Origin of the sequence: Fibrobacter sp. (assembly GCA_017503015.1) — a bacterium.
Taxonomy (GTDB): Bacteria; Fibrobacterota; Fibrobacteria; order Fibrobacterales; family Fibrobacteraceae; genus Fibrobacter.
Window position 1 is genome coordinate 1 of sequence record JAFVTX010000031.1, and the last position, 57,671, is coordinate 57,671.

Annotated in this window: 29 protein-coding genes and 1 pseudogene (1 of these 30 running past the window's edge); 15 read left to right on the forward strand and 15 right to left on the reverse strand. The window is 51.1% G+C overall.

Annotated features, from left to right (window positions below):
* Positions 1–298: nucleoid-structuring protein H-NS (locus IKB43_06020; GenBank protein MBR2469692.1), on the reverse strand; the 298-nt coding region annotated here is incomplete at its 3' end.
* A 425-nt stretch (positions 299–723) separates the two neighbouring features.
* Here IKB43_06020 and IKB43_06025 point away from each other — a divergent pair.
* The 3 genes from IKB43_06025 to IKB43_06035 all read left to right on the forward strand — a co-directional run bounded on the left by IKB43_06025 (position 724) and on the right by IKB43_06035 (position 4,831).
* A complete protein-coding gene (locus IKB43_06025) occupies positions 724–1,758 on the forward strand; it encodes a CofH family radical SAM protein (protein MBR2469693.1) in 1,035 nt (344 codons plus the stop codon).
* A gap of 457 nt (positions 1,759–2,215) precedes the next feature.
* On the forward strand, positions 2,216–4,024 hold the full coding sequence (locus tag IKB43_06030) for a protein BatD (protein ID MBR2469694.1): 1,809 nt from the start codon (positions 2,216–2,218) through the stop codon (positions 4,022–4,024).
* Positions 4,025–4,066: 42 nt separating this feature from the next.
* Positions 4,067–4,831: a tetratricopeptide repeat protein gene (locus tag IKB43_06035; protein ID MBR2469695.1), complete on the forward strand. Its 765-nt coding sequence runs from the start codon at positions 4,067–4,069 to the stop codon at positions 4,829–4,831.
* Positions 4,832–4,982: 151 nt separating this feature from the next.
* Here the strand turns inward: IKB43_06035 and sprA are convergent, their stop codons facing one another.
* On the reverse strand, positions 4,983–11,654 hold the full coding sequence (gene sprA / locus IKB43_06040) for a cell surface protein SprA (protein MBR2469696.1): 6,672 nt from the start codon (positions 11,652–11,654) through the stop codon (positions 4,983–4,985).
* Between the two features lie 147 nt (positions 11,655–11,801).
* Here sprA and IKB43_06045 point away from each other — a divergent pair, with 147 nt between their 5' ends.
* Positions 11,802–11,942, forward strand: a complete 141-nt coding sequence (locus IKB43_06045) for a hypothetical protein (GenBank protein ID MBR2469697.1) — start codon at positions 11,802–11,804, stop codon at positions 11,940–11,942.
* 9 nt (positions 11,943–11,951) lie between these two features.
* On the opposite strand, the gene IKB43_06050 is transcribed toward IKB43_06045, so the two are convergent.
* Positions 11,952–13,844, reverse strand: a complete 1,893-nt coding sequence (locus IKB43_06050) for an AIPR family protein (protein ID MBR2469698.1) — start codon at positions 13,842–13,844, stop codon at positions 11,952–11,954.
* Positions 13,845–14,069: 225 nt separating this feature from the next.
* Between IKB43_06050 and IKB43_06055 the strand changes: the two genes are divergently transcribed.
* Genes IKB43_06055 through IKB43_06065 form a run of 3 tightly spaced genes read left to right on the forward strand, consistent with a single transcriptional unit; the run spans position 14,070 to position 17,636 of the window.
* Positions 14,070–14,822, forward strand: coding sequence for a leucine-rich repeat domain-containing protein (locus IKB43_06055; protein MBR2469699.1), 753 nt, complete (start codon positions 14,070–14,072; stop codon positions 14,820–14,822).
* Positions 14,823–14,867: 45 nt separating this feature from the next.
* A complete protein-coding gene (locus IKB43_06060; GenBank protein MBR2469700.1) occupies positions 14,868–16,223 on the forward strand; it encodes a peptidase S41 in 1,356 nt (451 codons plus the stop codon).
* Positions 16,224–16,229: 6 nt separating this feature from the next.
* Positions 16,230–17,636 (forward strand): PDZ domain-containing protein, encoded by a 1,407-nt coding sequence (locus tag IKB43_06065; protein MBR2469701.1) that lies wholly within the window; start codon positions 16,230–16,232, stop codon positions 17,634–17,636.
* 218 nt (positions 17,637–17,854) lie between these two features.
* Here IKB43_06065 and IKB43_06070 read toward each other — a convergent pair whose 3' ends face one another.
* Positions 17,855–19,180, reverse strand: a complete 1,326-nt coding sequence (locus IKB43_06070) for a M23 family metallopeptidase (GenBank protein ID MBR2469702.1) — start codon at positions 19,178–19,180, stop codon at positions 17,855–17,857.
* A 61-nt stretch (positions 19,181–19,241) separates the two neighbouring features.
* Positions 19,242–20,402, reverse strand: a complete 1,161-nt coding sequence (locus IKB43_06075; GenBank protein MBR2469703.1) for an FKBP-type peptidyl-prolyl cis-trans isomerase — start codon at positions 20,400–20,402, stop codon at positions 19,242–19,244.
* Positions 20,403–20,530: 128 nt separating this feature from the next.
* On the opposite strand from IKB43_06075, the gene glmS reads away from it, so the two are divergent.
* Positions 20,531–22,360: a glutamine--fructose-6-phosphate transaminase (isomerizing) gene (gene glmS / locus IKB43_06080; protein ID MBR2469704.1), complete on the forward strand. Its 1,830-nt coding sequence runs from the start codon at positions 20,531–20,533 to the stop codon at positions 22,358–22,360.
* Between the two features lie 188 nt (positions 22,361–22,548).
* Positions 22,549–23,541, forward strand: a pseudogene (locus IKB43_06085) (segregation/condensation protein A).
* Positions 23,542–24,038: 497 nt separating this feature from the next.
* Here IKB43_06085 and IKB43_06090 read toward each other — a convergent pair.
* From IKB43_06090 to IKB43_06110, 5 genes are all read right to left on the reverse strand, one after another.
* Entirely contained in the window at positions 24,039–28,496 is a 4,458-nt protein-coding gene (locus IKB43_06090) for a fibro-slime domain-containing protein (GenBank protein MBR2469705.1), read from the reverse strand.
* A 218-nt stretch (positions 28,497–28,714) separates the two neighbouring features.
* On the reverse strand, positions 28,715–30,499 hold the full coding sequence (locus tag IKB43_06095; GenBank protein MBR2469706.1) for a hypothetical protein: 1,785 nt from the start codon (positions 30,497–30,499) through the stop codon (positions 28,715–28,717).
* A gap of 190 nt (positions 30,500–30,689) precedes the next feature.
* The gene (locus IKB43_06100) at positions 30,690–31,709 is read right to left on the reverse strand and encodes an Rpn family recombination-promoting nuclease/putative transposase (protein ID MBR2469707.1); all 1,020 of its coding nucleotides are present in this window, start codon (positions 31,707–31,709) and stop codon (positions 30,690–30,692) included.
* A gap of 167 nt (positions 31,710–31,876) precedes the next feature.
* The gene (locus IKB43_06105; GenBank protein ID MBR2469708.1) at positions 31,877–33,112 is read right to left on the reverse strand and encodes a hypothetical protein; all 1,236 of its coding nucleotides are present in this window, start codon (positions 33,110–33,112) and stop codon (positions 31,877–31,879) included.
* A gap of 202 nt (positions 33,113–33,314) precedes the next feature.
* On the reverse strand, positions 33,315–34,601 hold the full coding sequence (locus IKB43_06110) for a hypothetical protein (GenBank protein ID MBR2469709.1): 1,287 nt from the start codon (positions 34,599–34,601) through the stop codon (positions 33,315–33,317).
* Between the two features lie 237 nt (positions 34,602–34,838).
* Here IKB43_06110 and IKB43_06115 point away from each other — a divergent pair, with 237 nt between their 5' ends.
* Positions 34,839–35,777, forward strand: coding sequence for a PD-(D/E)XK nuclease family transposase (locus tag IKB43_06115; protein ID MBR2469710.1), 939 nt, complete (start codon positions 34,839–34,841; stop codon positions 35,775–35,777).
* A 307-nt stretch (positions 35,778–36,084) separates the two neighbouring features.
* Here the strand turns inward: IKB43_06115 and IKB43_06120 are convergent, their stop codons facing one another.
* From IKB43_06120 to IKB43_06140, 5 genes are all read right to left on the reverse strand, one after another.
* Positions 36,085–44,001, reverse strand: coding sequence for a pilus assembly PilX N-terminal domain-containing protein (locus IKB43_06120; GenBank protein ID MBR2469711.1), 7,917 nt, complete (start codon positions 43,999–44,001; stop codon positions 36,085–36,087).
* 9 nt (positions 44,002–44,010) lie between these two features.
* Entirely contained in the window at positions 44,011–45,387 is a 1,377-nt protein-coding gene (locus IKB43_06125; GenBank protein MBR2469712.1) for a type II secretion system protein, read from the reverse strand.
* Positions 45,384–45,893, reverse strand: a complete 510-nt coding sequence (locus IKB43_06130) for a type II secretion system protein (GenBank protein MBR2469713.1) — start codon at positions 45,891–45,893, stop codon at positions 45,384–45,386. Before IKB43_06130 ends, IKB43_06125 begins: the two co-directional genes overlap by 4 nt.
* A 10-nt stretch (positions 45,894–45,903) precedes the next feature.
* On the reverse strand, positions 45,904–46,443 hold the full coding sequence (locus IKB43_06135; protein ID MBR2469714.1) for a prepilin-type N-terminal cleavage/methylation domain-containing protein: 540 nt from the start codon (positions 46,441–46,443) through the stop codon (positions 45,904–45,906).
* A 228-nt stretch (positions 46,444–46,671) separates the two neighbouring features.
* The gene (locus tag IKB43_06140) at positions 46,672–47,631 is read right to left on the reverse strand and encodes an Rpn family recombination-promoting nuclease/putative transposase (protein ID MBR2469715.1); all 960 of its coding nucleotides are present in this window, start codon (positions 47,629–47,631) and stop codon (positions 46,672–46,674) included.
* Positions 47,632–48,396: 765 nt separating this feature from the next.
* Here IKB43_06140 and IKB43_06145 point away from each other — a divergent pair.
* From IKB43_06145 to IKB43_06165, 5 genes are all read left to right on the forward strand, one after another.
* Positions 48,397–49,377, forward strand: a complete 981-nt coding sequence (locus IKB43_06145; protein ID MBR2469716.1) for a tyrosine-type recombinase/integrase — start codon at positions 48,397–48,399, stop codon at positions 49,375–49,377.
* Between the two features lie 295 nt (positions 49,378–49,672).
* Complete coding sequence (locus tag IKB43_06150; GenBank protein ID MBR2469717.1) at positions 49,673–50,209, forward strand: type II secretion system protein; 537 nt, start codon at positions 49,673–49,675, stop codon at positions 50,207–50,209.
* 10 nt (positions 50,210–50,219) lie between these two features.
* Positions 50,220–50,726: a type II secretion system protein gene (locus IKB43_06155; protein ID MBR2469718.1), complete on the forward strand. Its 507-nt coding sequence runs from the start codon at positions 50,220–50,222 to the stop codon at positions 50,724–50,726.
* The gene (locus tag IKB43_06160; GenBank protein ID MBR2469719.1) at positions 50,723–52,093 is read left to right on the forward strand and encodes a prepilin-type N-terminal cleavage/methylation domain-containing protein; all 1,371 of its coding nucleotides are present in this window, start codon (positions 50,723–50,725) and stop codon (positions 52,091–52,093) included. Before IKB43_06155 ends, IKB43_06160 begins: the two co-directional genes overlap by 4 nt.
* 9 nt (positions 52,094–52,102) lie before the next feature.
* On the forward strand, positions 52,103–57,671 hold the 5' portion of the coding sequence (locus IKB43_06165) for a pilus assembly PilX N-terminal domain-containing protein (GenBank protein ID MBR2469720.1). It continues 1,577 nt past the right edge of the window; 5,569 of the gene's 7,146 nt are visible here — the first part of the coding sequence; its start codon is at positions 52,103–52,105; its stop codon lies beyond the right edge, outside the window.

Below are 57,671 nucleotides of genomic sequence, written 5' to 3' on the forward strand. Positions count from 1 at the left end.
GCTTCACGGCGTCCATATTCACGCGGCCCACATCGGCCATCACGGCCATTTTCATCTTGGAGTCGATACCGTCCTTCACTTTCCACAGCAGGTCATCGTCGCAGAACTTCCACGGACCATATTCCTTGGGGTCGAAAAGTTCGGGAGAATTCTTGTAGCCCATTTCCATGTAGTCGATGCCGGCTGCAGAGAGGAGGGTGTAGAGGCGACGCACAAATTCCAGAGAAAAATCGTGCTTGTTCACCAGGCCGCCGTCGCGGATGGTGCAATCGAGAACTTTGATAGTTTCGTAGTACATGTTTTAGACGAGAGACGAGAGACGAGAGACGAGAGAAGTGTTGGTTCTATTGACTATCGCTGTCGTCGTAGGTTAGGGGTTAGGTTTTATAGTCGGAGGGGAATTTAGAATAAGAAGAATTCCAAATCAATGGGTTTGGCAGAATTCAACAAAATTTATTTATTTTTAACGCTATTTTTGCGTAGATTATTCAAATTTCGCTCCAAAATCAAGGAAATAGCCACCTTTGCCAGCTACTCGACCACCACCTTTACTACTAGTTTTCAGTGTCTGTATTTCCGAAAATGCATTTTCCTGCAAAACAGAAAATTCATTTCACATCTATTTTACGCATATTTTGCGTATTTCAAAACCCCAATTTCACACCCCACACTCCACATTCCTTATTCCTCACACCCCTTCCTTCTTTTCTATCTTGCACCTCAATGAGCCCCCTATTGCAAAAAGCCATCGAAGGCATTCGCCTCTCCCCCGCCGAGGCATTGGATTTACTGAAAAACGCCCCGTGGACCCAGGTGGCAGAGGCAGCCAACATAGTGCGCCACAGAATCAATCCAGGCAACAAGGTGGGCTATACGGCTTTCCGCATCGTGAACTACACCAACGTGTGCGAAATCACCTGCAGTTTTTGCAGCTTTTGCAGGCCGGCCAAGAGCCCCGAGGCCTACGTGCTTAGTTTAGGCGAAATCCGGCAGAAAACGCTGGAGGCGAAGGCCAAGGGCGCAGACCAAATCTTTTTGCAGGGCGGCGTGAACAGGGACATTCCCTTAAGCTACTACACCGACGTCTTGCAAATGCTCACCCGCGAAATGAGCGTAAAGGTCCGGGGGTTCTCGCCGGTGGAATTGGTGCGCATCGCCGAATTCAACCACATGGAGCTCGACGACCTGCTCGACATTTTGAAAGCGGCGGGACTCAGTTCCGTACCCGGTGCCGGGGCCGAAATTCTCAGCGACCGCATGCGTCAAATTCTGTCACCGAAAAAACTTCCCGCCAAACAATGGTGCGACACTCTTGCCGCCTGCCACAAGAAGGGATTGCCCGGCAGCGCCAACATCGTATTCGGCAGTTGCGAAACCGCAGAAGAAATCGTCGAGCATCTGGATTACGTGCGCAGCACCCAAGACGTCGCTCAGGGCTTCAAGAGCTTTGTAGTATGGACCTTCCAGCCGCAAACGGACAAGTTCCCCATTAGGCACGTGCGGGGCGACGAATACCTGAAACTGCTGGCCCTTTCACGCCTGTACCTGGACAATATTCCCCACATCGAAGTGTCGCTCTTGGGCATGGGCCTTTCGCTGGGAGAGCTTGGGCTCCACTGCGGCGCCGACGACATCAACAGCATTGTGATAGAAGAAAACGTGTTGCAGAACCACGGACTCACCTCCATCGCAGAGGCAGAAGCCTTCATCAAGAACGCCGGTTTTACGCCGTACCGCCGTTCTTTAAACTTCGACTAAAATCTACACCGCACATTCCACATCACCTCAAACCTCGTGCCTCGAGCCTCGAACCTAAAAAAACACCGGCCCGCTTTTGGCGGATCCGGCATAAAGAGAGAGTTATGAATTTTGGGCTTGTTAGGCGCGCTTGGAGCGCTTTCTCAAACTTTTGACCAGCAGGGCGGCGAGAATGCAGTACATTTAATCCTTCTTTTTTGGCGTTTTTGGGTTGTTTTTCAAATTGACGCGCCAATGATAACAAAATTTTACCGTTTTGACAAGGCGTTTGTTAAAAGATTTTTACTTTATTTTTCTTACATGAGCCCTCAAAACCCTAGCCCTAACGAGTTATCAGTCATCGGATTTCAGTCCTCCGTCCATAATTTGGCGCCAAAGGCGCGATTATAAAAACCCATAACTCATAACTGACAACTCATTACTGGTCTCGCCCCTCAATTTTTGTAAATTTGGGGCCATGAAAAGATTGTTGTTGATTCTTCTCTGTCTGGCAGCGGTCGCAACGGCCCGCATGTCGCTCCAGGTGGACAAGGACCGCGTAGAAGCCGGCAAGACCTTCAAACTGATGCTTATCGTGCCCCTGCAGGAACTCCCCACCGAAAGGGGCGTCCCGCAGCTGGAAACGCGTAACGGATTTACCTTCTTGGGCCTGGACAGCGCAGAACAGGTCATCCGTCCCGATTTCGAAGACATGTTCAACTCCTTCTTTGGCGGAGGTGGCAGGCCTTACAAGGCAAGGGTCTATAGTTTCAACATCCGCGCCCCCAAAAAGACAGGCTCCCTAGACGTTGGGCAAATCGAATGGAACATCAACGGAAGCGTGCGCACCATCAGCGGAAACATTCCCATAAATATCCAGCGGGCCTATAGCGACGAAGCCCTATCCGTAAGTCTCACCCCCAGCAAAAGATCCATCTACGAAGGGGAACAGTTCTACGTCACTCTCGGGTTCCACACCTACGAGCATTTCGAGGGAGGCCTGCAGGCCACCGACATGAGCACTGGCAACGACTTTATCGTCCACCGCGGCGACCTTTCCACCATGGAATTCAAGCCCGTCGAAGGCGCCCGCCGCGAAATGCAGGCCAGCGCCAAGTTCGCCTGGCTCTCTCCCACCAAAAGCGGCTCCCTACAAATTCCGCCCTTCAAGTTCAAGTACACCAAGCGGGGCGAACCGAAAATTGTAGAAGAAAAGAAGCAGATGGGCGGCATGTCTTTCCACAGCCAGTCCATCAAGCAGGAATCTATCGAAGCCGAAACCCAGACTCCGACTGTAAACATCACGGTAAAGCCTCTCCCCGCCCAGGGCAAACCCGCAGACTTTAGCGGTATGGTAGGCGACTACAAGTTCAGCGCCGATTTCGACCGCACAAACCTCAAGGTAGGCGAAGCCCTGACGCTATCCATAAACATCAAGGGCGACGGTACGCCTGGCACCATCACGGACCCTAAACTTCCCGATTTCAGCGAGTTCCGCTCCGTCCCGCCAGAAAACAACATCTCCAAAAAGGTTACGGGGAACAAGGTCATCACCTCCAAGGACATCAAGGTTTTCCTCTACCCCAAAAAGAAGGGGTCCTTCGAAATCCCGGCCATAAACTATTCCTGGTTCAACCCCGCCAAGAAAAAATATGAAACGGCTACCGCAGGCCCCTGGACCATCGAGGTGGAAAAAGGGGACACAGGTGCCGAAGCCATTTTCCAGAGTCCCGTGGCAGGATCCGCAGGCCCAAGCGCCGTGCAAAAACAAGAAATTGAATCCCTAGGTAGCGACATCCGGTTTATTCACACCAGCGCCGCAAAGGCGGACAGCCCCGCCCCCTACAAGAGCGTGCTGTTCTGGATTCTCTTTACCGCAGCCATTCCTTTCTACATCGTCGCTACCCTTCTTGTCAAGATCCGTCGCAAGCGTAACAGCAACGCGGCTCTGGTCCGCAAGGGGCATGCCAACAAGCAGCTCAAAGAAAAGTTCGCCCAGGCCCGCAAGGCTCTCGAAGCAGGCGACGGCAAGGGATTCTTTGCCGCTCTCGAAAACGGGCTCTTGAACTACCTGAGCGACACCACCAACCTGGAATTCAAGGGCATGACACGCCCCCAGATGAAAGAGGAACTGGCAAGGCTCGGCGTGAAAGAAGAAACCATTGCCGCCATCGACAGCTGGCTTGATAAATGCGCTTTCGTGCGCTACGCTCCCGTGACGGCCACGCCCGAAGAGCAAAAACAGATGCTTACCGATGTGGAAAAGCTTTGCGAGAAAGTTAGATAGTTCGAAATTCGGAATTCGGAGTTCGGAATCGAGAAGGTTTATATGAAAAGTTTTGTATTTATTCTGATTACTATTCTAACGGCATTCGCCACCTCTAATGCAACCGAAACCTGTGCCGGTCTCGAAGCAGGTGCCAAAGCCTACAACGAAGGCGATTTCGAACGGGCCGTTGACGAATGGCGGAGCTGTGCCGACAGCGGCATTAACGATGCTGACCTTTTCTACAACCTGGGGAACGCCTATTTCAGGAGCGGAAAACTGGGATTCTCCATTTTCTACTACAAGAAAGCCCTCCGTCTTAGGGCCAACGACAGCGACATTCAGCACAACCTGAAATACGCCCAGGCCATGACCCGTGACAAGGTAGACGAAGATTCCGAAGAGAACCCCATTCTGAACGCCCTTTTCCAGGCGCACCACGCCATTTCCCTAAAGACGCAGCTCTGGATTATGCTCGGCATTTTCTGGGCCATAGCCATTGCCGCCGTGCTGACCAGAATCAGCCTGCGCGAAAAGGCCCGAAACATCTACACCGGCATCATCTTTGCGCTTACCATCGTCTTAGGAGTCTTTGGCGCCAGTGCCGGCTACAAGATTTTTGTCCTGGAAACGGACATCACCGGAGTTGTCACCGCAAAAGACGCCGACGTGACCAGCGCTCCAAGCGACAAGTCCCAGACCCTGAATACCCTTTCCGAAGGAACATCCTTCCAGGTGCTTTCCATCCAAGGAAATTTCGCCGAAATCCAGCTGGGCGAAAAAATCAAGGGCTTCGTCAAGCTCTCCGACGTAGGAATCGTGGAATAAGGTCAAACCTGCGGGTCAATCAATGTGTAGTGTGTGATGTGTAGTGTGTAGTGGTTTATTCTTAACTTATCATTTCGCATTACTCATCTCACACCTCACATTAATTTCTTGTCTCCATCAACCCTAACACCTACAACCTACTACCTACAACCTAATCAAACCTAAGCATCAGCGCGATTTCGAACTGCAATATCTGACGCAGGTGAGGCGTCTCATCGTCCAGCTTTTCGTGGATCTGACGGTACTCGATGTAGCTGCTCATTGAAGCGATACGGTTGAACTGGTAGCCTGCGCTGGGCCGCACGAACCATTCGTGCGTGCGCATGGGCACAGTACGGTCCGTCTTGTGGAGTTCCGGCTTGTAAACAGCATAGTCGTATCCGTCAATACTCCATTGCCTAAACACACCGTCGGTGCCGCTGGCCTTATTCCACATGTCGTATCCCGGGTCAGGGTCGTATTCCTTGCGGATGGTCTTGTTGTAGTCGTAACCGGCGGTAAACTTCAGGTCGATATCGTTTTCCAGCTTGAAATACCATTTCCAAAGCTGGAACCCGCGCTTGGTCTTCAGCGGGTACGAAATGGTCAGGTCATTTCCGATATTGATGGCAAAGTCGTTGTACAGGGAGGTATGAATCCAGGGTGTATCCCAGAAATAGTCCGTAGTATCCCGAATGTCTCCTTCCTTATCGGGCCAGCTGGGATAACCGATAACTTCTTCCTTGGGCCGTCTGTCCGTAGACTCTATCTTCAGGCGCACCGCATTGTCAATCCGCATATTGCTCTGGGTCAAGAAAGACACACGGACCAGCGGGTTAAAGTTCCACTGGTGGGCCCAGGAATCTTCGGCACTCTGGAAAGGCCGCACCACGATGGTCCTGGTGTAATCAAACCGATGAGCGGTGCTCACGCTCTTGAATCCATTCAAGAAAGACACCCGCTGGGAGAAATTCGGCACATTCACGCCAATACCAATTTTCGGCCACACCGTAGTGGTATCCAAGTACAGCGGGTATTCACGAGACTGGTTAAATTCTTCACGCCACATCAAGTCACCCGTAACACCGATATCCCAAATAGGCAGCACAATGCCCGTCCCTATCTGGAACTGACGGGAAACGGAGTGGCGGAAATTCCCCTGATAGACAAGGGTGTCTACATGACGGTTGCGGTACTGGGCAAAGTGCGTAAAATCATCACGATGGTCAAGTTCCATATCGCCAGAAACTATATTCCAGAATCCTCGATTACGGTAACCGTTGCCAAGACCCAAGCCATACAGGTAATATTCCATGGGGGTCACGCCCTGTTCCTCGTACAGCTGCGACAGGGTAAAGTTTTCACCAACGGTATTTGTCGTGGTCTGCCAACTCATGCGGATTTCGTTCCACTTGATCTTTTCAAGGGACGTTGCCACCACATTGTCCTTTCCGAAATTCTGGAAGAAATCGATTACCCTGAAGGTGGGGCTAAAGTCAAAGCGGTTCGTCTGGGATATAGTCCAGTAATTCTTCTCGATATCGGTGGCGTCCAAGAAGTCGTATTCGTCAGGAATAGTCTTTTGCTGGTTGAAGTCCGAAGTAAAGGTGGTATTAAACGGAATAAAGGGAATCAGCCTCGGGTTGAATCCGATCTTGAACTGCTGGGTACGGGCCCGTTCATTTCTCAAAATACCGTAGGAACGGCCATATTCTCGGGTTCCCACGCTGTCCACGCGGTAGAATGCAGAGGTGTCGTAGCGGATTTCATAGGTTTCCGGGTTTTGCATGTCGATTGCCCACTCTCTGCCATCTTCCATAGTTCGAGCAATCGTATCCCGAGGCACAATCACCACGCTGTCCCTGGAAACATAGACCTTACGGTCCGTATGGTCGTAATCGAACACGTAATCGCTGGCAAAGAGTCCGCCTTCTTTTGTAGTAAAGAAATTCTCCTTCACGAATCCTTCGCGATCGCCACCGCCCTGCATGTCACGGGAAATGTTCAGGGAGTAAGAGGTATTCAACCAAGAAAGGATATTCCAACGCATGTTCAGTTTGTGGTTCAAGTCTGCCGTGTAGGTCACCACCTTGTCCACCTGGGGTTCCACAAAGTCCGGGTCCCTATCCTGGTCCACATAACGCACATAGTTGAAATCGAACAGTGTCAAGTCAAAGGTCTGGGGCCAGGGTTCAAATTCCGTCTTCGCAAGGGCCTTGCTGAAGGCGTTGTCAAACTTGCCAAGCCCCTCGAAAGGTTTGAACTTGAACAAGGTGAAGGTCCCCAACTTGTACTCCAAAATAGTCCTGTAAGAGTATGTCGAGTCGGCGCTGGTGGTGGCGCGGCCTTCGGATTCCGCATAGGAATAACTCGCCGCCGGGCGCTCCAATAGAATCTGGGAGAGGGCCTCCCCTATCTTGGTATCTGCCGCCTTGTAGTCCTTGCTATAGCTTACGCTGAAACTCTTTTCACGAACGTATGACTCGTAGCCTTTGGATTCCGCCTTATCACGCAGTTTTTGCTCCTTAGAATTTGATGTCACCGAAAGGTCGTTCTGGAACATGTCCTTGGTCAGGTTCGAGAAGCTACTCTTTTTAAGAAGCATGTCATCCGTAGGCTTCATGTAGGGGCGCTTGGTGGTGCTGTTGTAACCGAAGTTCATGGGAATATGGAACCCAAGACTGTCGGCCAGGAACTTGTTCAGGCTTATGTTTAAGTCGCCCGCAATGTCCAGCTGGGACGCCGCATCGGAAAGTTTCGGCTTCGGGGACCCTCCCGTAGTAGAAAGCGTTGCAAAATCTCCGTCCTGATACCGCACCGCACCCGATAGAGAAATAAAGTCCGCAAACTGTATCTGGCCCGAGGTTCTTGCCGCATAGCCCCATTCCGTATCCATGTCCGAAAGGCGCAAGTCGTCAATCCAGAAAGTTCCCTTCAAATCATCTGGCGAAGCGTCTGCATCGGCAATAATGACAAAGCGGATCCAATCTATACGGGTCACCGACGGATTACCCACCAGCTTGATCTGTTCTTCGCGGGAACTGCCTTCTACCTTGCGAACCGTCGGCTCCAAGAAAGGAGGCTTACGGCCACGTTTCATATCGGAGAAATCGGAAAGGTCCATGGCGAACGCATTGGCCAGCCAGTTTTCTTCATGGCAGTCCTGAGGGCGATCGCCCGAAGTGCAGTTGTACTTTGTCGGACGGAAACTCCATTCATAGTAATCACTGGAGCCATCTAGAGAACCTTCACCAAACTGAAGGGCAAAACGTACAGGAACCTTGTCCGCTTCCGTCTCGTAATGGATTTCCATCTTGACGGACTTGTAGCTGGACAAATCCTTCACCTCGTTTTCAAAGACGCGGGTCACGCCCACTTCCTGACCGGGACTCATATTCTGATAGTCCAGTACCAAGGCCGTTTCTTTCAGAGGAGCATTGGTTTCTGAATCGCGTTCCGTCTTGGTATTGGGAGATTTCGTGTAGATGTTGGAATCTTCACGGTTGTTGATGGTGGTGACCTTGATGCGGCTAGTGTCACGGGTGTCCATAGATTCCTGCACCTGGGTGGGCATGCCGTTCACTTCTACCACCTGGGAATTTTCCGTAGAGCTGGTCTTGTAGAGGTCGGCCACCGTCGTTTCTTCCCAGGAGTTTCCCACCACAGCCAGGCTCACAATCTGGACCTTGGATTCGGCAACACCCGGATTTAGGCCGCCAATCCAAAGCCTGGAATAAAGGGCCTCGGCAAGAATGGTCTTGTAGTCGCTTCCCGACGGCGACACAATGGTATCGTACTGGTTCAGGGGGATTCTCCACTTGCGCCAGCCGTTTTTCAGGTCTTCGTAATCCATGTGGTCCGTCTTGGACAAATCGATGCGGTAACGCACAAAGCTAATGTCCGTGTCCAGAGAACCGTTCTTGTTGATGTCTTCGGTATCGTACAGGCGTTCACCGGAGTTGTTTTCGGTACCGTTGATGTGTACCGACGGATCACTTTCATCTTCCAAATCCTCGTCGTAATTATCCTGGGCAATATCCGTAGCAGAGGCATCCGAATTGGCAGCCGTAATCTCCGACGAAATACATCCCGAAATACGGCAGTCCCACACCAGGCGCTTTTCGTCGGAACCGGAAACCTTATCCAAACCATTGTCGGTACGGGCAACCGTTGTACCCAGGTCGTTTTCGCCGTCATATTCCTCATTAGGTTCATAGCCGTTGATAGAAATGTCTTCGCTCATGAGACCCAAGTCCAAGTAGATAGAGCCTACGTTTCCGCGGGCCACCACTTCCAAGTACTTCATCTCGCTCAGGTCCTGGTAGTAAGAACTGTTAGGACGCATGATACCGCCCCAGGAGTTACCCACCAAGTTGTCGTTGGCGCGGAGGGTCATCTTCAGCACCGTCAGGTGCTGGTTGTCCACATCGGAGTTGCCTACACTAGGATAGATGTACTTGTACAGTTCCGTGGTGTTGCTGTGCCAAATAAACTCGCCCTTGTGGCGATAGTCCTGGTTCTCGATGTAAGTCGAAGGCTGGCGTGCAACGCCGCCCGGAGGCGATGCCGGATACCACGAAAGTCTGGTAAGGGGATAAGTAAGGCCCGAAACCGTAGACTCGAAATCTTCTACAAGGGCCTCGTTGTCTCCGCTGGTGTTTGCATTATGGCGGCTGGCGGCAAATTCCGCCTCGAACCGCCAGCTGGACTTGGCGTCCGTCTGAATTCCGGGAATCAAGTTCACGAAGTCGGTCAGAGCCTGTACCGTGTCCTGCAGACGCAGGTTCATACCCCACAGCACACTGGAGAAAGGCTCGTTCCCAAGGGTCGGGGTCTTGGCCGTAGTGCTCTGGCTCTTATACAGCGCAGTGACACCAAAGAGGGATCCCGTACCAAAGCCGTAGCGTTCCAACGGGAGTTCCGCTCGCGCGCCCAACAGCAACTTGTTGTCTATCTCGAACAGAGGTTCACATTCAAACTTGACCTTGATTTCCTTGTTGGGGTCCAGGGCGCGCTCGCTCAAAAGCTCAATCTGGCCAAGCTCGTAGTTCACCTCGTAGTCCGTGCCGCGAATAAGGGTGGTGGAACCGGCGGTCAGCTTTTCCGTGCCCGGAGAAATATCCATGCAGGAACCCGCACTCACCGAATAGCTAGACGCAGGGTCACGAACACTGATGATGGAATTGCGGCGCTTACCCACCGATTCAAAATAGAAGCGGCTGGTAAAGCGGTTCAGCTTGTAGACCGGCAAGGTGTACAGCTGGGACATGGCTCCCGTAGAATCCAGCAAGCGAAGCGGTTCCAGGCAGTTTTCGCGAGCACGCTCCGTAGCGCCCGCTCCGGAATACTGCGACAAGGGTTTACAAGGGAGCCACATTTCGCCAGTGTAGTTTCCGGAGGCGTCCTTCTTGAAGATGGTCGCATCGTTCACCAGCGGGCTTCCGGTGGAGGTGTCCGCCACCCCAAGAGTCTTGAGGTAGGTGCCCGTCATGCCGGACTTGTTCTTGAGGCGCAGCACAAAGCTGCTGGAGCTTGCATCAGAAATTCCAACGGAATAAACATTACGGAGCATCAGCTTGTCGATGTCCGTCAGTTCCGAAAGGGTGGCGTCCCACTGGATCAGCACCATGCTGGAGCCGTTCCTGATGGTGGTGCCCGTGCGGCCGCTACCATCGTTACTCCAGCTTGCCGCCACCAGGGTATTGCGGTTCACCCCGTTGATTTTCAAAATTCCGGTCTTGGGGTCGTAGGTGTAATCGCTGCTGGGAATTTCCACCATGCGTTCCACCAGTTTCGTAATGGTTTTGCCGCCAGGCGTCTTGTACACCACCGTGATGTTATCCACCACGTCCTTGGCGTTGTTCAGGTTGCTGCGCTTAAAGAGTTTCAGGTTCGTGGCCGGATAGTTTGAGGTGGTGCGTCCGGTAATGGCCGCACTGATGTAGTTGTCCCTGGCCTCGTGGTTCAAGAAGTAATAGCGGTAGGCCACGAACTGCTTGTCCAGAATCTGGAATTCCGTAGTGGACTCGTTGGCATTGATGGTGTATTCTTCTTGGGAACCGCCATCCTGGGACGCGATGGTGGTAAGCCTCCAGTCCCCAAGTTTCCAGTCAGCCTTGATACCGAATAGCCCCTGGTGGTTCTCGGAGTATCCCGTCAGTTCCGTACCCGAGAGGGTCAGAGAAGTCGTTCCCGCTTCCACCCTCTGGAGGATGTAGTCCTCGAATTCGTCCTTGTAGGATTCCTCGTAGACCACCCTCACCTGGTTCTGGATACCGAGGCCCGTTTCCACGTTGTTGATTTCCACCGTGATGTAGGGACCGATCTTACCCTTCACCATAAAGCTCGGGTCGTAATGCAGCGAAAGGGACGGCACCAGGCTCGTGTTGGTGCTGCCCTGGGCATCGTCCTTTTCGGCATAACCCTTGAGGCGAATGTCCATGGTCCCCTGGAGCATCAGCTTGGGCTTGTCCAGGCCAAAATCCTTCATCCAGGCGGGCATGGTCACCGGTACCGTAATGTCGAATACAGAACCAGTTTCTGGAGTTTCATAGCCGCCGTCCTTCTGGCCCACCAGGCCGTTCAGCCACAGGTTCTTGCGACCGATATCGTACATATCCGCCACATAGTCAGTCAATTCCGGGTAGTGGGCGGTCCACAAGGTGGTGGTGTCCCTAGAAAGGCTGTTCACCCGCTTTTCGCTCACATCCATTTCACGGGTGGCGATATCAATGTCATGACTATAGACCTGGCCCCTGTTGTTTTTCATGAGCCTAGGAGACGCCCCGACGCCACCGAAAGGCAACATTCCATTCAGGGGGGTGGCCGAAGGGGGCAATTCCATATACTGGTAGGTAGGCTGCCACTCCGTCTCTGCCGGGTCCGGTTCCGCCTCTGTTGGTGCATAGCCGCTGGAGTCCGCCTGAGCCCACAGGGAAACACTTGCCCATAGGATGGACAAGCCAAAGGCGAACACCCCCAAGGGGGTTCTATGCAAGAACCTTTTCAAAATATTCCGTCACAAAATACTGAATTTAGGGATCCTAAATCCACTATTTTTTCAAGATTTTCGGGGAAATTAGAAAAAAAAGCCCAAGGCAAATGGCCTTGGGCTCTCAAGAAAGGGGTTTGAGGACCTATCCTAGATGAACAGTTCGATTCCGCCGCGAACCTTTTCCCATGACTTGTTCTTCTTGCACAGGAAATCCATCATCTTTTCGTAGGTGGCGGTGTTAGCGAAGCCCTTCCAGAGCCTGCGTTCCACGGATTCGCCGCTGTCCTTGTCGATGGTGGTAATGGTATCGTAGTAGGCCGGATTGTCCTTGAATTCAGTAATCAGGATTCCCTTCAGGTCTTCCGTGTAGATACGGGAGGCATACTTGAGGATAGAATCGTTGAAGTTCAGTTCGTTTTCCACCAGCCATTCGAAATCCTGGATAGGATCGCCGTACACAAGCCAGTGCTTGAGGGCGAGAGCCACCACCAGGTCCTTCACGGCGCTGCGGAAGATAAACTTGTCTTCGAGACGGCCATTGAAGGTAATCTTGGTCAGTGGGTTATCGTCGTTGGCCTCGATGGAAACGCCCTTGCCCGGGGTCACGCGGCGGATCTTGATGGGGAGTCGGCTAAGGAGCTGCCATGCCTTGGTGAAGGCGATGGTCTTGCGCACAAAATCCTTCTCCTTTTCAGGAGCCACGCGCACAAAGGCGCCAAAGCAACGCTGGTACAGGGTTTCCTTGTCAAAGATGCAGTCGCTAGAGCGGCATTCGCTGAGCTTGCCGTCCATCATAAAGAGGGTCTTGGCCAGCTCGGGGCGCATGCGGACTTCGAGCTTACGGGTACGGGCCTTGAGGCGCACACCGTCCTTATAGACGTAGGTAAAGCCTTCTTCCTGGTAACGCTGCCAAATGAAGAACTGCAGGTCGTCGGCGGCGCGCAGGTGGTAGCTGAACACCGGGTTCTGGCGGTTGTTGGCCATGGTCACCTGGTTCAAGAAGTTGTCGGCACCGGGATACGGCACCACCACCTTCACCAGCACCTTGGGGTTCACCGGCTTCTTGCTCTTCTTGGCATAGTGTTCGTAGGTGAACAGGGACTGGGCACCGTTAATGATCTTCGGGCGTTCGATGTAGAGCACCTTCTTGCCATCCCGTTCCTTGAGGCGCAGGTCATCACCCGTGAGGGTCATACCGTTGTGCAAGAAGGGGAAATCGTCCACATTCACGTTCTGGTCGTCGTTACGTTCCATGGTCTGGAAGGCATCGATCAGGGCCGCGTTAGTGTGGGTCAGGTTGCCCAGGTAAGTACGGATGTTGGAACTCACGATAGCCATGTTGTGCTTGGTCTTGAGGCGCTTACCCAAGTTCACATGGTAGTCATAAATAGTGCGGATGGGGCAGAAACCGAGGAAAAGTTCGCCATGATCGCTTGTGAGGTGCAAGGGATCGGAATCCATGACAATTTCCAGCTTGTCGTCGGCGCTGCGGAAATCGCGGGTCAGGTCGTCGTGTTCGGCGATAATGTCCAGCTTGGCCTTCACCTCGTTTTTCCAGATGGTGAGCTTGCGGCGCATGTCCTTGAGGGTGCGTTCCAGTTCAGAGTCGGTGATGTCGCGGGTAGCGCGGGTGCGGAGCACCGTAATCTCCAGGGTCTCCATGTAGGGGCGGCTTGCCGGAGTATCGTCGTCCTCTTCCTCGTCGTCATCGCTAATCTTGTTCACTGCCCAGGGGTCAGCCTCTTCGCGCAGCGACATGAAGAAGGGATTGGTGGGGTCGCTGGTGCGGAAAACGGCAATCTGGAGCTGTTTCAGGTCGGCGTTCAGGTGAGAAACCACCTTCTCGAGGGGGGTATCCTCGTCCAGGAATATGAAGAATTCCATGAAGCCCTGGGAGTACTGGAAGCCATGAAAGCATCCGTTCTCGTCCAGATTCAAGTGCCGAAGGGCCTTGATACGGTCATTAGGGTCATTGGGGTTCAAACTCAAGAGGCTAGCCACAAATGCTAGGCGTCGTTCCTGGGATTTTGTCAGTTCCATTTTTTCCTCAATTTTAGGCTTCTGCCATATTTTGCCATTAAAAATAGTTTCAAAAGCCTTACTTTGGGCATAAAAAATAGTAAATCTTAAAAAAAATTTCCACTTTGGCCCCTATTTAGTGAACAAATGTATAAATTTTAGCTATTTTTAACACATTTTGGCCAACCAAGCCCTTTTTTTTCGCAAAAATGCTATGATTTATCGTGTATAAATAGGAGAGTCTTTATGAACCTGCTCGATATTATTAATAAAGCCAAGGCCGAAAAAGCCAAAACCCTGGACCTATCCCAGCAGGGACTTCGCCTGTTACCCCCCGAACTTTTCGAAATCCAGTCCCTGGAGGAGCTGAACCTGGACCGGAACAAGCTGGTGGAGCTCCCCGACGACATCGGGCTCCTGAAGAACCTGAAAAGCCTTTCCGTCAGTGAAAACGACCTGATGGAGCTTCCGGACACCATCGGGAACCTTACCACCCTGGAACACCTTTACCTGGGCTACAACAGCCTGTCGGAACTCCCCGCCACCGTCGGAAAGCTCACGAACCTCCATACGGTGAATATCGCAAAGAACCAGCTTCTGGAACTCCCCGACGAAATCGGCAACTGGACCAAGGTGGTAAAACTCTCCCTCCACGACAACATGCTCACCACCATCCCCGATTCCATCGGCAAGCTGAAAAGCCTGGTGAAGCTGTACCTGGACAACAACGACCTGACCGAGGTCCCCGCCACCCTCGGGAACCTCGCAAGCCTCGAAATCCTGATGATTTCCGGCAACCAGCTGAGCGTGATTCCTCAGGAATTCGGCAAGCTTTCCAAGCTCCGGGAACTGGTGCTGGACGCAAACCAGCTGGAGACACTGCCCGAGGCCCTCGCCGACTGCAAGAGCCTCGAGACCATCTCCATTAACGAGAACCCCATGGAAGACGGCCTGCCCCGAGCGATTCTTGACAAGAAGGGGCTGAAGATAGACCAGTAGCGCGCCAAGGGCGCGGTGGTTAGTGGTTGGGGTGTGAGGTGTGAAATGACAAGTGAGAAATCAGTAATTCCACATTCCACATTCCACATAGCCATTCTCTCCCTCCTCTTGCTTGCTGCCTGTGGGGACTTTATGGAGCCGGTGGAAAGCACTCCGGAGCCCACCGCCTACGAGTTCAACTACTGGCTGATCAACCAGACCTACCTCTACGAAGAAGAACTGAAAAATCTTCCCGAAACGGGGGACAGCATCCCCCTGTTGTACGAATCGCTCAGCGACCGATACACCCGCTACTACCCGCCCTCCAAAAGCGAGGCCGCCGAAAACCAGATGAACACCTCCATTGTAGAAGGCGATCTGGGCATGGAATACCTGGTCATCTACACCGAAGGGGATGACCACCCCTACCCCATCTTGATATCGAGAGTCTATGCCGATAGTCCTGCCGGCAGGGCCAAGATTCCCCGCTACGGACGGATCATTTCGGCAAACGGCATTTCAATGGAGGGTTACAACTCCAAGATGGTGTATGATTCCATTGTCGCCTACAGTGCCGATGTTTCGCTCACGATTTTCTTTGACGACAGCCTGTTTCAGTTTGACCTGACCAAGGAAACGGTTTACGCCCCTACCGTGTTTTTGGACACCATCGAGGGAATCACCTTCGTAACCATCACCGAATTCAAGGAATCCACCGCCGATAGGGAGAATGGCACCTTTGGCGAGCTTAGGGCATACCTGGATTCTACGGCTGGTGTTTCCGAGCCCAGGGTGTTAGACCTGCGGAACAATCCCGGCGGGCTAATCAGCCAGTGCCTGCCTGCCGCAGACCTCTTTGTAAAAGAAGGCCTCTTGTCTAGGCGGCAATTTGTAAGCCTAACCCCCGACGGAAAAAGGACGCACCAGTCCCTGGATGTTTTGGCAAACCCCGGCGACTTCGGCGAAAACGGGAAATTCCTAATGCTTGCCAACAGGGCTTCGGCCTCCTGTGCCGAAATATTCATCGCCGCAGCCAAGGAACAGGGAGGCATTCCCCTGGCAGGCGAAACCACCTTCGGCAAGGGCATAGGGCAAAGCCAGTGGAAGACCCTAGAAGGTGGGCTTGCCGTCATTACCAACCTGGAATTCTACACGCCCAAGGGCAACAGCTATCACAAAAAAGGAATCGCCCCCGATATGGACTGTCCGGAAGGAGCTTCAAGGACATGCGCCCTAAATGCCGTCAAAACCCTATATGGTAATTCACCCAAGACACAAAGTGCCAAAATGTCTGTGGCAGAGCGTGCCATCAAGGAATCTTTGCTGGCCTCGACAAAAACAACTATTCCTGCAAAGAGTTTCGACATGGGTGGCGCTTTGGATTCCGTCGTCCATTTTGTAAATTATCCCTATTCACCGTAGGTCGTTATGAATTTCAAGAAAATTTCACTTTATAGTCTTGTTTCTGTTTCACTTGCGCTATGGACTGGTTGCACGGTCAAGCATGCCGACAGCGAAATCGCAATGCCCGACGAAGAGGAGGAAATTCCACAGGAACTTACTGTCGCTGAACAGGAACTGGTCGAAAACCACCAATTGCTCCATTTCTTCTTTTTAAACGCCAATCAAAAGCTTGGCGACATCAATAGCTATAACGGTCACGGCGAAGATGCGGGATATTCTCCCGACTATTATGAATTTCCAGACGTCTATTATATGTATAGCCAAATGGACGACAATTATACCAGGTATTTCGGGCCCTACTATGTAAGCAAATACGATTTGGATATGGCATCGGAGCCCATATACAGTATCGCCGTTTCCGTACAGCCCGCCGATTCCCAGCTGGTAATCACCCAGGTGTATCCTAACGGTCCGGGCGACAAGGCCGGACTCAAGGCTGGTGACACCGTACTCTACGTGGGCTCTACCAAGCCCGGCGACGAAAAGAGTTTCGAAAAGCTCACCTCCGGAAGCGAAGGGGACAGTATTTCCTTTAAAATCTTAAGAGGTAGCGACACGCTGGATATCTCGGCGGAACTTTTCTGCTACCTTGAGCCAACCGTGCACATCAGCTATCATGATTCTATCCCCGTCATCAAAATCACTTCCTTTGAAAATTTCAGTGGCATAAGTTGCAACGAGGCAAACTCCGCCAGCGAAGACAGCACCAAAGGAACCTCGGACGAAGTCAAAGCGGCTCTTCAAGCCACCAAAGGAGCCGCCATCATCGACCTGAGAGGTAACCCTGGCGGTGCCCTTGACGCATGCCTTAAAGCTACCGAGCTATTTCTTTCCAAAGGAGACACCATCGGATCTCTCGAATACACGGAGATTGCACCCGACGAAGTCAACCAGATGATCCTTTCAGACCGCATGGTGGCCACCGAAGACGGCGTTGCCAAAGGGCGGTACTTTGTATTTATGGCAGACACCAATAGCGCAAGTTGCTCAGAAACCATGCTCATGGGCGTCACCAATACCACTCAGGCTCCCATTGTAGGCATGCTGACTTACGGAAAGGGAATCGGGCAATACAACATACCGACTAGTGCCGGCGGACTCAGCATGATTACCGCCATGAAACTTTACGACAAAAACGACATTTCGTACCACGACAAGGGTATCGTACCGGACTACGATATCCCCGACTCTCTAAAGGCCCTGGACAAGGCGGTAGAAATTGCCAAACTCGGAAAAGAAAAGAGAACCAAGGGGTATGGCGCTGAAAATCAGGGTCACTTCGAGAACTCCCTTGCCAAAAAGGCATTTTCATCAAAGGAACCAGCCAGAGGCGGGGCGTATAAGGTGATAAAGAACCCGCTGATGAAGTAGTGAGTAGTGAGTTATGGGTTATGAGTTGTGAGTTATGAGTTGTGAGTAATGTGGGATGGGAAATGAATTCGTCATCCTCACGCAGGTGAGGATCCGCTTACTGCAATCTAGCAGATCCTCGCCTTGATTCGACTTCGCTCACCACAGGTCGCGAGGATGACATCCCTCAAAGCGAAGCGACCTCAAACCCCTAGCCCCTAGATCCTAAGCCCTAAGCCCTATTTCACCACCCGCATGTGGACCATCACGTCGGTAGTGTCGTTGGCACGAACCGCCGGGGCCGCCTGCGTGAGTTCTATCTGCTTGCGGATTTCAGCCACCTGCTTCTTGAGTCGGGCAAGACGGGCGCCTTCTAGCTTGGGCGTTGCAATCATAGTCTTGCTCAGAGGGTTTATCCAGGCGCCATTTGCATCCTTGAATCCAAAGTGCAGGTGAGGCCCAGTGCTGCGGCCCGTGGAGCCTACACGACCGATGGCCTGGCCCGGAGACACCTTGGCCCCGACAGCGACACCCCTAGATTGCAGATGCATATACCAGCTTACAGAATTGTCCCTGTGCTTAATGGCAATCTTATTTCCGCTCAGATCGTCGTACCCAGACACGGTTACGTTACCTTCGGCCACGGCATGGACAACAGTTCCCGTTGGAGCACCATAGTCCACGCCATAGTGAACCTTGCGCTGACCCGTAATCGGGTGAATACGGGAACCAAATGAACTGGTGATACGCAGGTGTTCCAGCGGATAGCGGAGTCCATCAAAGACCAGGGCGTCGCCCGCTTCGGTATAATGGGCGTTATAGGAACTCTTGGGATCTTCGTCCTCGTAGCGGAAGGCCTCGTGATGGCCAACGTTCCTGCCGTCAAATTCAGCGTAGATAACCTTACCACTCACCCAGATGGAATCCTGGTAGTAGGAATCTTCCAGCAATACGCGGAACCTGTCTCCTGGGCGGGCCAATGGGAAGGCCACCTTGCACTGCAGCACCCCACTCACTATACCAACCATACGGCCAGGAATACCAACCTTGAAAAGGATACCGTTCAGAGTGCTATTCTCTTCAAGCATGCCCTCGTAAAAAGACTGCTTCTTGACTACAGGTTTCTCAATAAGTTGATAAACATAACCCGTATCCGTTTTGCTTACCAGATGAACAGTTATGGGGTTGGGCGCATAGCGGAAACGCTGTACCCTATTAGTCGAATCTACGGAGACATAAAAAATTTCGCCAACGCGGAGCTTGAATTCCACACTGTCTTGCATGGCGGCATAGACGCGGCCCAAGTCTTCTTCGCCATGGCTTACCTGGGCCTTAAGCCTTGTAAACAGGTGGAAAGGGCCCTCCCCCGCGCGGACCGTGTCGCGAATGACTCGGACATTTTTGACAAGGGCTTCGGCCGAGGCAATTTCTGCATTCAGGGAGTCCACTCGGCTGCGGAGAACTTCCCGCTCCGTCTTTAAATTCTGGATAATTTCTTCTTCGTTACAGGCGATTAACGGAAGAATAAGGAATATGGAAAGTGCGAAGCGCAAGAAAAAGTTCATGGAGTAAATATAAAAAATCCCCTGCAAAATGCAGGGGAATTCAAATCGTCAAGAAATACGATTACTGAGCAGCAGCCGGGGCAGCAGGAGCAGCAGCGGGCTGTGCGGCAGGAGCCGGAGCTGCAGCGGGCTTAGCGGCGGGAGCGGCAGCAGGCTGAGCTGCAAGAGCAGCGGCAGCAGCAGGCTTAGCAGCCGGAGCAGCTGCGGGCTTAGCGGCAGGGGCGGGAGCTGCGGCAGCGGGCTTGGCTTCAGCCTTAGCAGGAGCGGCCTTCGGGGCAGCTGCGGGAGCAGCGGCAGCGGGCTTAGCTTCGGCCTTAGCAGGAGCAGCTGCGGGCTTAGCGGCAGGTGCGGGAGCAGCGGCAGCAGGCTTGGCTTCAGCCTTAGCGGCAGCGGGAGCTGCGGCAGGAGCAGCCTTTTCGGCGGGCTTAGCTTCGGCCTTAGCATCTTCCTTAGCAGGTTCAGCAGCGGCGATGGCGTTAGAAGGTGCGCCCGGAGCGTGGGTATCAATCAGTTCCATCTCGAAAATCAGCATGCTGTTGCCGGGAATCTGCGGGCCACGACCGCGGGGGCCGTAAGCGAGGTCGCTAGGAATCCAGGCGGTGACCTTCTCGCCCACCTTCATGAGCTTGAGCATTTCGGTCCAGCCGGGGATCACGGCGCCGATGGGGAACTCCAAGGGTTCGCCACGATCAACAGAGCTATCGAACTTGGTGCCGTCCAGGAGAGTGCCGGTGTAATGAACCTTCACCACGTCGGTATCGGAAGGAGTCACGCCAGTACCTTCGGTAATCACCTTGTACTGGAGTCCACTTTCGGTGGTCACCACGCCTTCGGCAGTCTTGTTCTGAGCCAGGAAGGCTTCGCCCTTGGCCTTGTTCTCGGCGGCGGCGACGCTATCCTTACGGGCCTTTTCGGCCTGGCGGGACTGGGAAAGTTCGGTCAATGTCTGGAAAATGGTGGAATCGGCCATCAGGTACTTGGCGCTATCCTGCTTGTAGCGTTCCACAAAAGCCTGGATAAAGAGGTCCAAATCCAAATCGATGGAATCGCGGGCCACCAGCTGGAACTGGGCTTGGTTTCCGAAATGGGCACCCAGAGCATAGCTATACTTATCCTTTTCGGTGACCAGAGCGGTCTTGGTCTTGGGGCCCTGGCACAACTGATCACAACCTGTCAAGAGCAGGGCAAGAGCACCTGCAGCAACAATCACTTTTTTATTCATAAGTTGTCCTCTTCTTTTGAATTGACCCCCATAAAATAGCAAATCCTGCGAAAAAAGGGACCTAAAATGCTAAATTTTACTTATAAGTTTTCATATATTGTGTAAAACGAGTTTTTCAAGGATTCTATATGTGCGGAATAGTCGCCTATATCGGTCAAAATGAAGCTCTTCCTGTTCTCGTGGGCGGTCTTAAGAAGCTGGAATATCGTGGCTACGACAGCTCGGGGGTATCCCTTATCGACCACGGGAAAATCAAGACCGTCCGTGCTTCCGGTAAAATCAGCGCCCTGGAATCCAAGCTCAAGGAAACTCCCGTCCAAGGAAACATCGGTATCGCCCACACCCGCTGGGCCACCCACGGTGCCCCTACCGAACAAAATGCCCACCCCCACATGAGTTTTGACGGGAAAATTTCCATCGTCCACAACGGCATTATCGAAAACTACGCGAGCCTCAAGGCGAAACTTATTGAAAAAGGCGTCACCTTCAAGTCCGAAACAGATACCGAAGTGGTTGCCCACCTGATTGCCAAGAACTACAACGGCAACCTGAAAGAGGCAGTCCTCAAGGCCCTTTCCCTTATCGAGGGCACATTTGGCCTTGCGGTGATATGCAGCGACGAACCCGACACCCTGATTGGCGCCCGCCGAGGGAGCCCCCTGATTCTCGGTATCGGGAACGAAGGTGAATTTTTCTTGGCCAGCGACGTGTCCGCCATCATCAACCACACCCAGAAGGTGGTGTACCTGGACGACAACGACGTGGTGGAAATCAAGCGGAGCGGATACTCCATCGTGAACATGAACAGCCACGAAGTGACCCGCGACATCCAAGACGTGGACTTTGACGCCGAATCCATCGCCAAGGGCGGGTTCGCCCACTTCATGCTGAAAGAAATTTTTGAGCAACCCGAAGTGCTCAAGAACACCATGCGCGGCCGCCTGCTCATCGCCGAAGGAAACGCCAAACTGGCAGGCCTCGACACCAACATCAAGGAACTGAGAAACATCAACCGCATTATCATCACCGCCTGCGGCACCAGCTACTATGCGGGCATGGTCGGCGAATACATGATAGAGGATTTGGCCGGTGTTCCCGTAGAGGTGGAATACGCCTCGGAGTTCCGCTACCGCAACCCCATCATCAAGCCGGGGACCTTGGTCCTCGCCATTTCCCAATCCGGCGAAACCGCCGACACACTTGCGGCATTGAAAGAAGCCCAGCAAAAAGGCGCTACCGCCCTTGCCATCTGTAACGGTGTGGGTTCCACCATCGCCCGCACCAGCGACGGCGGCGTGTATCTGCACGCAGGTCCAGAAATCGGTGTGGCCAGCACCAAGGCATTCACCAGCCAGGTGACGGTGCTTGCCATGATCGCCCTCTTGCTCGGCCGCCAGCGTAGGCTAAGTTTCGAGACCGGAGCAGACATCGCCCGAGCTCTCACTGAACTCCCTGCCCTGGTAGAAGAAACCCTCAAGCTTTCTGACAGCATTGCCGAAATCGCCAAACAGTACGTGAAGGCCAACAACTTCTTGTACCTGGGTCGCCACTTCAACTATCCCGTGGCCATGGAAGGAGCCCTGAAGCTCAAGGAAATCAGTTACATCCACGCCGAGGGCTACCCCGCCGCCGAAATGAAGCACGGCCCTATCGCCCTCATCGACGAGAACATGCCCGTGGTGGTCATCGCCCCCAAGGACGCCCTGTTCGACAAGGTCATCAGCAACGTGCGCGAAATCAAGGCCCGCGGCGGCCGAGTCATCGCCGTCACTACCGAAGACTGCAAGCCCCTGGACGAATTTGCGGACCACCTGATCAAGGTACCAAAAACCATCCCCATGCTCATGCCTATCGTCACTTGCGTGCCGCTGCAGCTTTTGGCCTACCACATCGCCGTGCTCCGCGGAAACGACGTGGACCAGCCGAGGAACCTGGCTAAGAGTGTGACGGTGGAATAGGCCTTCGGCCAGTGATTAAGCTAGTCATCCTCGCGCAGGCGAGGATCCGCTAGAGAACTTGCAAGCGGATCCTCACATTCGTGAGGATGACGAAAAAAAATGATTTATTTTTCATATCTCACTACTCACAACTCATAACCGACAACTGAAAACTCGTAGCCGAATTTCTTTTTCTACATTATCTCACAATGACCGATATCGAAGAACAGGAAGATTACGAAGTACGCATCGGGTCCTTCAACGGCCCTATGGATTTGCTTTTGTACCTGGTCCAGAAAAAGGAAATGTCCCTGGACCAGATTCCTATCGCCGAAATTGCCGACGATTTTTTGATGTGGGTCAACAAGATCGGAGTCACCGACCTTTCCAAGGCGGGCGATTTTCTGTACATGGCGAGCCGCCTCATGGCCCTGAAGGTCCAGGAGCTGTTGCCTGCCGAAGAACGTGACCCGGCCATCATCGAAGAATACAACGAAGACCGCGAACAGCTCATGCGGGAAATGCTGGAATACCAGCGTTACAAGCAGGTGGCAGGCGGCCTCCAAGAGATGGAAAGCGAGAACTACGGCACCTACAGCCGTGGCCGCCTGGAAAAGACCCAGAACGACGACGAGACCCTGGCCGATGCAAACATCTGGCAGCTGTTCCGGGCCTACCAGAAAAGCTTAAAGACAAAGATTTCGGAGACCATCCACCATATTGAACTGGACTACGTGACCATCCAGGACCGTCAGCAGGCCATCAACAACTACCTGAACGTCCATGGCCGAGCCCTTTTCGAAGACCTGCTGGACAACGACAGCCACCCCATCGTGGCGGCGGTGACTTTTATGGCCCTGCTGGAGATGATCAAGACCGACGAGCTGGTGTTCCGCCAGAGCGAACTCTTTGGCCCCATCTGGATCTACCGCAAAAAGAACAACGAGGAATACGCCGAAGAAATGGCCCACGAGACGGTGTTCCTTTCCAAGGATCCGGACGTAAAGCCCGGCCTTGTAGAAGAAATCCGGCGGGAGGCCACGGCACGCTCCCAGGCTGGGAGCGTGGGCGACATCGCTGCCGTGATGCGCGAGGCCCTTTTATGGGCCAGCCGTGGCCGGGACGTAACCGAAGACGACCTGATAGCCATGCTGGAAGGCCGGGAAGACCTGAGCGAAGTGCAAGAGGACCCCTTCGGAGACAAGGACGACGACACCCCGGCAGGTACTGCCTCCACGGAACAGCCGCAGGAACCCGCACCGTCCGTTGAACAGCCTGTGGAGCAACCGCAACAGGCGCAACCGACAGCGGATCCTCGCCTACGCGAGGATGACGAAAAAGGAACTGCTCAGGATGGCGCCGCCGGCGTCACTCCGGACCTCGGGCAAGACGTCATTCCGGGCTACGACACGGAACCCGGAACCCCTGTCGAACATTCTACTCCAGAGAATAACGAAACATCCCAAGATGACGAAGGCCCCGTCGTTTACGGAGCCTAAGAGTAAAGGCTAGATGGCGTGTCGGAGCACGCCATGACGTTTAACTTTTTCGTCATTCCGGGCCATGTACAAAACGTCACTCCGGACCTCGGGCAAGACGTCATTCCGGGCCACGACCCGGAATCTAGATGGCGGCTCATGGCCGCCATGACGTTTAACTTTTTCGTCATTCCGGGCCACGACCCGGAACCTAGACTAGATTACTTCACAATACCCTTGCCGCGCTTGGCGCCCCACATGTCGGTCTCTTCGGCCTTACTGGACTTGGCCTTGCCAAGCTGAGCAAGTTTCACGAAGGAGGAAAGCTTCGCGATATAGGCACCGGTACCCACCAGGCGCTTCTTATCGGAAAGCATATTCCAAGCAATGTAGAAGTTTCCTTGGGTAGAGCGGCAATCCTTGCCTCCGAAGTACTGCTTGTGATACTTTTCTTCGTTCTTGCTGTCCAAGCAGTAAATCTTGTCGCTCTGGCCAGCAACGTACGTACCCAAGTTAGTATAGTACTTTACATCGTACTGGAAGTACACATCAGCCAAGGCTTCTGGGTGTTCGTTGAAGAACTTCTCCGTCACAGAGTCCTTGCTCATGAACGATGCCATGTCAGACTTCACGATAAAGCCTAAGGTGTTAGGATACAGAGCCGCAATTTCGTCCTTACCCATAGTGGTAGGAATCGTGAACACCTCCACAGCAGGCGTATTCTTGGCGTCGATATCCTTGTTCATGGTAGCAAGCTTGATAGCCGACACTTCTACGGAGTAGTCGCCCACGATGGTCACCCAAGGAGACGGAAGTCTCTTGGTGGAGTTGTAGTCCGTGGGAGAATTCCAGTGCATGGCGCTATCACCAGCAACACGCTGGGCAACATCACTTGAAACATTAGCTGTATCACTCCACATCCAGGAATCGGCGCGGAAACGGATAAAGTCTCCCAGACGCGGTGTGGGGTTCTTGGTGCTCTGGGTCTTGTCGAACACCAAGGTCAGCTTTTCGGAACCAAGTCCGCCGGGGGCTGCGTTAGCCGTAGGCGAAGCATAACGGGCCGCCTCGGCCACTTCCGTCGCAGAGTTCATATAGAAGGTGAAGGGAGCCTTGCTATTGGTTTCGTCAATCATCTTTACCGGTTCTGAGAGCGTCACCGTCAAACGGTTCAGCTGTTCAGAGAAGTTGTCCACACGAGCAGAAACAATCACGGGAGCCATACGGTCGGTAATGCTACCGTCGAAGTGGCCCTTGGTAATCTTCTTACGGTCTTCGTAGGTGGCAAAGTTCAGAACCTTTCCGCGGCCGTATGTCTTTACCAGAGACGAGAAGGTAGAATCCGAAACAAAGGAAAGAACGCTGTCACTCTTGTTGCCGTTAGCCTTGTACTTGGCCATGAAAGTATTGTAGATTGTCACGGAGTCGATCATGTAGGAGCACGCCACGGCGGTATCCTTCTTGGTCTTGGAGAATCCCTTCTCCACAAAGTTTATTTCTTCGTAAACGTTTTCATCCCAGTCGATACATATCAAGAACGGCAAGGAGTCCTTGTAATCACCCTGGGGGTTCGGAACGAAAGGCCTGTCGTAGTGGATAACGATAGAGTCGCCCTTACCGTCCAGGTACTCCTTGGACTGCGAGTAATAGGGTTCAGGAATGCTGATGGCGCCCAAAGAAGCACCACGGACGTCGAACATATCCACCAGCTGCGGGAACGGTACCGGCGGCTTGCGGAAACGCAGGTTGGTATAAGAGGACAGGCTCAGGCCCTTGGCATCTTCGGCAGTCGAAATCGTGATATAAGCCGTGGAATCCATATATTCCTTGCGGGAACGAATAGAAATCACATAGGCACCGTCGCCGAGAGAAATGGCATCGCCAGGCATAGTCACACCGGCAGAAGCATCAGTCATAGTCAGAGTCATCTGGCAATCCGTGCAAATCTCATTGGTAGCCGGGTTCACAATCAACACATACAGATCCACATCGGAACCAATCCAGTGGAAGTATTCGTCGCCGTCCAAGCTATCCGGGTCACCCGCAATCGGGTGTTTCCAGGCCGTCACCTTTCCAGTAGAATCAACGGTCACCGGTTCGGCAAAGTCCAAGCGCGGAGCATAGAACTTGATCTTGGCCTGGGACTTCAAGGACACCGTCTTTTCTTCGGGGTTTGTCGTCAGGCCATCCAGTCCTTGATAAATCCAAATGGTATCAATACCCGATTCACCAATGGTCTTGGGCCAGGTTATGGGCGTTTCTCCGGTCTTGGTGGCATAGGCTGTCATGCCCTTGTCCAGCACCAGAGTGTACTTCTGGCCAACAGCACTCAGCAGGTCTACGCCGCCATCGGCAAAGGCAGATACATACACCGGCACGCGGCTACCAGCCAGGCCCTCGCCTACGAAGGTCCACTTGGAGCCCGACGCATAGAAGGGGCTCTTTTCGTCGCCGGCATTCACCGTATAGGTAGAGGTCTGGGTCATCACATCCAGGTTACCCTTGATGCGGAAGTTGATGTAGGTACGAGCCTTTTCGTCAAGATTTCCACTCAAATCGTAGAAATCAATCACCAGGCGGTAGCTACCCGGAGCCAGTCCGTTAATCTTATCGGTATTCACAATGGGCTTGAACGGGTTACCGACATCGATACCGCCATACTGCCAGCCAGTTTTCGCCTCAAGAGTTGCAATTTCCTGACCTGCCCTAGTAGTAATCTTGTACTTCAAGGTACCATACTGCTTGATAGCCTCGTCGCAGGCATGGACAGTTCCACCATCGCCACCACCAGCCTGGCCAAGAGCTACAGAGGCACAGGAGCCATCACCGCTCTTGTCGTAGCAGACGCTATAACTCGTCGTACCGTCAGAATTCTTTTTACCATTGGCGTTCAAGCCGCTGGTCTGCTTGATGAACATGTTGGTCTTGATAATCACGTTACTCATGGTGGTTCTGCGGTCGCAGAAGAAAATATCCAAGGAGTAGTCTTGTCCAGGGACCAGGAAGCCGGCACCATACGTGGTGTTCAAGTTTTTCAGCACCACATGCCCCGGAGCGGCAAGGTGTGCACCGCCGTTATCCACGGCAAGCCTCTTGTTGATGAACACCCAGATGTCGTCGTCACCACGGAAGGTGAATTCCTGATCTTCACTGTAGGTGAAGGTGGCATGGGATTCAAAGCAGAAGTGCTGGTTACGGGTTTGGCTACCCCAGCGGCCACCACCACCTGCACCCTGGTCCCAGTTCCATTTAACGTAGCCGGCATCATCAGAGATGAACATGCCTTCGCAATCCACACCGCCAGACCAGCCAGGGCCGTTGCACAGGTAGTCGAGGTTCGTGATTCCCGGATATTCAACCGTATACGTCACAGGGCCTTCGGCATTGCGCTTTGTACGGCACGCCGGGCACTTTTGCGGACTTATGGAGGTAATCACGTCATTACCGGCGGTAGTCGGAGTTTCGTCTTCACGGGGAGAAAAGCCTCCTATGACGGTTCCATTCTTAACATGGTCGGAATCAAACGCCCAACGGCCATCGGCGGCACGGGAGAAAGGCATGTTGTAGCACACCACCTCGTTCTTGCCTGGAGAATAATTGAACAGCGTTGCAAAATCAGCTTCACTGGTGAAGCAAGTCGGTCCATTGGACCCACTCATGTTAAGGTGAGGTTTGTCGTCGGTGCCTAACTGATCCTGGACAATACCATGATGCACGCCAACACAATTTGTCGCCCGCGAACTTGAAATACCCTGGTACTCCGAGAATAGGTCATTCACGCTCACATCAGAGTCATAGATAATAGCAGCAAGGTCGAAGGAGCAGACACCGCTTACGCCGGGGTCCGTCACAAACAGGCCCTGGGCATCTTCCATACCCTCAGGCCATTGTGAATCGTCCGGGATAAAATACAACCTGTCCGTTCCAAGGGCTTCCAAAATGGATTTCAGTGGCAAAGGAGTCGGTTCAGCTTCGTTGCCCCACAAGCCCGTGGCGCCAAGCTTCTCATCGGGCTTATTCTTGAGGTACACTAGCACTTCGTCGGGGACCTTGCTCTCTTCAAAGACCATCATCATCCAGCCGCACATATCCGGGGCCGTCGTCATCTGCACACCAGCGCCACCGTTGGCACTGACCATCATGTTGTCGGACTGCCACTCCTTGTCGTCGGGAGTAAGCACGTAGAGATACTTGGCAGAAGGCGGAACCGTACCCATATAGGTCTTAGGCGTGGCGCTCAAAGGATCCTGTGCAATGAAGATGGTATTGCCAGCACCCGGGCAGGCAAAAACAGCATTGTTCGTAAGAGCGTTCTGAGGAGCCTCGCCAGCACCGACTGACGTTTCCCATGCAGTTCTAGATATCATGGAAATGCTACCCTGCGTAACACTGCTGAGAATACTGAAGCTAGTCGCACCGTTTTCCTGGTGGCCGATACCGCTCAAGTCAAACGTAAAGTATCCATCTGCATCTAGGGTAGTGGCATGACCAGCTTCTGCTGCAGAACAATTTCGTGTACCAAAATACGCCTGAGTCCAACTAGTAGGGGGCTTAAAGCGCACTGTTCCCGCGCACTGAGCGTCTGCAGTGCCGCTAAACGCACCTACAGTGACCAGCAGTACCGGTAAGACCTTTCCAAACACGTTCCCTAATCCCGATATGGAAAATCTTTTTGACATAGATTTTTCACCTTTTTAATATGCAACTAAATGCGGCAAGCATAAACTCGCCACATAATACCCCCCAAAATCTATTCTTTTATTATTGAAAAAGCAAACGAAAAAATGAAAAAAAAAGGCAAATTTCAAAAATATGTGACTTATTACAAGGCAAAAGGCTCCCTGCAATATCTGCGGGAGGCCTGTTTGTAAAAATCTGTTAACCGAAACTATTCTGATTACTCAACTTCGTATTCTACTTCACAGACCGTGTTGCCGTGGAAGTCGAGGCGGAATACATGGGTACCGGTCTCAGTAGATGGAGTATACTGGTACCAATCCCCATTTGAATATCGGCTCACTGCCTTATCAGCGACTTCTTCATTGTCGTGATATAGAGTCATATTCAGCGATGCACCAATGACATTCGCATCCCAGTTACCAAAGCTTGCTCCAGGAGTAAAGTAGTGCGTATGGTCCCAACTGTGTTCAGTCAAAGCGCAACTCGTCGAGGTAATCGCGGGATATGCGGTCGTAACGGAACCGGCGCAAACCTCCTTACCCCCATAGGTAACTGTATAGTTGTACGCGCCAAGCGCATCGGGGACTTTAATTTTACCACTATAGCCATTCCAGCGATCAACACTCAAATTGGAGGTTGTACCATCCAGCGTAAGCACCATTGTTGCACTACCACCCATAGCATCTGTCCAGCCAGAGCACTTGGCCATGTTGAACTGGACAGAACTTCCAGGCATTACGGGCGTTCCCCAGGAACATGTCGTAGTCAAGGTAGGGTATTCCACCGTCACATTGGCAGAGCACACTTCCTCGCCATCCACGGAAAGAGTATAGGGATACGCCCCCAAATCGGTGGGTGCAGTCAGTTCCGTAGCCGAATTGTTGGTTCCGTTGGCAACGGAAATGGTCTTGGAAGAACCGCCACCGGCCAAAGTCATGCTCATGGTTCCGGTAACACCCGTTACATTGTTAGGCTTAAAATAGAAGGTTTGTCCAGGAACCACACTCATAGATGCCTTGTTGGCATCGTAATTATGCTCACCAACATTACACGCCGCCCCCGGCAACTCCGAAGCCGACACCGAGTTGCAGGTGGGGCTCATAGTCATGCCATCGCTATTGGTGATGGTGACCGTCGGGGCATATGTCCCGACACTCTTGAGGGTCATGCTGGCAGACGCTTCCGTTCCCGAAGCACCGCCCGCCCACGCATAGGTGAAAGGCTCTGCACCGGTACAACCACTAACGGACCAGGTCACATCCTTGGGCTTGGAAGAAGACACCACCACGGATGTGGATGGCGTTGTACAAGTACAGCCGCTCACCTTGATGCCAGTCACTTCCACCTTGGACTGGCACTTGACCTCTTTCTCCGTGGCAAGCCCCTTGTTTATCACCACCATGGCGCCATAGGATCCCTTTGCGGCATAACTTACACTGGGCGTGGCATCCTTGCTAGTCGTTATGGAGCTCCCTTCGTCAAAGGTCCAGTCGTAGCTTTCGATGGTGACTGTCGAATTGATGGCCACATACTTCCAGATAGTAGAACCACCCCTCTCTACGCTGTTGGGGGTCGGGCTGCAGATTCCGTTGACTATAGGTGTCGTTGACTTGGAAGACGAGGATGCTACCGTCGTGCTGCTACCGGGATTCACGGCAGAACAGCTGGACGCTACCGACGAAGTATCAGCCTTTATCGACGAGGAGCTAGGGATTACAGGACCCTTCTGGGCAGACGAGGAGCTCCCCTTAGCAGAGGAATCTGCAGCAGAACTGGTCGCTTCTTCTTGAGCTTCGCTAGAACTGAGGATCAGCTCGCCGTTGCCGGCGGCCTTCTCCATGGCGGCCACGCATTCGGGGTCGTCGTTACAGGCGGCCATGGCGTCGGGAATGAGGTTCGCCATGCCGTCTTCGTTGAATTCACCATAGTTCAATAGGGCCATTTCGTCTTCTAGGCCTTTGGCCTCTACGGCACCCATGTCGCAGGCCCACAAGATAGCCACTACGCATACGAAAAATACGCTTAAAAACACCCGTTTCATAAGCAACTCCATACCCTATATTACACCTAAACCTTAATATATACTTTTTTTTACCAACGTAAACAAAAATTTTGATTTGTTGATAAAAAACACAAAAAAGTGCAAAAAAAACCTCCCGGGGAGGGAGGGGGCGTCTGGCTATATGGCGTTGCTACGGTTTGCTAGGAGATTCCTTGGCCTTTTCCGCTGCGATTTTCCGAGCTTTTTCGATTAGGTTGGCCGGCACGCCAAGGGACTCCAGAATGTCGATTCCTTTGGCAAGACCTTTGGCAAGACCTTTGGCAAGGCCTTCGGCACTAGCTTTCTCACAGGCTTCGGCACAGGCTTTTTCCGTGCCACGACGTATGCCGCTGGCAATAATCGTATCTATCTCTTCCCGCGTTACCATGTCCTTCTCCTGCCTCGTCAAGAGTTCGTCGTCTGCGTTGTCCACCCGGATGCGTTCCAGGGCCTCCTCCAGAATCTCGTTGCCAAAATGCGGCAGTTCCTTGCCATCGCCGGCGTGGTTCAGCAGGTACAGCCAAGCGTCCACGGATCCTGAGACTTCGCTTTCGGATTTCTTGAACTTGGGCAGACTAATCATAATATACTTATTTTTCCCGAAAACGGGTGCCGCACTGCCTTTTTTTAGCGCATTGCGACTATATAGCGCCCATTCGTCTATGTATTCATCATTACCGTAGTCGCCCGAGTCAAAGTCGCAAATCCAGATGGAGACCGTTTCCGGAAGCTCGTACCGCTTGCTTTCTCGTATATCCCTGGGAAGTGCCTGGAACTCCTTGGTCCGTTCCATCTCCTGCTTGCCCTTGATAATCAAGAAAGCCTTGTAAAGAACAGCCCTGTCGGTAAAGAAGTCGTGTTCGGCCTTCTGCATCTCTATGTCGATAAAGCGTCCTGTGCCCGTGGTGGCGAAGATATCCAGGATTACCTTCTTGCTGCGGGCAGAACGCATCGTTATGGTCTTGTCGAAGGTGAAGGTGAGGTTCTTGATTTTGTCGTCGCCTTCCAGTTGCAGGACTCCGTCCAGAAAATCCTTGAGGGCGCTTTCGCTGTCAAAGAGTTCCTTGAAGCCCGTATCGTATCTAGGGTCCAGATAGACTTGACCCTGTAGCGATTCGGGGATAGGTCTCTTGCGGACGGGTTTGGTTTTTCTTTGCCTGTTTTTTCTCATAGCGTCTTAATCCGGGTGCGCCCCGGTGAACGGCGAGGCGGAATGCCCCGTACTGTATAAGACGCTTTTTTGAAACGAAAAAGGCCCTGTAAAGAATCTTTTTACAAAGTGAACAAAAAAGACCCTCCCGGGAGGGAGGGAATGAACTTTTTAAGGGTAATGCCGAATTACCAGCAAGATATCGAGTACCCATCACAAGCGGACATCACCGTGTATGTTCCGGGACTTGTATCCACCTGTAGGTTCCAACCGACACTCTGACTGACTCCATTAATTTCAACAGAACAATTTCCATTACCCTGAGGAGGCGCAATCTGCATCTTTTGTGAACAAGAATGGGTAACCGTATATTCCACATTTGCCTTTAACGGATCTGAGTAAGGCAACGTAATCTTGTCTTCAGGATTATTACCATCAATCACCTTTGGCGACGGGCAAGTAATGACGGTATCCGATTCCGCCGTGCTTACAGTAACCTTCGGCGAAAGCGGCTGCTTTTGGGTAAACGTATACTCTGCAGTTGTCGCGGTTCCAAGGTTATTATCCCACTTATATCCTGTAATCGTTTCATTGTTCTCATCTATACAAGCAACACTCCAAGCCCCCTTTGCAGGGTATTCTATACCTGCTATATCAACAATCGGCGTTGTCGCTTCGCATGAGCACCCCTTGATGGGCAGACCGTTCACCTTGACAGAACCACAATCAATGGTCTTATCCCCAATTTTCAGCGTTGCAGAATACCTATCCGCCTTGGTGTAGGTGGCCGTCGCCGTATTGGTCTTGCAGGGAGCGCTAGCCGTCCCTTCGGTTGACCCTGTCATGGTCCATTCACAGGTAGCGGCATTCACCATGTTGTTGTAATCCATCACCTGTTGTACGCTAGAACCAGCAGGCAGGCTAGCCTTGGTGAACGTCCAGGTTACAGAGCCCCCCTTCTGGATAGAGGCCGGAACGGGAGCGCAGGAACCGTCGGGCTTGGTGCCGTCCGAAATGACTGCACTAGACGGTGGCGGATTGTTGCCACCGGAGGCCGAACTGCCGGTGGGGGTTGACGAAGTGGAAACCGGACCGGAGTTGGTGCTGACAGGTCCCGATGCGGAACTCTTCGGGGCCTCGCCGCCTTCACCACCTTCCCCGCCTTCGGCGCTGCTCTCAGGCGGAACGTATTCGGCACCTTCCATCTTGGCTGCGCAGGCCTCGTCGGCAGCGCAGTCAGCCATGGCCTGGTTCAACAGGGTCTTCATGTTGCCCTCGTCACCTTCGGCGAACGGGGGGCCGTAGTTCAACAGGGCCAGCTCGTCGTCGCCGCCCTTGGTAATCACATCACCGTCACCGCAGGCCCAGAAAGCCGCAGCGGCAACGCCCAAAACAGAAAATCCCACAAGAAATTTCTTGTTCATAATAAACCTCTTTGAGGTAAATATATGCTTTTTCAGGAGAAATTTCTAGTAAAAAGTTTCAAATAAAAGCTCACAGCGAGTGTTTTACGCTTTTACGTGAGCTATTTCCCGCTTTTTTGTAAAGCGGGATTTACCTTGTACCGTAACGATGGTTCAACCCATATTTCCAAAGAGGCAAAAAACAGGGAACATCTTTACCTTTTTACCATAAAGCCATCACAAAATTGAAGTCTCCTACAGGATACATATACATAGTGCAGCTAGATCCATCTTGATACCCTGTTTGTAATCCTGAAAAGCCTCCAGTTTTCAAGGATTCCGTTTTTTTCTCGCCACTGCAGTCAGTGAAGTATATCTTCTGTTCGTTTCCACTCCAGTTTCCACCTTGAACAGTTGCATTGTAGCCCTTAGAGGCTTTTATGCTTATCGCATAACACTGGTTAGCCGTGACTGCAAATTCAATTTGGTTTCCATCAAAATTCTTCGCCGTGCTGTTGCCAGAATTGCACTTGAAGGGAGTATTGTCTATAATGGTCGCTGCAGGGCAAGAAACGATAGCCGAATTGCCATCGGGATTTTTGACCGTCGCAGAAACAGTGTAGGAACCCAGTTCAGTGAAACTCGCCGTGGCGGTCGCCCCCGAACCAGTCGCACCGGTCCAGCTATAATCAAACCTTTCCGCCTCCCTGCCTAGACCGTCAACACTTGAGCACCCGGTAATTTCCCATTTAACCGTTACAGGACTGCCATCCTTCAAGTCGGCACTAGACGGCGTGTATACCGGAGCCCCGCAAGTACACCCCGTAACCTCCGGGCCCACCACGGTCAGCTTGTTGCAGGTGATGGCCTTAGACTCTCCATCGATGGTCAACTTTGGTGTGTAGACACCCGTTTCAGCGAACACGGTAGTGGGCGATTCCTCCTCGCTGGTAGTAATGTCGGCCCCAGTAAAGCTCCAGCTATAACTTTTGGCGGCCTCACCGTTGGTCCTAAACTGCCACTGGATAGGCGTCCCCTTGACTACAGTCGTTACACCCCCTGCTGGTTGGCAATATCTGAGCACCACACCTGCAATGGAGGAATTGCTGCTGGTGGCTACACTTGCAGAAGACGTTTCCGGCACATCGCCAGACCCGCCCTGGGAGTCTGAACTGACCGTAGATATAACGGGAGCTCCCGCAGAGTTGATAACGATGCCACGAGAAGAACTGGAGCGTGATTCCGTCGCGGCGCTGCTTTCTTCGAGGACCGCTTCTGAGCTGCTGCTTTCTTCTTCGGGAATGTCCAATTCTCCATCGGCATTCTCCATGGCGGCCTTGCAGACGTCGTCGGCTTCGCAGTCCTTGATGGCGTTGTTCCTAAGGGTCCACATGTTACCGGTATCGCCTTCCACAAACGGAGGGCCATAGTTCAGCAAGGCAAGTTCGTCTTCGCCGCCACGAGCATCTACGGTGCCATCTCCGCAAGCCCAAAAGGTTGCGGTAACCATAACTACAGAGGAAAAAAAGATAAAAGGATTCTTACCCATAACCCATACTCCCTAAATTACCCAACCATAAATATATATTTTTTTTTACGAATAGAAGGCGCAGGCAAGGACCCGCTATCAAAAAAGCGCCTGTAAACAAAATTTTCAGGCATATTTCGCCCCAAAGAAACGTCTTATACATAGACGGGACCTTCCCCGTCTGCGATACGGGCGCGTTCCCGCATTTTTGGAATAAAAATGACAAGAGAGGAATTCCTCGCCATGGTCAAGGACGTGCACGAGCATCCCGAACACCTGGCGAAATACCGCAAGAAGTACAAGAACGTTTACCCGTTCAGCGACGGCATCTTCAAGATGCTCATGGCGAACGAGGCCAAGCCGCAGCGCACCGTAAAGTTCCTGAACGCCATGCTCGGGCTTACCGGACGCAAGGCCATCAAGACATACACCCTCGGGGTTCCGGAGAACCCTGGTGTACTGAATGACAAGACCGCCATCTTCGACATCTACGGCACTACGCAATCCGGTGAGCCGGTGCTTATCGAGGTGCAGCAGACATTCAACAAGCTGTTCGTCGACAGGCTCATCTACTACACCGGCCGCGTCGTCTCGCGCACCGTCAAGAAATCGCAAGATTACAAGTTGCCACACATCTACGTGCTCTCGCTTTTGACCGAGAACCAGTTCCCGAAGGAACCGGACACCTACCTGCACCATGCGCAAATCGTGCGGAATCGTCGCATTTTCTACAAAAAAATGGACATCTATCTGGTCGAAATCGAGAAGTTCTTCGCCATCGACAAGCGCACCTCACCGTGCAAGCGCGAAGCGACCGACAGGGCCGAAATGCTGCGCCTGTTCCGCGACGTGCTCGAGGAAAATGATATCCCCGAGGAAAAGCTGAAGAAACTGCTTGACAAGGACTTCATGAAAGATGTATCTTTAGTGGGGTACACCGACGAGACACTCCTGAACGAGGTTGACGGGATGACGAATATTATTTACGAAAAACAGGGATCATATTTGCAGGGTGGCGAAGACAAGGCGAACGAAATCGCCCTCGCGATGCTTGCCGAAGGCGATTCCGTTGACAAAATTGTCCGTGTAACCAAGCTCCCGAAGCAGGAAGTGGTCAAACTGAAGCGGCAAGCCGCGAAAGAACTGGCCACAGCGTAGCTCCATTGTCATCCCCGACTCGGTCGGGGATCTCCTAGCCCCCCTTCGTCATCCTCGCGGAGGCGAGGATCCGTGTACATCCCTCCAGCGGATGTTCGCCTACGCGAACATGACGAAAGCCTTCCTTGTCATCCTCGCGACCTGTGGTGAGCGAAGTCGAACCAAGGCGAGGATCCGCTTGAATCAATCAAATGGCAAAAGCCCCCGGACGGCGTGCGTCCTGGGGCTTTGTTTGTTTAGGGGTAAAGGAAAGGCACCCCGACACGGATGTGGGGGAGCCTTGTGCGTAGGAAACTATTCTTTGAGGCTACCAGCAGCCAATAGAACACTTCATCACGCCATCAGTATCACAGGATGTTGTATATGTATTATTTAGATTCTGCCATGCAGCATAGTAATTCAAAGTGTTATTCTTATCTGCAGACTGTGTTCCTACGGTCTTATAAAAAGCTCCTGAACAAGATATTACAACATTTCCTGAACAAGTCGCCTTTGCCTTTATATCCACACCACATGGGACATCAACATTCGATGATCCGTTCGTCAACGAGATTGGACCCAGGTAGCCTACAGTGCAATTTTCGGAGTCTGATCCTTTTGAATTGGTTAGTGTCAATGAATATGTGATATTACCAGCAGAAGTTGCTCCAGCATCAGTAAAAGAAATTTTTCCACTTCGCCATGTTCCACTAGCAATGGAAACACCCGACTTCTTGATGGAATAATTACATTCTTCCAATGCAAAACATGCCGGAGCAACAGGCGTTATTGAAGCACTCTTCCCAATACCAACCTGTACTGTAGGACACGAAGATATAGAGGGCGCAACTATAGGCGCACACGGATTATACCCAGAAGAGCGAATAGAGACATACTTGTTCGCAATATTGAAATACCATCCACCATCCACTGCCGTATAATTTGCAAGGGCATTTGCACAATTTGTAGCATTATCATAACACAATTGTCCATTTGACGGAGTACTTCCATTAACTGTATATCCCTGATTTACATCAAGTCTTGTTGCAGATGCTACAAATACACATCCTGTAAACGGGTTTTGATCAATATTGCCTGTTACGATATTATTTTCGCACCCGCTTCCGCAGTAATCCGCACAATGGCATACACTAGTAGGTGACGCATATGTCACATCGAAATTGCAGGACTTTGTCGTGGCGACATCGGGGTGCGAGACGGTCAGCGTGTAGGTAACCTTACCAGAACCATTGGCATCCGTGAAAGTATTTGTAGCGGAATAGCCGTCGTAACTGCTGACTTCGCCTCCATAAACGCTCGTTCCACCCTTGGTGATATTGTACGTGCAGTTCCCTCCGCAGCCAGTGTAGCTGGTATTGCTGCTGCCCGCTTTGGTCTTGACAGGCGTTATTGTGGTTCCGGCGGCGACAGGCGTGCTCGCTCCAGGATCCGTCCAAGAATCGCAATCTAGGTTCAACGGGTAGTTTATGGTGTAGGAGCCCGAACAATCAACAGCACCTTCGGAATCTCGCGTTACCGATGCCGTATAGGTATGGGAACCCGCCTCGATTGCTCCGTTGCTAATAGAGAATCCGTATGTGTCAGAGTAGGTGCCGCTACCCACAGTTGAACCGTTCTCCTTGACGGTATAGGTACAGGTGCCTTCGGGGCAACTGACGCTTATCTTATTTGACGGAATTTCTGCCGAACCACCAAGATCCGCAGCAGAGGCATTTGTTGTTCCGCTCGTAATGCTACATGTCACCGGATCCTTCACATGCTCAACAACTTTGAATGTCTGGTCGCAAGCATCTAGGCTCTTGATTTCGGTAGCCGAGCCCGCAGGGTTCCTTACCTCGTACTTGTACAGGTTATCGCTCACGGCCATCTGGGTCGGGCCCACAACATGGGGGTTCTTTGAACAGCCCGTGCTTGCGGCCTGGGCATTTGTACATTCGGAAATCTTCGTCCCGTTGAGGTAGACCTCGTAGGCGCATCCCTTGGTGGGGCAGCCGCTCAACTCGAAAGAATACTCAGGGTTCCCCTCACCGTACTCGATCTCGTTGGATGCGTTCATCTTATTGTGTTGCAGGGTCGCGTCGCCACAGGTAATGGAACCGATGGAACAGTCGTTGCCTGGGCAGGTACACGCCACCCACTCACTCGTGTAGTTGTTCAGTTCCGAATACACCTGGGCACTAAATGTGTAGGTCTTGCCGGCATTGGCGAATGCACCCGGGTCAGCGATTCCGTATTCAAGCCCAGCATAGTCGCGTTCTATGTCGGAGAGGTAACTTGCACCATTGACATCGGCCTTCAATCTGACTTTTGCCAGCTTATCTGCATTTTCGGGAACGCTGAGCGTCACCTTCCATTCCGTTTCACCGGCGCGAGTCACCGTACACCCGTCAAACCTGACGGAGTTCTTGCAGAGGGCCTCCGCCGATGTGATCGTCACGGGGTTGCTCCCGTTATTCCTAAAGGACATGGCGACAATGTTTTCCGGGTCAAACCCTGCGGCATTGTCTGCAAAGTCTTCGTAGGCCGAAGTGCTTGCCGCAACGCTGAAATGCTTGGTAATCGTCGAGCCAGAGCCGGTTATCCTTACATGGCGGCTTTCGTGGTCTTCGCCACCCCATGCGGCACTGTTACTGATGAGCCAAACTTCAAGGTCGACATCGGCATAGTCGTTCGAAAGGGTGATAGCGAGATCCTTTATGCCTCGCAGGTCCTTTGCGGGGGTGAATGTCGGTGTATAGGTTTCGCCAGCTATAACGGACCTTTCGTTGGCAAGCAACGAAACATCGGCCTGGCACTCATTGAATTTTCCTGTCCAGAAGGGGCCGCAATGGGCCGGGTCTACCGTTGATTCCCAAGCCAGCACATCCGTCTTCGCGTACTTGCAGTTTGCAAGGGTGGCATAGGCGGTCTTTACATCTTGATCGTTGTTGTCCCTGTAGCCATGCGCACCGACTCCACTTTCGTCGAAATAGTAGCCGTTTTCACTATCTACAGTGGCATCGTTTGTGGCAGAGCCTGCCACATAGGAGTAGGACACAGAACAATCCTTGCTGTCGAACCAGCCGGAATGGCCGACCCAGGGCCTCTGGTAGTCGTTGGACTGGCCAAGACCCGTACCGTAAGTGGGCACAACCCCGTCTACCGCCACGGCGGCAAAGGAGCACTTGACAGACGGAGGGCCGTCAAAGCATTCTGAACCGTAGTCGTCACTCTGCCAGCCGATACCGTATATTTTGAAATCGCGGTCGGCCAAGCTGAATCCCACATACTGATAGTTCATGATGGCGTGGTTGTTCCCTATAGAGGAGAGGATGAACACAGCCTTGTAATAATCAGATTCTTCGAAGACACTGCTGCTGTAGAAATTGTCAGTGATAGCCTTGATCTTGAGGGAGTCGCTTCCCTTGAGTGTGACAGAGAGCATGACCATACTGGAAGTAGTTACGCTAGCCTTGGAATAGTTGTCTTTAGCGAGTTCAACTTCGGCACTGCAACTGCCGGCAGCATCAAGGCATACCCGTGCGGCAAGGTGGCCTGAAGTGTTCTCGTAAACATTCAATCTCCAGAAGCTGCTTCCATCGTCTTCGGCTCGGAACAGGAATCCCGAATTCTTGATTCTCGGAGAATCCTTTCCATAGCTAGAAGTTGCATGGGGCGGCTGGAACAGGGCCTTAAGTGTACCATGGATACCCGCATGTACGGTGCTCATGATTTTGACACCTTCCTTTGGGGCGTCCTTTGACGCCACAATGTACCCCTGGTAGGGGTCCCTCTCAACATAGGTCGTGTCGCTAATGTGTCCGCTGGCAAAGCTCCACTTGGCACTAGCTCCACTTCCGATGCAATACGCGGTTTCCGTTTCTCCCGGCTTGCTACAGGCATGCCGGTCGTTGTGTTGAGCGGTTTTCCTGAATTCGTCAAAGAAGCAATGATTGTCATTCTCGCCGAAATGGGCGTAGATGATAGCGTTATTGTCCTTCACTGTGAATCCGTTTTTATCTTCGCTAGCACTGAACTTGGCACTGGAAATCGGATCGGTCGTGGGGCAGGTCATGCCTCCATTGTTATCGCAGGTCCAATAATTGAAATCCTTGTATAGATCCCTATCGATACTTATGAACACGGAATCTCCGTCAAAAACGGAAACAGGACAAACGACATCCTTGTTCACATAGTCGCAATCGGTTGTGTGACCTCCAGCAACGACCGTTACTTTGGGCGAGCCCACTATACTACCGGTAAACTTAATACCAATCTTGCGGAGCTTCGCCTTAGCAGTAGCGCATAGGGAGATATTCTCGTTGACCTCAATTGGGGCCGATTTGGAAGCCTCGGGAATGATAACCACGCACTCACCCGCATCATCGCCCTCCGTAAGGGAGAGTGTGCCTGTACCGCTGGTGACCACATTCCACAGGCTGTTCCTTGTTTCCGTAGAGTAACCCGGTGACCAGGAGGGTTTTACCCATTCCTTCGATGTGCTGTTGATGATTGGGCAATCGGGCCAAGCATTTATCATTGAATTTTCAGGACAAAGGTCGGCATTCTCGCTCTTGTTACAGAAATCTTTGATGTCGTTTATATCGCTTACATTGCAACGCGTGAGACTTGCCGTGGAAGCCATGAGAAGCGTCGATGTCCATGGACTTGCCAACTGGTATGCATCTCCAGGTTGCAAGGTGAAGGTCACCGAGCCATTGGAGGCATCCCCAGCCGGCGTCAGAGTGAACAGCGTGGGAGTTTGGTGATTGACATCCACCCCAAAGTGGAATGTGTAAACATCATTCTCCGGCTCTACGTTGTCCTTCACTTGCAGAGTCCAGCCAGAAGGGACGGAAGATCTGTGCACCTTGACATTAATTTCGTTGGAGTGGGGTGGGAGATTTATCTTGACTTCGTGGGGGGCGCCTGCAGTGAGGTTGGCTGAAGGTTCCAAGAAGTTGACTGGCGGGGCTGCACTCTGCGAGCCCTTGACCCAGACATAGAAGGGAACCGACTTGTAACCATCCGCAGAGGCGGTACAGGTATAAAGTCCCTCATCCAGTTTGGCATCCCCAGAAACCAGGTTGGAACTTATATTAAGCGAGGGGGAGCAACTATAACTAGCCGTTGCTTTGCTGACATTAGCTCCATTCAACGGAAGCACATTAAAGTAGTCGATAAGTTTCCCGTAAGGATCCTTGGTCAGGTAAATGATACGGGGCAACACGATAAACGACTGGCTCAACGGGGAGATTCCATTGGCCGCATCAACAACCGGCACCATCTCGCTGGATTCGTATTGCGTTTCCAAAGTCACGCCTAACTGCGGAGCCATGGAAATGTAGTAGGGGTCCTTACCTGCGGACTTGAACACGGCCTGAGTATTTCCGCCTGCTGCTGCAGCGGCGGCGTTTACAGCGTCGGCACCACAGGGCTTACCCTTATCGCAGACAATACCGTTTTTACCCAAATCCTTCAACAATTCTCTGTCTGTAACAAACGCTGCATTTTCGAATCGATTGTTAGCACACTTTGCCGCCGGGAAATAGAGCGTTCCCGTAAGCTTGATTTTACTTCCCTCACTAAATCCCTGATCCGTGTCCATGAAGATGAACACATGCTTGATAGTTGCTGAAGTGGATAACTTATCCGCACCCTTCTTTAGGTAAAGCAAGACAAAAGAACCAGGATCAGAGGTGCCCATGATACCGTTGTCGGAGGCCGTTATCAAGGAGTTTTGTGCAGTAATTTGATCCTTGACGATGATAACAAATTTTCCAACCAATGTTCCACTGATATTGTTCATCGCACCTGGTATTTTTACAACCAGATATTCCTTATTGTACAGCTTGTTGGCCCGACTGGTAGAGTCTAGATAAAGCCTCGAATAACAAGCATTCAAGGAATCAACCAGCGTACTATTCCACCCCGTTGCAGTGGGGCAGGCATTCTTAGATTCTGCGAAAGATTCTAGCTCATCCAGGGGAATTTCTATGGGGTCATCCACAAAGTAATCTGCCCCGCATTTTTGTGTAGTTAGCTTATTTCCCCAAATTTTCCTACATTTTTCTTCAACGGCATCCCCACAGGCAAAATCAGGCTTTGCAACCCAATCCGACTTGTTGTGCATGTTTCCGCCGATTTTGAACCAGGGGTTCACCCCGCAAGTCGGTCGGTTGGCGTCTCCGCTACTGCTCTTGCAGAAGGGGGATCCCGTAATTCTGGACTCTTCGTAATTGTAGAAATTATAGGTGGCGTTTGTGGCATCATAAAAATACTGTCCACCGACCTTGTACAGGCCTGCTGTTACGGCACTCTTGAAATAATTGTCAAACTTGTTATTGTCATTGGACCACATCGGTATGGGGAACCAGCCACCACCCTTGTCGCCCTTCCACCCGCTAATGGGAGTTACATCGTACTTTCTCCAGTCGCTAGTGCTATAGGTCTTTTGTTCAAAAGCGACAAAGCCCGTTTGTGTTTTTGTGTTATCAAAAATGTAATATCTATCGCTGTTTACCGGTCGACCAGAAGGGAAAATACCAGAAACCGTGGCAGTCGTCCAATCTTCCCAGCCTTTAGAATAGTCGGTCCACTCGTTCAACCCTTCAGAACCATACGTATATGTGATGTATTCCCCATTGTCTTTAGCCAGCTCGCCGCAAACCAACGGCCCTTCTGTCGGGTTCTTCTTTATAAAATGACCGATATTACTCCCCGGATTCACCCTCTCCCAGTTGTCGGAATTATCACCATAAATTCTGAACCTCTTGTTTTCCGGACAGCGTTTTTTTCCGGTTTCTGTGTAGGTCTTGCTGGAAAGACTTGAATAATCTGACGACGCGCGGGCTGATTTGATATAGACCTCGGAGCCGGACGTACCCATAACTATCTGGTCGTAATTATCCGTATTTTCCTGGAAATTATTTATTCTGACTACGCTTTCCGTAGCGCATCCGATAAAGTCCTCATCTCCATAGTTACAGGATTTTGTACCCGTTAGCACGCATCCGATATTTTCTTTTTCGACCCAATACAGGTTATTACCGTTTGTCTTATAATTCCTTGCACAAGCATAAGTCTTACCTCCATTATACCAGTCGTAATCCTTGCACTGGCATGAAGAATACGCCTGACATGTGCAACCACTTCTAGCTGTAGTCTTGGCCGTACTACCCCAACCCAGGGGTTGCTTTCCCGGCATCCATACATTGCCTTCCACAACAAAAGTACTATTGTTGTTAAAATGAAGAACTACCGCACCGTCTTCATCAACACAGAGGTTTCCTTTTATCTTGGCTTTTTTTGACCTGTCATACGAAGACATGTATCCCTTTAAGGTAACATTGCTATCTATTAGCAAATTATAGTTAGCATCAGTAGTTATGCCTGTGGCCCCGAGGATGACATCTCCACTAAAGTAGGCGCTCCCCGACAGATCAAAGGAACTTGCGGTGGGGATTCCTGCATCCTTACCCACAAACAAATCTTTGCCCTTAATACCGTCGTTTTGTGCAGAGAGATTCCCGCCAATACAGGTAAGCTCGCCCAGATTCATGCCGGATCCGCTCAAATTTGCGTTTCCCGTGACAATCCAGTTACTCGTTGCTGTCGGCGGGTTCACGCCTGTTTCTTCAGTACCCCAGTTTCCATTTACTACGGCCGACTCATAGTCCGTCCCCGTTCCCGAAACACCGCCTCCAAAGTATGAGTAGTCAAAGTCAGGAGGATCACCATCGTATTCCTCCTGTACCGTGGGTTTGTCTACCTGGTAAAGACCCGATATATTGAGAATGGCCACCTCGGTGTGCCTGGCTAATCCGTCCCGAGAAATGCCTTCAGAGAGAATTTTCACCTTGTACAAGCCGTTTTGTGTAGTTACACCTGTGACCCACACATGGTGGTCCTGGGTCCCCCCCTGGACAAAGCTCCTTATCTGGTTATCCAGGTTGATTGGTTTCTTTTGGGACTTCGGTTCGTCAGTATTCAAATCATAGATGTACTGCCTAATAAGGGCTCCCACATCGTTGGCGTGGAATGTCATCCAAGCGCGAGTATTCTCGATACCCGCTACGGCACTCTGGTAGGCCTCCCGCTGCATCATACGGCTGGCACTGGAGTGGCCCTCGCTGGTAATCCACTTGTAGGTGGCGGTGGCCGCGATGGTGGCCACCAGCATGAACATGAGAACGGTGACTAAGGAGACACCCGCTCTTTTCTTGTTTTTCATTCCAAATTTCATAATTCCCTCCTAGTCGCGGGGTCCGTTGCTTGGGATAGGTATAACTACAATAGTTTCGCCGGTTTCTCCCGCGCCTCGAGTAATCTGCAGCGACAGCTGCAAAGCCTTGATGTTCTGCTTGTCGGCCTTATGTGCTTCCGGGTTGTAAGCCGTTTCAAAACTGTAGTTCAAGCCGGGTACTTCCGTAACCTTCAGGTTCTTGATTTTCAGTATCGCCTGAGAAGCCTTCGGCGAATAGCAGGCAAAGGTAAATGCAATGCAGCCAGAAACATCTGTCGGTACGGTGAACCTCATATTACGCTTGCCTGTTCCTTGTGAGTTATACGGTGGAAAAAACAAAAAGTCGTCGAGCATTCTCTTTGGCGGGTCAGCGGCAGCGTCCATCAGGTAATTACCGTTAATATCCCTGAGCCCAACGGACATGTGGTCCTCGCCAGGCACAAAGACCTGCAAGGGTATGTTGGGATCCGAGGACATGTTGGTAAAGGGTATTTCGAAGGATATCTCGTATGTGTGCCCCTTTTGGAATGTAATCAGACCCAGATTTTGGCAGTATTCCTTCCAAGATCCCGCATCGCCGCTTGATATAACAGCGAATGCCTGGTTCATGTTGTTATGGTCGGACTTGAGCTGTCCCTGGGCGTTGTCATAGTTGGTATAGAACTGCGAAAGCGTAATCTCTTCTCCAGCCCCCATTTCTTCTTTGCCATCGTTTTCCGACTTGAAGTTGAAGAAATGCTCGTCGCCAGTCCTTGGTATCAGGCGGAACGAGTTCCCAGGAGTCGGGAAAATCTGCTCCTCGGCCCCGGTTACGGGGTTCGGAGCCACAACCTGGAACAACCCCACATTCGTTGAAATTTCCACAGCATCTGCGCGGGCCGCATCGGCGCTCCTTGACGGACACGCCTCTTCGGCCTCGCCCGAAACCGTACGACAACTGCGTTTAAGAACCTGGCCCTCATCAACAAACCAGCAAATCTCTTCCACAGCCTTGTAAAGGCCGTTGGCATCATAACGGGCCCGCCTAAAGTACAGAACACTCTGCCCATTAAGGGGAATCGTATCTATAAAGAATGAGGAAGAATCCCCGCTGGCCTTGTCCCAATAGACATCATCATAAATACTGCTAAAGTTGTCACCAAAGGAACTTCCATCAGTGGCATCGCCCGCCTCTTTTGAACTCTTTGCCCCCATCTGAGATGCATCTGCTTTAAAAAGCGTTGCTACATTCTCGACCTCCTGGGTGGCCTTGAGGATATTCTGGGTGCGCACACGGAACTTGGTGGAGTCGCTGAAGGCGCGCCCCGCCACGATGACAATAATGCCGAGGATGGCCATATAGACCATCAGTTCCATGAGGGTGAACCCGTTCTTGCGTCTAATCATCTGATTACCCCCGAAACTGAAATGGACTGGATGGAACCTTTGTAGGGCCAGCTAACCGTGACATTGACCCGCTTGGCGTAAACATGAGCAGCGCCATTTTCACCCACAAGAAGGCTACTCGAATTCGCCTCAAATGTTTCGTCGCCGGAAACTTTTACATTGACTGTGTAAGTAATGCTTATGTTGTGTTGCACAATTCCTGGCTGACCTTTCCACTCCTGGACAATTTCTTGCGGAGGAAGGCTCCAAGTCCCGTCCTCGTTGTTGGTGAGGTGAGCGTCCGTAAAGCTCGCAAGCCCCTTGGAACTCAAATCGTCAATCACATTTTGGGCCACCTCGGTAGCGCCATCGCGGCCACGGATACGCAACAAGGCGTCACGGTTGCCCGTCTGCAGGTTGCAGACCGCGGTGTACAGAAGTCCAAGCACCAGTGCCGCAACAATGACCTCCATGATGCCAAAACCGCGCTTGGGCTTGCACAAAACTGGTAAACGCTGAACGAACATTGTGGCCTCCCTATAGCTTCGACCAGTCATCCGATCCACTCTTCAACTTGGATATAAACACATTTTTAGTCCTTTCTTTAACCGCGGCTGCATACAAGTCGCGGTCGCCATATTTCACCACTATGTAACCCTCGTAAGGGGCGGTAGAAAGTCCTGGACGCGGGATAAAGGATGCCTGGGCTTCCGTCGAAGATACTAGGTTATAGCCATCAAGCCCACCAAAATCACTAGTGATAATCGAGGACTGAGCATCAAGCACCAAACTATCGATAGGGGTGTCGAAATTGCCAGAGGCACACGACGCTCTGTAAGTTTTGAGCATTCTGTCCCCGTCATTTCGGACGCACAGAGAATCGTTAATCTGGCGAGCCTTGTTGGCAACCATTTCTAGGTAGGCCGCTACATTGAGAGCCGAATCCTTGGTTCGAGCATTAGCCACCGCACTTTGAAACCCGACCACACCCATGCCCGATAGGATGCCCATAATAGAAATCACCGCCAGTAACTCGACCAGCGTGTATCCCGCTTTTTTATGTGGTTTGCTCTGCATATACAGTTCCCTATTCAAAATCACCCTACGACCAAAAACTGGGTGGGCACACCTCCCTAAGCCCGGAAACCCAGTTTCCCTTCCTGCTTAAAATAGCTTTTTTTTTCGCAAATAGTTCACATTTTTTTACAAAGGGGACAAAAACCGCCTTTTCGAGGTAAAAAAGGCAGTTTGTGACGAGTGATGGGGTGGAATACGCTTGTTTAACGCAAGAAATGCGTCAAATGTTTATTTTAGCGCTTCTGCTTTGGCGATAATGCTCTTGGAAACGCCCTGGGACCGGAGCAGTTCAATCACTTTGTCTATTCCTTTCTCCATTCCTTTCTCCATTCCTTTCTCCATTCCCTTTTTCATGCCTGCACGACGGCCTGCCCGCTCTGCGGCACGTCGAGCATCGCCGGCACTTACAAATCCCAGTCTTTGTCCTATGCTTTTCCATGCCATCTGCAATTCCTCCAGGCTTTCCTCGTCGATGAACTCTCCTAAATATAAATTAATTTTGTCAAGAAAGACATTCTTGCCGTAATTCCCCAACATCCAAAGACGCTCTCCTATGGCTCGCGCCAAGTCTGACAGTCCTCGCTTATCAAAGGCATATTTCAGTATAAGCGCTCCAATCGCTGCTTCCACATTGTCGTCGGCGAGACACGATTCATCGTTCAGTTCAGACATGTTCACCATCACGAGTTCAAACGGAAGATCTTTTCCCTGAAATTTTGCGCGATTCTTACGCTTGAAGGCTGCCACCGGGTCCCAGCTTCGTTTTCCGTTGTAGATTATTATCGCTTTGGTCGGATACCAGCGGAATTCCGGGTCGTTTTTGTTTACCATTACATTGAACGCATATCGCCCCACCTGGTCGAGAAGTGCTCTGTCGGAAGCGGACTTGTGTTCTAACAGGATTCCCACGAACACATCTTTGCCCCTATACGCCTTCGCCGTGAACGCGAGATCCGATTCGCCCTTCTCGCCAACTTCGTTGTAAAAGCCGGGAAACAGCGTAAGTGTGTCGAGGTTCACGTCTTCGAGCATGGCATCTAGCTCCCTGTTGGCTTCACGTGCAAGGGTCAGGAGAGTCTTTGCGTTGGTCGGTTTGGAATAGATGTAACGGAAGAACCCGTCATGGTTCCTTCTTGTTGGATTGTTGCGTTTCTTCAAGTTTCTTGAATCCACCTGCTTGTTATTCATTTCATTGTCGTGTGCGTCCCGTTAAACGGTAGGGCGGAATGGCCCTACATTGTATAAACGCTTTTTTGGGCCAAAACTTGCCTGAAAATTTTGTTTACGTACGATGTTTTACAAATGAAAGGGGATGGCGATGGTAGGGATAGGAGATCCCGGCACTGTGGCCGGGATGACAATGAAAGAGCGCGAGTAAAACGAGGAAGATGTTCGTCATGTTCGTCCTGGAACACTGGTGGTGTGAGCGCTTGCAAATGTTGTTTTTTGAGAATTGGACCTATAAAACGGCGCGTTTTGCCACTTTTATATGCCCCTGAAATCAAAAAAATGCCTCGGAGTGGCCTTTTTGAGGCATCATGCTCAGAAAAAGGGCCGAAAAACGGTCTGTTTTGACGGAATTCTGTTAGTTTGTATGGAAAAAGGGCATATAAGAAGACATTTTTCCCAGTTTTATAGGTACATGTCGAACGCACCGCCTTCTTGGAGACATATAAATCGCCTCAAAAAACTGGTTTTATAGGTCCGTCGGGAGAAATCGGGGGTGTTAGGGGGTCCCGGCACTAGGCCGGGATGACAACCCCCTAGGGGAAGGGGGTGATGAAAGACACGGCTAGATGGCGGGTCGTGGCCCGCCATGACGCCGTGGCTGCAATCAGGGGGAAGGCTTTCCCCCTTTTTTAGGTAGGAAAGAGTCGCTCCTTTTGGCGAAAAACGGGGATTTTGCGGGTGGTGTGACATTCCGTGCACACCGCTTTGCCTATTATTTGGGGCATGGAGTGGAAACGTTTGTCGGTGGTACAGCGGCACAAGAGTCGCGGGATAAAGACCTGGTACCTCCGGGAAAATTCGGGCGGCGTGATTTCGTACAGGTCGCTGGGGACCACGTGCAAGAGGGTGGCGGAGGAGTGCCTGCAGAGGCTTCTGGTGCTGCGTTTCGCCATGCCCGGGGAGGTGCTGGAGGGGGTGCCCATGGAGGGTGCTATGCGGGAGTTTCTGGAGCGTCCGGGCCTGAAAATGGGCAGCGTGGAGCAGTACCGCCGTATTCTGGAGCATTTTTCGGGGTGGTGCAAGGCCCAGCGGGTCCATGACCTGCTTTCTGTGGACGAGAGGCTCGCGCGGAAGTACTATGCGTCGCTCCGGGGGAAGTCGGCGCGGCACAAGTGTCGCGTGTGCGGGTGCTTTTTGAGCTGGGTTTACCGGGAAAATCGGGTGGAGCGGGCCCAGCCTTTCAAATTCGTGGATTTTCGGCGGGTGGCGAAGGTGGAAAGGGACGCCTGGAGTGTCGATGAGGTGGAGCGCATCGTGGAGACGGCGCCTACGGCCGAGATGCGGATGCTGTGGGCGCTGATGGCCTACGCGGGGCTTCGGGTCCACGAGGCGGCGGGGCTTAGGCAGGCCGACATTCTGGGGGACCGTTTCCAGGTTGTGGGAAAGGGGGACAAGTTCGCGGTGCTGCCCATAAACGGGCGGCTCCGGCGGGAACTGGAGCGGTTCGGAAGCCTGGGAGACGGGCTGAAAATCGACAAGCAGAAATCTATTCGTGAAATCAAGAAGGTCTGCGCGCGGCTGAAGATTGAAGGCTGGGCGTCGAACCACAAGTTCCGTCACAGTTTCGCGACGAATCTCGCGGCCAGCGGGTGCCCTGTGGCGGTGGCCATGCGGCTGTTGCGGCACAGTTCCAGCGCCATGACGCTGGACGTTTATACCCACATTGTGCCCGCCGATATGCGGGAGTGGGCGGAAAAAGTGTAAAAGTTGCGCCGAACTGGGCGCAAAAATCATGCCAAATACAGGTGGGCGCGGACCTGGCTCCGGTTAGCTTCGATTAGCTCCGGGTGCAAAAATCGAGCCAAATGCGGATAAACGCGGGTAGGCTCAGACGCAAAAACTGTGCCCAAATAATGCACACAACGCGCCAATTCCTTTATTCTAAAGGGAAAATACATACAAGCTATTTTAAGCTGGACGGGAAACTGGGTTTCCGGGCTTAGGGAGGTGTGCCCACCCAGTTTTTGGTCGTAGGGTGATTTTGAATAGGGAACTGTATATGCAGAGCACATCGCATAAAAAGGCAGGCTTTACGCTAGTGGAAATGCTGGCGGTTATTTCCATTATGGGTATCCTTGCTGGCATGGGGGTTGTCGGTTTCCAAACCGCCGTGGCGCACGCCCGCACTAAAGACGCCGCCCTCAATGTGGCTGCCTTCTTGGAGCGCACGGCCAACGAGGCCCGCAAGTTGAACACCTCCCTGTGTATCCGCAATGACGGCACCAGCAAGCTGGTGGTCTACAAGTCCGCCTGCAATGCCGGTACCATGGGCGATGCTGTGGACCAGCTGGTTCTGGAAAGTCAGGTTACAGTTGTTGTTAGCGATGTGGATGATGTTGGCGGTGGCGGAATCAACTTAATCACTTCGACAGACGCCAAAGCCACGTTCAAACCGCGCCTGGGGCTTTCATCGGCACCCTATGAAGGGTATGTAGTCGTGAAGTACGGCAGTGAACGCGGAGCGGCGGTCAAGGAAAAGACAAAGAATTCGTTCAAACCCAAGTGGAGCCCTTCGGGGTCCTGGTCGGATTTGTAGGGGGCCTACGATGCACGTGCAGAATGACATAAAGCAATCCCGCAAGCGTGGCTTCGGCATCATGGAAGTCATGGTGGCGGCTTTGGTGCTTGGCCTCTTGTATGCTGCAATCTGCCAGCTACAGAAAGGTAACCGCGATGCGTTGCTGCGCATCCGTGGACGCGACGGCGCTACTGAGGTGGCTCAGAATGTGATTGACGATTTGAGCTCTAAGGGACTTGCAAGTTTTGCAGACATGAACCTCACCGAAAACGGTGACGGGACCTATAGCCTCGAGCCACAGACAATTGTCAGGGAGTGGAAAGGTCAACCGGGAACAGTACCTTATACCATAAGCATCGATTATACGGTCAATGTGAAAGTCTCTGGTGACGACGAATACAAGGCAAACACAGGGAGCCTTCTTTTGGGAGCAAACAGCGTCTCCCACATTTATGCCAAACGGGTGGACGTCACAGTTAGCTGGCTCTACAAGGGGTCCACCCAGTCCATCTCTGTCTCGGGGGTAATCAGATGATTAGACGAGAAAAAGCCGGTTTCACCCTCATGGAACTGATGGTCTACATGGCCATTTTGGGCATTATCGTTATTGTGGCTGGCCGTGCCTTTAGCGACTCCACTAAATTCCGCATACGTACCCAGAACATACTCAAAGCTACCCAGGAGGTTGAAAATGTGGCGACGCTGTTCAAGTCAGATGTGGCTCAGATGGGAGCGAAGAGCTCAAAAGAAGCAACCGTAGCTGGAGGAAATGACTCTTTTGAAAAAATCACAAACTGCACTTCCACTGCAGATTGCATTTACATGGACCCCAACAACGCTTCAGCGAACAATAAGGATTCTTCTTCTTTTGCAATCACAAGCAAGGAAAAGAATAAATATGACAGCATTGCGTTATTGCGCATTCGCTACGATGAACAGGGAAAATACCAAGCGCTAGAAAAAGTGGAGTGGTACGTAGAGGATGAAGTTTTGAAACGAAGCTGCCGACTAATGCAAAAGATAAGCAGCCTTAATGTAACCGACGACCCATGTTCCAATGGGCCAAATTCAACACCTACACCTGTTGAAATGGCGACAGGTGTAAAAAAATTTACTGTCATTCCGGGATTGCCAAATATCCGCAGCAACGCTGCCGCAGGCTATACAGAAGAACAACTGTTTCCTCCTGGAGGGGGTGAATCCTTTAAATTTCTTTCTCGCTATGGTGAGACAGACTATATCATACTTTCCATTCTGGATAATGGAACTTCGTCTACTTTGAGCGGATTCAAGCGAAATTACGACCTTACCGATGCGACAATAACCACAGAAAGTAAACAAATGAACCAGGTTTTTGCGGCAACAAACGAGGACTTGGAAGGCGATTGGAAGGATCGATGCTACAAGTTTAAGCTAGAGCCGGGAATAGAGTATGAAATCTCTTTTGATATGCCGTATCCTACATCCGCAAAAGACATGGCACAACTTTTCGTTCCTGGTCGAGACCACATGTCTGTGGGGTTCCGTGACATTAATGGGGATGCACCTGCAACAATTGACGACTTCCTCTTTTATCCGCCAACAAGCAACGAATCCGTTGGTAAGCGAGCTATGCGCTTTACAGTACCAGATACACTAAAAAATCAGTGTTTGGCATTCACATTTTCAACTTACTCACCAAAAGCTGCAGAAGGGACAGTCACTATTTCAAATCTAAGGCTTAGGCGAGTTGCCAGTTCCACCTACAATTTTAATCCATCAGTTAGTTTGCCCATTAAGGACAAGAAAAATGTCAAGGCTTTGAAAATCAATCTGCAGATTGCTCGAGGCGACAAGAACCCCGGTGAAACAGGTGAAATTGAAGTGGTTATACCAACTCCCAGCAATGGCCCCAGGGACTAGGAGGGAATTATGATGTTCGGAATTCAAAATTCAAAAATAGGAACGAAAGCCGGTGTATCCTTAGTTACCGTACTTTTGTTTATGCTGGTAGCCACCATCGCGGCTACTGCTACCTACAAGTGGATTACCAGCGAAGGTAAATCTAGCACGAGTCGTATGATAGAACGTGAGGCGTACCAAAGCGCTATTGCGGGTATTGAAAACGCCCGTAGCTGGATGACATATCATGCAAACGATGTAGGTGCGTTGATTAAGCAATATAAAGAAAATGGTAGTAAGCCAGTGAAACTGGATGGACAGTTGGCTGAGTTTATGCGTGCGGGACAAACTTTTCATGTTTGGCTTACTGGCGTAAATACAGAAAGTTCAACATATAAGTTGAAGATCGTATCACAGGGCATTGCTCGCGATGGCGGAGCAACACATAGCGAAGTGGCGATTCTTGATGTAAATGGGCTATACCAGGTAAAGATTCCCTCAGTAAAATATACAGGAGAGGCGATATTCAACGAGGCTTTCTTTGGTTCTGCAAAAAATGGAATCAGTCTAGAAGTGAACTCGGCGATTTTCAATGGCGATACAAAGTTCAACACAAAATTTAATGCATCTGATTACGTTATCGTTACAGGAAATGTTAACGTTAATAGCAATACGAATGTAGGGGACCTTTATGTTAAAGGAAATTTATGCTCTTGTACAAACCTTAATGTAAGTGGCAACACCTATGTAGAAAGTAAGATGTACATAAATGGAACACATGTATACAATGGTGACATTTATGCAAAAGGAGGAATAGACCTATCAAAGAAAGGCGCAACGGGGTGTCAGTGTAACACTGGCTATGGAGGCGATTTTACCGTTGGTGGAAATGTTTCAACAGAGGGGGATCTCGTAATGTCACGGGCAACCTCACCAAATGTAAATACATTTGGTGGAAATCTCGTCTTAAAAAATGGTGCAAAAATCGATTTCCCTACTCTTTCGGAGTTCTCGTATAGCACTGCAGGGGGATTGCCGACTCAAACACATATTAGCGGGAATGTTTTTCTAGATGGTGGATTTTCAAACGGATGGTTCATGGGATATGCAAGAGCTGGTCAGGTGTCGCTTACCTCCGCAGGAAAAACATTTTACTCATCAACCCCAATGTATCGGGTTTCTGACGCAAATCAGAATGTCGTGTATAGTTGGTGGAAAAAAGCAAATAACGAGCATCAAGATACTGATATTTCAGGAGACGCAGATGGGCTTTATGCAATCGATAAAGGTGGCCGCAGCTACAAACTGACGGCGGTTCCCAAAAACACTTTTTGCAACAAGTCTAATTGCCAACCTACAGATGATTTTTCTGACACTTACTTTTGGGACAACGCACATTTTTACTGTCCAAGTTGGGAACAAAAGGGATATTGGGAGGGATTTAACTGGATTACGTATAGTGAGCCATCTGGATGTGGAAATTGTTCTTGGTATCAAGAAAAAGCTGGTGTAGGGGACCGGAATGGCTACAGATGGAAATGCGATACAAAAGGAAAGCAAACAAGCCGAAATGAAATCTTTGTGCAAATCAACGGAACATACTCCGCTACTAAACCGGATACCACCGGCTGGGGAGCAGACAGATTAATGGACTATGAGAATAAAATTACTGATGAGAATACGGGGTCGGGATGCGGAACATCAAATCATGTAGCAGATCCTATACAGTTCAATAAGGATCTTCTCACCCACAACTTGATGCATACGAAAGATAAGCCGATGGAATGTGATGATGCGACGCTTTGGAATTCTTGGCCAAATGATCCCTGGGGTCAGTTGAACTCCTGCTATCAGAAAGCGAAGGCGGCCAATAAGCTTTATGACAATCAGTGGCTTTTAATAAATGTCGGCAAGGCGGTTTGGGCAACGGAAAATTCTCATTATCTGCAAGGCAACTTTATAATTGTGATTGAAGGCGATAATGGCTACGGTTTATATTTGCCACAAACAAGGGCTCAGGCCGATGAGTCCCCTTCCCATGTAATTCTTTATTTCCCCAATGGATATGACAAAACGCTCAATAGCAAAGCATCCTCTGGCCCAATGAATTATTTTGTCTTCAGCGACGGAGATTTAAAGAATACACAGCTGGGCGGAACAAAAATCAACGGCTCGGTTTTCCTGACAGATTGCCATAATATGGGAAGCGACCAAACGATTAAAATCGAGTTCAATCCAGACCTTGTCGCAGCCCTTGAAGGCTCCGGCGTCATCTGTACTAATGATGGTACTGATAAGTGTTCTCCCAACGCAGGTAGCTCATCGTCCGCCGCTTCTTCGGCTTCTTCTGAAACAATTTCTTTCGGTGGAACAGACAGTTACTATATCTCTACAGCTCCGCAGCTTTCTATCACGCTGGAAAGCCAGTATGCAAACAACGAAAATGTTGAAAATATTGCTAGCACAGGGGAAGACTCTAAGGGGAGTTTCGTAGTTCTGCCCCGTGTCATCTATTTGCCAACCGACCCACCAGGAAAACTTGAACATTACTACAATGTAATTCCGCTTAATTCAAAACAAACTGTGGAATCCCAGTCCATTACTTGTGAGGGCGGAATTCCGACCAGCGGCAAGCTTTACGACGGAACAACATCCCTTGTAGAAGGCTACTACACTTGCAATGTGTCAGGAACTGTTTCTGGAGTAAGTTCCACCGTCCCGTTATATGTTGTAGTTCGTGGAACCGATGCCACCACCCCGAAGGTTACATTTGTTACAGATGATGTAGAATTGCCCAAAGAAGAGGCTACAACAGTTCAATTAACGGTCCCCAATACCACAGGAGCCGCCCAAACCTTCAAAGTCAAGGTAGCCCGTAGCGGAACAGAGACTGGCTGGACCGTAACGCCTATAAACCCCATCGGAGCGTGCGATGCAAATAGCGAATGTACCTTCCAAGTCAGCACCACTGGCGGTCCAACGAACATTTTTACGGTCACGAATAATTCCGCAAGTTCTGGAATACTTACCTTCCAGATTTTGGACTGCATAGAGGGCGGTTGCAATGTAGGCATCCCCAATATTGAGCTCGTCTACATATTTAGTAGCGTCAAAGTCAAAAGGAAAACACTTGCCGAATGGTGTGCCGAAAATGGGGATGATGCTGATGCAACGAAATGTGCTAAGAAAAATCAACCTGACTGTCCTTTATCAGACGAATGGATTCGTGCAAATGGAACAAATTGTACCGCAAATCCAATCAACAATGCTTGGGATTGCGACATTACAGATGACATAAGTCTGGAACTCATTAATTCAAATATTCCCGATGGCTGTGAAGCTATAATTCCAGGAGACAACCTACTAGAAGCACCTTTTGCCAACAAGTCAACAAGGTATCTTTATGCCTCACTCAAGGCAAAGAAAAAAATGTTCCATACAGGGTTCAAAATACCTTCTGATATTGACCCTGATCAGACAATTCATATTCTTGCAGAACACAACGGAGTTGCTGATGAAGAAAAGGATTGTTCCTATTCTGATTTCACAAGCAACACGGATGGTGTCCGAGAAGAACACTGTGATATTGATGTTTACTACGGATCGCGTGTAACCCTGAGCCTAAAGAATGACTCCGACCGAGACAATTTTAACTACTGGCTATGCACCTCTGGTGTAGATTGTCCTAGCGAAAAGATTCCTGTCAACACCTACACTTACTCTATTTCCATCACTGGTGAGAATACGGTCTACGCACACTATAACGAAAAAGATAAGCATTGTTTCTTTGACGAGTTTAAAGACAAGAAGAATTCTTACGGAAACCGCGCTACCATGGCGTGTGGAACAGAAAAAGAGTACTGCATTGATGTATGTAATGGCACATGTTCTAACGCAATTACTACTAGTTCTGGTGATGGCGCCATGCCAGATGCAAAATGGAGACTTATTGATGGAGACTTGAGCAATATTGAGTTCTCTGGCGATGGGAAAATCAGCCTAAAATCGAACACCACGCGGGGGCGCAAGGAAAACACCAAGGGTTCCGCTACAATTATGAGTTCCGTGCAGGCAGGCATCTATGGAACACTTAAGGCTCAGTTCCAGGTCCCCCGTGAGGGCGTGAACGAGAATGACGAAGCCAAGTCAACAATAAAAAAATCAGGTTTTATGTTACGCTCCAACACCAATGGAAGCAGCTATTTAATGCTGAATATCTTTAGCGACATATCTGGATATCTAAAGGCTAGAATTTGTTTGAATGGCGGTAATACCTGTAAAGAGAAAAGGATTGGTTCCGCTAGCGCCAATGAGGGTGCCATTGTCACAATTTCTGCGACACTGCAAAAACTAGTCAATCCAAGTGATGGAACCTATAAGGACGAACTTGAAATTCGCGCCTATACAAACGCATTTAGCAGCTACTATGAATTCACGACCTTCGATTTAACCAATTCAGAACTGAATGGCGTTGAGGATTTGGCAAATCAGACTCATGAATATCTGGGAATGAAGCTTTCTGACCAAAATTTCAAGATTTATGGAATTGGATGGAAGAGTGACGACTATGTTTCAGAATGCTGGGATGTTTATCCAACAGTTTCATGTTCTTTCAAAGCTGCATACGCAGGCGGCATTGTTCCTCAATCCACAGCGCTTTCGAGTAAACCCGTTAAGCCATGGGTCGGACTTTCCAGCTGGTTCGAAAATGCTGGTGGATGCACTCGCGTATATTACTACAAGGGAAACGACGCCGGTTGTTACGGCAGTGTGACGGGAACCGATGATTACAAGGAATGTACGAATAATTATTATGAATTTACCACAAGTGGCCCCCACGGTGCAACTGCGGATGGCGATAAAACGGCAAAAGCAGGTGTTAGTGGGTGTACTGTTTATGGAGAGGCTGCCGCCTGGGCGAATAGCGCTGTAGCGGCACACTGTGGTGCTTTCTGGGTGGGTGAATTTAAGAATTGTAGTCAAAATGTGGCTTTTGGTCATACAGTCGATGGAGCTGACGGTAGTTACTTTGCGCTTGATGCAAATGGATCCGGGGCTGCCAATCTTCGAGATGCCGATTTAATCGTCACCCTAGACAATCCCAATGGTGCAGAAGTATCGGTTTATCTATTCAGTAAGAATTCAGAAAATGGTTACACCTACGGCAGTGCCCCTGTTTACAGCCAGTCCTATACCACGACTATGCAAGGGACCAATTTCGACATCTCCATAGCCGTATCCAACATCTCTAATGTGGAGGGATTTGATCCTGAACATGTGGTGGGAGTGTACATAAAGACTGATGACGCAAATGTGAATATCCGTGCGGTACGAAGCAGTTGCGAACATGTGTTGAAAATAGCAAGCTGCTCGGCCAGTTGGGATGGAGTAAATCGGAAGTTTAACATTTCTGCCAAAGTGAACAACCATTCCGATGCGGGTAGTTTTACAGTTACTGAGAAAAACAGCAACATTACAGGGAGCATTGCAAAGGATTGCAAAAATAGCGAATGCAGCTGGTCGGGAGACAATGCCGAGTTTGAATGGAGTTACAATGCGTTCGACGATGTTGTCTCTGATCCTTCGGGGTACAGGGATT

What these genes read in the sequence shown, in the direction of transcription:
- IKB43_06115 (MBR2469710.1), top strand. Translation starts at nt 34,839, where the DNA reads ATGACAAGAGAGGAATTCCTCGCCATGGTCAAGGACGTGCACGAGCAT.
- IKB43_06025 (MBR2469693.1), top strand. Translation starts at nt 724, where the DNA reads ATGAGCCCCCTATTGCAAAAAGCCATCGAAGGCATTCGCCTCTCCCCC.
- IKB43_06140 (MBR2469715.1), bottom strand. Translation starts at nt 47,631, where the DNA reads ATGAATAACAAGCAGGTGGATTCAAGAAACTTGAAGAAACGCAACAAT.
- IKB43_06110 (MBR2469709.1), bottom strand. Translation starts at nt 34,601, where the DNA reads ATGGTTACCGCAACCTTTTGGGCTTGCGGAGATGGCACCGTAGATGCT.
- IKB43_06060 (MBR2469700.1), top strand. Translation starts at nt 14,868, where the DNA reads ATGACAAGTGAGAAATCAGTAATTCCACATTCCACATTCCACATAGCC.
- IKB43_06100 (MBR2469707.1), bottom strand. Translation starts at nt 31,709, where the DNA reads ATGAGAAAAAACAGGCAAAGAAAAACCAAACCCGTCCGCAAGAGACCT.
- IKB43_06045 (MBR2469697.1), top strand. Translation starts at nt 11,802, where the DNA reads ATGCAAGAACCTTTTCAAAATATTCCGTCACAAAATACTGAATTTAGG.
- IKB43_06075 (MBR2469703.1), bottom strand. Translation starts at nt 20,402, where the DNA reads ATGAATAAAAAAGTGATTGTTGCTGCAGGTGCTCTTGCCCTGCTCTTG.
- IKB43_06120 (MBR2469711.1), bottom strand. Translation starts at nt 44,001, where the DNA reads ATGAAATTTGGAATGAAAAACAAGAAAAGAGCGGGTGTCTCCTTAGTC.
- IKB43_06050 (MBR2469698.1), bottom strand. Translation starts at nt 13,844, where the DNA reads ATGGAACTGACAAAATCCCAGGAACGACGCCTAGCATTTGTGGCTAGC.
- sprA (MBR2469696.1), bottom strand. Translation starts at nt 11,654, where the DNA reads ATGGAATTGCCCCCTTCGGCCACCCCCCTGAATGGAATGTTGCCTTTC.
- IKB43_06145 (MBR2469716.1), top strand. Translation starts at nt 48,397, where the DNA reads ATGGAGTGGAAACGTTTGTCGGTGGTACAGCGGCACAAGAGTCGCGGG.
- IKB43_06090 (MBR2469705.1), bottom strand. Translation starts at nt 28,496, where the DNA reads ATGTCAAAAAGATTTTCCATATCGGGATTAGGGAACGTGTTTGGAAAG.
- IKB43_06035 (MBR2469695.1), top strand. Translation starts at nt 4,067, where the DNA reads ATGAAAAGTTTTGTATTTATTCTGATTACTATTCTAACGGCATTCGCC.
- IKB43_06065 (MBR2469701.1), top strand. Translation starts at nt 16,230, where the DNA reads ATGAATTTCAAGAAAATTTCACTTTATAGTCTTGTTTCTGTTTCACTT.
- IKB43_06070 (MBR2469702.1), bottom strand. Translation starts at nt 19,180, where the DNA reads ATGAACTTTTTCTTGCGCTTCGCACTTTCCATATTCCTTATTCTTCCG.
- IKB43_06130 (MBR2469713.1), bottom strand. Translation starts at nt 45,893, where the DNA reads ATGTTCGTTCAGCGTTTACCAGTTTTGTGCAAGCCCAAGCGCGGTTTT.
- IKB43_06030 (MBR2469694.1), top strand. Translation starts at nt 2,216, where the DNA reads ATGAAAAGATTGTTGTTGATTCTTCTCTGTCTGGCAGCGGTCGCAACG.
- IKB43_06055 (MBR2469699.1), top strand. Translation starts at nt 14,070, where the DNA reads ATGAACCTGCTCGATATTATTAATAAAGCCAAGGCCGAAAAAGCCAAA.
- IKB43_06125 (MBR2469712.1), bottom strand. Translation starts at nt 45,387, where the DNA reads ATGATTAGACGCAAGAACGGGTTCACCCTCATGGAACTGATGGTCTAT.
- IKB43_06135 (MBR2469714.1), bottom strand. Translation starts at nt 46,443, where the DNA reads ATGCAGAGCAAACCACATAAAAAAGCGGGATACACGCTGGTCGAGTTA.
- IKB43_06160 (MBR2469719.1), top strand. Translation starts at nt 50,723, where the DNA reads ATGATTAGACGAGAAAAAGCCGGTTTCACCCTCATGGAACTGATGGTC.
- IKB43_06155 (MBR2469718.1), top strand. Translation starts at nt 50,220, where the DNA reads ATGCACGTGCAGAATGACATAAAGCAATCCCGCAAGCGTGGCTTCGGC.
- glmS (MBR2469704.1), top strand. Translation starts at nt 20,531, where the DNA reads ATGTGCGGAATAGTCGCCTATATCGGTCAAAATGAAGCTCTTCCTGTT.
- IKB43_06105 (MBR2469708.1), bottom strand. Translation starts at nt 33,112, where the DNA reads ATGAACAAGAAATTTCTTGTGGGATTTTCTGTTTTGGGCGTTGCCGCT.
- IKB43_06150 (MBR2469717.1), top strand. Translation starts at nt 49,673, where the DNA reads ATGCAGAGCACATCGCATAAAAAGGCAGGCTTTACGCTAGTGGAAATG.